Source organism: Paenibacillus sp. PSB04, from assembly GCF_025809195.1.
Lineage (GTDB): Bacteria > Bacillota > Bacilli > Paenibacillales > Paenibacillaceae > Paenibacillus_AQ > Paenibacillus_AQ favisporus.
Genome location: NZ_CP081301.1, coordinates 5,149,267 through 5,206,937, shown reverse-complemented (window position 1 = coordinate 5,206,937; position 57,671 = coordinate 5,149,267). Strand labels below are relative to the sequence as shown.

The window sequence follows — 57,671 nt, the reverse complement described above, 5'->3', positions numbered from 1 at the left end:
CTGCGATTGTACAACGGGAAAAGGGGACCGGCGGATTTTTGAATCGATGGCCAGCTTGGATCGGCAGCGCAGCGATCATCTGGTCGCTGATCTATGGGGGGCTTCAGCTTTACTGGCTGCTAGGCGGAGAAGGATATCCTTATAAGCAGGGAAACATGGGAATATTTTCGGCCTTAATTACCTATATTCCCCAACAAACGGCCGGTCTGATTTCCATGATGATCTGTTTTGTCAGCATACTTGTCGGCATTGCTATGCATAACGTCCGGATCGGCATTCTTCCTCGTTGGCTTATACAAAGCTATGCTTGGGGATTCGCAATCGCGTTAATTTTGTTTATTCCGGATATCAGTTTGATCATGAGTATGGCTTACGCCTTTTTATTTAAGTTCACTTTTACCGGGCAAATGTTTTATCAATTGGTCTGTATATTAGGCGCTTGCCTGTGGGCTTTTGCCGGATTAGGATACCGGCGTAAATCGTTAGATGCCTGCATGCATTGCGGGCGAAAGGAAAGTGGGAATCACCGGTTGCTGAATAGAGTTGGTCGCATCGCAGCGGTCATTGCCGCTGTAGCCCCCGTTCCGTATGCGATATCCCGGTTTGCTTGGGCACTTCATATTCCTATGGGGGTCGACCCAAGCTTCGTACGGGACTTCCCTAGGATGAATCCGATGGCTTATGTAACGGAATGGGTGTTTGGCTCGTTATGCATTGGAGGTGGTCTGTTGACTCTTGGGTTGATCCAGAAATGGGGAGAAGTGTTTCCGCGTTGGTTTCCATTTGTAGGGGGCAAAAGGGTGCCCATTTCACTGGCGGTCATTCCTGCATTGTTCGTAGCCGTCCCGGTCACTGCAGCTGGCGTTGTGTTCAGTTTTGCTTATTTGGGTATCCGCTTTAACTTCATCCCACTCGATGGTTTCCCGCTGAATGCTGTTCAAGGGGGCATCGGCCCGATGATATTATGGGTGCCTTGGGGTGTGGCGCTTGCCATTGCAGCCGTTACTTACTATTACCGTCGGCGAGGCGGTTGCGGTTTTTGTAACCGGGCTTAATAGGGGGAGGCCATGGACAAAGATCACACGAGCGTTACTTCAACCACGCAGGTGATGAATGCCTTTGAACGTTTTACTATGCGGTCGGTTTGGCCAGCATATGCAGGTTTCTGTTGGGCGCTGCTTTATGCCGTTTTTGTGCGCTTTTATGAAGCGGCTGCCGGCATCATTGGCGGTTATGGACAGCTTTCCAATCCGAAAGGGTTCAGCATGGCTAGTTATGGAGCGGGAGTTCTAATCATAATCTGCGGTTTTATTCTGCTTGGTCTTGTCAAGCCATGGGGGCTTACGGTTCCCGCATGGGTCCCCCATTTCAGGCGCAAAAGAATTCCCCGCCAGTTGATTTTGATCCCCACTCTGTTCAGCACCTCTATCCTCATAGCTCATGGGACAACTGGGATCGTTACCAAGACGCTGTTCCTGGTTGGGGCTATTCCTCTGGAGCTGAAAGGGTGGGCGGTCATTGACAAAGAACGGCTAGCTATATGGGATCTAATTTTTTATGAACCATGGTTTCTGATCATGGGCATAATGAGCGGGCTGGCTGCCGCGCACTATGCTCATGCTTCCGGGGTGATGCTCCCAAGATTCCGGCTGTGGATGATCCGATTTGTTGTGATCGTATCACTTCTGACTTTGTTATTAATTGCGTCGATTGTATTCGATTTTTCCGATATTTTGAGTTTTTGACATGATCCGTTTTAGGAAAGTGGAGGGTTCATATACCAAAAAGCCGCTAAATTAGCGGCTTTTTGCAGTGATCCGGTACCAATGTCCTTGTGATTTATATTATGAATAATTAATAACATTAATTAAAAACGGTGACCTTTGCTTCTGCTGAACAGCGCTTGGGTGTACTTTAATCTGTTCTCGACCTGAAGTTTCGTCGGCGCGGCATTGATATGATCGTCCTGTGCGGCATTTCGACATCCATTGGTGTGGATACGACGGCCCGTGAAGCCTATCAGCATGAATATCACCATGTGTTTGCAGAAGATGCGATGCCCCATCCACCAAGAAAGATCATGAGCATGTGTGCTGTACGATTTTTCACCGAATCGGGAAGTTACGCACCAGTGAACAAATCCTTAACATGATTAATTAAATTTGTTCATCATAAAGAGAGCAAGCCCCAATCTCATCGAGATCGGGCTTGCTGTTCTTGTGGGGCAGCTTGGCTTCATCTAAGAAATGAGGGACAACTCTTACTGGATGGAAGCTTGCTTCAAATCACTTTTAGGCGGCAGACCATACAATCGGGCATACTCGCGGCTGAATTGGGAAGGACTTTCATATCCAACCTGGAAAGCGGCATCGGCTGCCCCCATTTTTTCACTGATCATGAGATGTCTCGCTTCCTGTAGTCGAATCCGCTTCTGATATTGCAGCGGGCTCAGAGCCGTGACCTGTTTGAAATGTTTGTGAAAAGACGACGCGGCCATATTTACTTCTTTGGCCAGCTCCTCAACGCGAAGCGGTTTGGAATAATCACGATGGATGAGCTGAATGGCCTTCGCAATGGCGTGCGCTTGGCTGCCGATCACCGCAAACTGCTTGACCAAATGGCCTTGCTCGCCCTGCAGAACGCGGAAGAGAATCTCCCGTGTAATCAAAGGAGCCAGGATAGGGATTTCGGCAGGTTGGTCGAACAATTTTACCAGCCTCAGCAGGGCATCAAGCAGTTGCGAATTCGTCTTGCCGACAAATATGCCGCTTCCCGGCTCGGATTCTTCAGGCCAGGCCAGATCTGTATGCTGCAGTATATCCAGAATTTGATCCGGCGTAAACTCCAAGTGAAGCCCAATGAACGGAACCTCAGGTGATGCCTCGGTGATCTCACTTTTGATCGGGAGATGGACGGATGTTACGAGGTACGTGGTCGGATTGTAATGGTATATTTCTTGACCAAGCGCTGCGGATTTGGCACCCTGGACAATGAAGCATAAAGAAGGCGCGTACATGCTATGAATAGGTTCGGACGTCGCCGTGGCCCGCATCATGTGCAGCGACGGGATCTCTGTTATATGTAATCCATCCGTCTGCAACAGCTGATTTAGCCGCCCGGATAATTCAGACAAATAGGGTTCGAGTCCGTTGGGTTGCATTTCTCGATCCATTTTCAGAACGCCTCCTTGTTCAAACATACGGTAAGAATAACAAAGGAGCTGACATCAGGCAAGAATGGATGGATGTTCTGAACAGCCGTATATCATATCGGGGCTATGGGGTTATCGAATCTGCGCATAAAATTGGCGATGAAGATCGCGAACTTGCTCAGCAAGTTCAGGAACAGGGCCGTCGATGACCGTGTCACGAATTACATCCTGGATCGGGAGGCTTCGTACACGTGGTGGGGAAGCTCCGATTTCCTCCAGCCATTGCATCAGCTGCTTGGACGAACTGGCATAAACAATTCGGCCTAATCCAACCCAGCCGTGGGCCGCAGCGCACATCGGGCGATGCTCGCCTGAAGTATAGACCGTCGCCTTGCTTCGTTCTTCCGTCGTCATGTTCAGGGCCGCCCAACGTGCCAGCTCAAATTCCGGATGCCGGGTATGATCGCCGCCGGCTACGCGGTTATGGTCTTCCGCCAGTACCTCACCATCGGCAGAGACAAGTATGGAGCCAAAGGGCTCATCTCCTTCCTCTAGAGCGGCTTTGGTCAACGCTACACAGCGTCTGAGATGCTTCAGATCATTTTCCTGAATCATCATAAGAACCTCCTTTTACGGATGTAGAAGCCGATTCATTCCGTCAACTTCTTCTTTTTTTCTGTTATGCGGAAATGTTACCATGGAGATGGCCGAAGGAAAAATATAAAAAAGGTTCAGGACCAATGAGCTTTTTCATATACCAACGAGGAGTGAGCATTTATGCAGCAAAAAATAGGACATGTTACGCTGCTGGTTAACAATTTTGACGAAGCGATTGAATTTTACACAGAAAAGGCAGGGTTCGTTCTGTTAACGGACAACCATTTCGGGAACGGCATGAGATGGGTCACCGTAGCTCCGTCGAAGGATGCGCAAACCGCCATCGTATTTGTGGTGGCAGACACGGAGGCTAAGCAGGACAGGGTTGGAACCCAAGCAGCGAACCACGTATTCCTCGTCGTCCAAACCGATGACTTCTATCGAGATTACGAACAAATGAAGGCAAACGGAGTTCATTTTCTCAGTGAACCGAAAGAGGTCCCATGGGGCATTGAGGCGGTCTTCGAGGATATCTATGGAAATCGGCTGGACCTTGTCCAACATAACGGATTTTAAAGCCTACATCCATATCACATAAAAAATCTAGAAATCGTGAGGTTAGCATGAAGCCAATTAGAAACTCTGCGAAAGCGATCATCATTCAGCAAGGCAAATTGTTATTGACCAAAAACAAGGATAACGACGGTTTTTTCTACCTGTTCCCCGGCGGCGGCCAGGAGCACGGAGAAGTACTGAAAGAGACCCTCAAGAGGGAATGCATCGAAGAACTTGGAGTACAAGTTGAGGTGCAGGACCTTGTTTACGTGCGCGAGTACATCGGGAAAAATCATGAGTTCGCAGCATGGGATCATGACGTTCATCAAGTGGAGTTTTATTTTGTCTGCTCGCTTGCACAGGAGGCGCCGGCACGGTTGAATGGAACCCATCCCGACCAGGATCAGATCGGCGTAGAATGGGTGGATATTCGTCAACTCGATCACATCAGGCTGTATCCGAAAGCGCTTGGACATCATTTAGTGAATAATGAAATGAACGTCCGGTATCTCGGTGATGTGAATTAAGTGATTCAGGTGAATAACCGCAGGTCATTTATACGAATCTTTGAGGTTTCAGAAAGTTAGCGATGACCTTTGGGATGGTGAGGTTGTTCGTTTGCTGAAAATCGAATGATTTAACAAATGAGAGTGATAAGGGAGCCTGAGCGGCTTCTTTTTTTATGTGGATTTGAGAAAGCAGAAATCTGTTGAGGGTTATGTTATTTTCAGGGATGATTCAGAATATATGTTCTGGTATAATAGGCAGGAGAATTTTGGAAAAACAACAAGACCTTCATGAATTGAAGTCGATTAAATATCTTTCAATACCCATAGGGAGGACTAGCCATGCCAAAGTTAATTGGCTCCGCGGCTATAATTTTGGATGCTGAGGGAAGAGTGCTGCTGGTAAAACACAGCTATGGCAAACACAATTGGGACCTTCCCGGCGGTAAGGCGGAAGAGAACGAGTCGGCTCAGGAAACCGCAAAAAGGGAAGTATTTGAGGAAGTCGGCATGGAAGTGCTTATCGGGAACCTAACAGGCATATATTACGATCCGGATTATGACATTCATCACTTTGTGTTCCTTGCGACGAGTAAAGATACCCGTGCGCCTCAGCCAAGCTCGCCTGAAATTATGGAATGCGGATTTTATTCAAGAGACGAACTGCCTAGACCCATTAGTTATTTCACATGCAGACGGATCGAAGATGCACTTCGCAATACCCCAAACCATGAGCTGTTTCACAAGGTGGGGCCAAGACAATGGATCGAATAGGGATCAGTAGGGGATCCATAATGTTCGGGCTAATAAAGGAAGGGGTGTGAACATGGAACTAGCACTCGAGTTTATCCAAAGCATGAAGGTCAAGCTGATATCCGAACAAAGAGGGACGCTTAAAGCCATTGAACAAGTGTCGGAAGAAGATATTACCTGGCACCCGACTCCGGAAAGCAACAGTATTGCTAATTTGGTTGCGCATATTCGGGGCGCTGCCCACTCTCGGGTCGAGACGATCCTGTGTAACATTCCGGACAAGCGGGACAGGGAGAAGGAATTCGAACGTGGACTGATGATGACGAAAGAAGAGGCATATCAGCATACAAAAGAAGCGTTTGATATCATTCTTCAGTATCTTGAACAGCTTCAATCCGAGCCGGAGCGATTGATGTCCCAGCCTTTCCTCTATCTGCCGCCGCTTACATACAGCCAAGTGAACAACGAAACGACAGCCCTAAATCTGATGATGGCGATGTTCAGAGAAGTGCACTACCATACGGGACAGATCATTTATATTGCCAAAATGAGAAAAGGCGAGTTAACTTGGGACTGAAGAATCAGAAACTGTAGTTCTGTACATTTTTCGGAAAGGGGAAAGGGTATGGAAAAAATGAAATGGGTGCTGCTTGCGATCTCATCGTTGATCTCGGCAGTCTGCTCGTTACGGGCAGGATATCTGTGCCTGCATCCGATGATCCCCGAGACAGGTCCTGTGGGTGAGCCTCCTGAACCTGACCGTTTTCAAGCCGTTCTTTGGTATGTAGCTTCCGGGTTGTTATTCATCTCATTCATCATTGCTGTTGTTCGATCGATCAGAAGCTGGGTGCAAAGGGGATGGCGTATACCTCACGATTAGCTGCCATGAAAACTAGAAACAAAGCAATCGAAAAGAAACGCCGGTTCCCTTGATAGGCTACAATCATCATAGAATGATTATAGCCAGGAGGTATGACGCGAATGAAATTGCACAAGATTACCCCAAACCTGTGGTTCGATTCTCAAGCAGAAGAGGCGGCAAATTTTTATACGTCCATTTTCCATGATTCCAAAATCGGCAGAATTGCCCGCTACGGTCCGGAAAGCCGGGGTGTAGAGGGAACGGTGATGACCGTGGAATTTCAATTGGAAGGGCAGTCATTCGTCGCGCTGAATGGGGGTCCGCATTTTAAGTTCAATGAGGCCATATCTTTTATCGTTCATTGCGATGATCAGGAGGAGCTGGACTATTATTGGGATAAGCTCTCCGAAGGAGGAGACGAAAAGGCCCAGGTTTGCGGTTGGTTAAAAGATCAATTCGGCGTATCCTGGCAAATCATCCCCAGCCATTTAACGGAGATGATCTGTGACCCCGACCCGGCAAGAGCAGGGCGAGTCATGCAAGCCATACTTCAGACGAAAAAGAAAATCGACATAAAGGCGCTGCAGCAAGCTTACGACAATTAGAGTTCTTACCCGAGTAAAATACAAAGGTTCGAAATCAAGGCCATCCATCAGGGTGGCCTTTTGCGCTTTTGCGTCTCACCGTTGGAGGTCATCTCAATAACGCCGTAAAATTCCTGGCCTTCACAAATTTTTTGTTTCAACAAAGCCACTGTGATTTACTTCACAGGCAAAGCCTCCCATATCCGTTACGATATCAATGTAATTAATTTCACAAGGTTGCACGGGAGGCGTGTTTATGAGCAGACGATTGGTGATGATAGGCAACGGGATGGCAGGGGCGCGGTGTATCGAGGAAATTCTCCGCCGGGACCGCGACCGCTACGAGATAACGATGATCGGGGATGAGCCGTATCCCAACTATAACCGAATTATGCTGTCCCCTGTGCTGCAAGGGAAAACAACGTTTGAAGAAATCACGATTAACGATTGGGACTGGTATCAGTCCAATAACATACAATTGCTGTCCAAGGAACGGGCTGTAGAGATTAACCGGGCGTCGAAGGAAGTCCGAACCGACCGGGGAACCGTGGTCCCCTACGACGAGCTCATTATCGCGACCGGATCCAGCGCGTTTATTTTACCTGTACCAGGACATGACCTGGAAGGCGTCGTCGGTTTCCGCACCATTGAAGACACGAAAGTGATGCTGGAAACGGCTAAACAATACAAAAAGGCGGTCGTGATCGGCGGCGGACTGCTCGGCCTGGAAGCAGCTCGCGGATTGATGAACCAGGGGATGGAGGTCCATGTCGTTCATTTGCTGCCGCATCTGATGGAAATGCAGCTCGACTCGGCAGCGGCTAAGCTGCTTCAGCAGGACCTGGAAGCCCAGGGCATGAAGTTTCTAATGGAAAAGAAAACAACGGAAATTTACGGTGATGGGAGAGTACAAGGGCTTCGGTTTGAAGACGGAACGAACGTCGAATGCGATCTTGTCGTCATGGCCGTCGGCATTCGTCCCAATGCAGCGCTGGCGCGGGACGCGGGACTGGCGGTTGGCCGGGCGATTCAAGTCAACGACCTGATGCAGACGACGGACCCTTCAATTTATGCCGTAGGCGAGTGCGCTGAACACCGCGGCATAGCCTATGGTCTGGTGGCGCCATTGTATGAACAGGGCATTGTGCTTGCGGACCACCTTACGGGCCGGCCAACGGAAGGTTACGCGGGCAGCGTGTTGTCCACGCAGCTTAAGGTAGCGGGATGCGATCTGTTTTCCGGCGGAGAAATCCATGCGGATGCGGACACGAAAGCCATCGTTGTGCAGGACGAGGTCGCCGGATCCTACAAAAAGATTCTGGTTCGCGAGAACCGCATCGTCGGTGTCGTGCTGTACGGGGACGTATCCGACGGAACCCGGCTGTTCAGCCTGCTGAAGAAGGGCAGCGACATTCAGGAATATACGAGTGCCTCCGTTCTTCATAAAGCCGGGGGAGACAGCGGACTCGATGTCGCGTCGATCAGCGCGGACGAAACGATTTGCGGGTGCAACGGCGTAACCAAGGGACGCATCGTCGGCGCCATTCTCGAGAACGGACTGACCACGTTCGACGAAGTGAAAGCTGTGACCAAAGCCGGAGGCTCGTGCGGCAAATGCCGCGGCATGGTTGAGGCGATCCTCGCGCATACGCTGGGCGACAAATTCGACGCTTCGGCGCAGAAGGCGGCAGGCATGTGCGCCTGCACCAAGCTTACCCGTGATGAGGTGGTGGCCGCCATTCGCGAGAAAGGTCTGCAGTTGCCGCGGGAGACACGTATCGTGCTCGGGTTTGCATCCGAGGAAGGCTGCTCGAAGTGCCGTCCGGCACTGAATTATTATTTGCGGATGCTTCATCCCGAGACGTATGCCGACGATAAGGCATCCAGATATGTCAACGAACGAATGGAAGGCAACATGCAGAAGGACGGCACATTCTCCGTCATTCCGCGGATGTATGGCGGGACGACGACACCGGAGGATTTGATCCGCATCGGCGAAGTCGCGAAGAAATACAACGTGCCCCTGGTGAAAATTACGGGCGCAAGCCGCATCGGGCTGTACGGCGTACAGAAGGAAGACGTCCCGAATGTTTGGGAGGAGCTGGAGATGCGTTCGGGGTACGCCTACTCCAAGTCGCTGCGTAACGTTAAATCGTGTGTCGGTTCGAGATTTTGCCGGTTCGGCACCCAGGATTCGTTAGGGCTTGGCATCCGGTTGGAACAGGAGATCGAGATGGTCGATACGCCGCACAAAATGAAAATGGGCGTGACCGGCTGTCCGCGAAACTGTGCCGAAGTATTGACGAAGGATTTTGGCGTCGTCTGCGTGGAGAACGGATACCAGCTGTATTTTGGCGGAAATGGCGGCACCGAGGTCCGGGAATGCGACAGCCTGACGACGGTAGCGACAGAGGATGAGGTGATCCTGTTGGCTAAAGCCTACGTACAGCTATACCGGGAAACCGGCATTTACGGCGAACGCACAGCCCCATGGGTAAAGCGCATGGGCACGGATTGGGTGCGCCAAATGCTGGGCAATGAGCAGGAGATTGCCGGTTTAGCCAGCCGCTTCGAGCATGCAAAAACAACGTATCGCGAAGCATGGTCAGCCGCGCTGGAAGACGAGGAACGCCGCCGGATGTATACCGTGGAGAGACCATAAGGGGAGGGAAGGGCATGAGCGTGACGAGAGAAATGATGAAAGTGATGAAGCTGGAGGAGCTGAAGCCGCAGATTGGCAAGGAGGTACGCGTTGGCGATGAGTCGGTTGCGTTGTTCCGGCTGTCAAACGGGGAGGTGCGGGCGGTAAGCAACCGGTGTCCCCATAAGAACGGTCCGCTGGCTGAGGGGATTGTGTCGGGTGAATTTGTCTTTTGTCCGCTGCACGACTGGAAAATTTCGCTTACGACAGGGGAAGTGCAAAAGCCGGACGACGGCTGCATCCAGACCTACGAAACCGCGGTCATCGACGGTTACGTCTATATTGGAGGACTGAAAGAGCATGAAAAACACCATTCAGATCGTTGAAACCGCCGGGGTAAACAAGGTTAGCCTCATGAACCGGAGTATAGGCAAATACTTTGTATCCTCGATGCTTGCCGGTTTGTTCGTTGGTCTCGGCATCATACTGATCTTTACGATCGGCGGACTGCTCGCGCCGGTTCACGCACCCGCCATGAAGATCGTCATGGGAGCCAGCTTTGGTATCGCTTTGAGTCTGGTCCTGATGGCCGGATCGGACTTGTTTACAGGCAACAATATGGTCATGGTGGTCAGCACGCTGAACAAGAAGACGACTTGGCTCGATACGCTTAAAATATGGCTGTACAGCTACCTCGGCAATTTTGCCGGATCCTTGCTGGTCGCGGCGATCTTCGTATGGACGGGACTGGCGAAAGGGGGAACGGCCGAATTCATCAACAGCACGGCTGCTGTTAAAATGAATGCACCGTTTATGGAATTGTTCATGCGGGGAATTTTATGTAACACGCTCGTCTGTCTTGCCGTCTGGTGCTCCATGAAGCTGAAGGATGAGACCGCCAAGCTGGTCATGATTTTCTGGTGTCTGTTCGCCTTTATTACCTCCGGGTTCGAGCACAGTGTGGCGAACATGACGCTGCTCTCGGTCTCGCTCTTCATCCCGCATCCAGACACGGTAACCTGGGGAGGGCTGGCCGCAAACCTGATTCCGGTTACCCTCGGTAATATGGTTGGCGGCAGCGTATTCGTAGGCATGGCTTATTGGTATATGACGAAAGATAAAGAGAAGGTGGAGATCGAAACTCTGCCGCAAAGCAAAAGGTCTGCAAGTTAATGATGTGAAATAGTCAAACGCCGTGAGCCTTCCTTTATAGAGCCCCAGGGGTGCAGCCCGAATGAAAACCAAGAAAGCGCGGTACGCTCCATCAGGTCGCTTTTTTGGCTTTTGGCTTCCACGTTGGCGCTTCCGTCTCAGCAGGCTCCTCAATGATAGCCATGGCTTCATCGTAACGGCGGCTTTTGAATAGAATGATCAGTTCCTCGAGATCTTCTCTGTCCAACAGCTTCACCCCGTTCACGGCCGCCAGGATGCGGCAGGCATCGGTGTATCTGCCGGAGGTCAGCACGATGGCCCGTTCAGCTTCATAGTAACGCATCGAGGTATATACCTCCTGAACCGCTCCGATGCTGACCGGGTTGCTGTTGCCATAGCGCTTGGCCTGTAAGACGTTCCTTAGTCCGTTCTGATCCGTAAATACCAAGTCGGCTCCAAAATCACGGCTGGCTGTCGTTTGATACACTTCTCTATATCCGAGCTCGTGAAACAGCCGGAAGAGATACAGCTCAAATTCAGAGCCGTCTGCCATTAAATCGATATCCTTGATCGTAATCTTGCGCGGATTCGCCTCCCGGCGGATCCTTTTTCTGCGGTTTCTGACCAAACGTATGACGAATAGGACGAGGAGCAGGGCAACAAGCCCGGCGATCATGATGGTCGTTGTATCCAAGGTAGTAGGCAAATTAGGTTTCCTCCAAATATCCGAATGTTTGTTCCTATCCACTATATCAAAATCGCGTCAACGAAGGAAGTCATTTCAAATGACTTGCTGGCTGAACACGACCGTTAGAGAGTAAAGTAAATACATAAAAAACATGGAGTGTGATAGATAAATGACCGATACGTTGAATATCGAGGAATGGTTGGAGCGGGAACGGGATCGTGACACTGCTCTAGTCGTGCTCATGTGCGGGATCGCCGGTTCTGGGAAAACTACATTTTCCCAGAGATTGGAGGAACAAGGATACATCCGTCTTTCTATTGACGAGGAGGTGTGGAACACGCATGGCCGTTACGGAATCGATTATCCGGTTGAGAAATACAGAGCATACCTGGATGAAGCGCATGCAAGCTTGCGAAAAAAGCTAGTAACATTCGTTCAAGACAAAAAGCAGGTTGTGGTCGACTCCAGCTTTTGGAGCCGTTCCGCGAGAGATGACTATAAACGGCTTATTGAACATTCGGGAGGAAAGTGGAAGTTAATTTATTTAAAAGTACACCCTGATGAATTGCGAAAGCGCCTCAAGGTCCGGAGCCAACGTTTCGATGCGAACGCCGCCTTTCCTATTACCGAGGAGACGTTGAACCATTTTCTTAACTCGTTTGAAGAGCCTCAGGGGGAAGGAGAAATCGTCGTAGAACATGTGATAGAGCAACAATAGCCGGCAGATTCTGCTGGTCTGTTCAGCGGATTACTAAAAGGCTGCCGTACGCACGGCAGCCTTTCGCAGTTCTACAGGAGGAACATTAGCACTTCTCATCTCAGCACAATTTTTATTACAGTTCTACAGTAATTTTTCGCGATATCCCCATCGTTTTGATCAGAATATTTGGAACAATCAGCAGCAGCACGATCGCGCCGTAGACGCCGACGGTATAACTCAAAGCATATTCCAACCCAAAGCCCTGTTGAAGGACGGATGTGATCAGATGAATGAGCAGGTTCGTAAAACAAAACGCATAACTTCGAATCATCCAGTTGCGGTGCCGAATGACCCGTTTCTTCTTAATTTGAACGAGTGCCGTCACTGTAATGAACAGCCAGATTAAATTCAGCGCGTTAAACGCCATGCTCGTCACCTTTCCTCCGGTGGCGTAAGGGGCCATATACCCGGAAGTGATAACGACAAGAAGCACCGACACCATATATAGGTATCCGTTGATCCGGTGGAATTTGCGGCTTTTTTGAAAAATGCGGTTGGAAAAATTGACAAGCCCAGCCGCCATGGCGATGCACGCAAAAGCAACATGTATGCGCATGACACTTAACCACGCCGGGAGGTGAATTTCACGTTTAAGACCGGTTTTATGGCTTAAAAAGCCTTCCGCCCCGGGATCAATTATAAAATTATCCAATAAAGCGTAAAGGATAAACAAAATACTGACACAAACCAACACACCATATAAGATATTTCGTTTGTTCACTTCATTCACAACCCCCGATAGCACTTCATTTCATTGTTAAAAAGTTGATTTCAAGCGCTTACCGACGACCCTGGAGGCCGGAAGCACGCCGGCTTTGGCGGTGCCGTGCAGCTCGTCGCCATCGACGGTTACATCAAATTTCAGGTTTAAACGCATTGGCTTGGTCACTTGCTGGGACCAGGTCAGCTTGTTGCCTTGAATGACGGGACTCATAAATTTGACCGTTTCATCCCCTTGGGTGGCCGTTCCGTGGACTTCACCATGGCTTGTTGCGATCGAGAGCTTGACATCCATTTTGCCCACGGGCGTTGCAATGGTCACATCCCAGTCTCCGTCGAAAACGGACTCTGTTTGTTCGAATGTGTTTTGAAGGGGAGGGGACGGTGGATTCACCGCTTCAGTACTCAGCACAAGGTTCGATTCCTTGTCTGTTTTGGTCTTTTCCGAGTTCGGCACCATCCCCTGTGCCCGCCACGCGATACCTCTCCGCTCGTATTCGAACAGCTCCTCGATCGCATGGGCGATCCGAGGGCCAAGCTCGCGTTCCACCAGATGCAGGGCAACATCGAACCCGGACGTTACGCCTCCGCCACTAACCAAATTGCCGTCGTCCACGACACGTGCCTTAACCGGCAGAGCACCGGTTGCGCCAAGAACGTCCATGCCCAGATGATGCGTAACGGCCCGTCTGCCTTCCAGCAAACCTCCCATGGCCAAAACCAAGGATCCGCCGCATACGGTGGAGACAATGATGTCTTTCCTTCCGAGCGCTTCCCTGATCATGCCGGTCAATTCGGTATTTGCGGTTCGTGCCAATATGGCTGGGACGGAATCGGGACCGTCGCCTTCGACATCCCCGGCTGCGCCGGGAACGAGAATAATCCCCGCTCGGTTTGGATCTAGTTTGCCGGCTGCTTCAATAGGCAGGCCCTGGGTGCCGCTGGCCACAGCTCTTGCTCCTTCGGCGGTGACAAGCTTCACCTCCAACGCATCATTGGACATCATCGCCGCGGCACAGAAAACTTCATAAGGTGCCAAGGCATCCAGCAGGTCGAAGCCATCAAAAAGAACGATTTGAACGGTTAACATCGATACATCCTCCTTCATTGAAGACGAAGCCCGTACATTCAACATCAGCCTCTTGTGTTTTTACGCGGGACACGATCGCCGAACGGTACATTATGGGTCATCATCGTTATTTGGTCGGCAAGTCCTTAAGCCGGCTATATTCCTGTTCGTCCATTTCACCTTTGGCCATCCGGTTTTTGAGAATCCAGGCAATGCCATCCTCCCGGCGGGGGCTGTTACCGGACTTGTGACGAATGGAATAAATCCGAACCACCAAAAAACAAAAAAGCGTGATACAAAACAAAGCGCTAAACACGTATACACTGCTGTTATCCATGGTCAACCTCCTTCACGAACAACATCCTATCAAATGAATATCTCGAATGAAGAAATAAAAGTGTCACAAAACGATAAACATTGCATCACAAAATGGGTAGGGCAGTTAGCTCTTCCCTAAAAAGATGATAAACTAGATGCGAAGGTGGGATGTACATGAGCGGAGGCCATACGATTCTCGTTGTAGACGACGACCCCAGCATCGTCGAACTGTTGAAGGACTTTTTGGAGAATGACAATTTTCGTGTGATCACGGCCTGCGATACGGCAGAGGCGTGGGACATGTTCGAACGGAATACGGTTCACGCCATCATTCTGGATATTATGATGCCGGGACAAAACGGGTTTGATTTATGCCGCCGGATTCGCACGGATAGCGACGTTCCGATCCTTTTTCTGAGCGCGCGCAGCGATGACGTGGACAAGATCCGGGGGCTGACGCTCGGCGGCGACGATTATATCGTGAAGACGGCTTCTCCGGGAGAGATTGTCGCCAGGGTAAAAGCCGTCCTGCGGCGCACCGCTTCGCGGGAGCATACGAAGGAAAGGGTCCTTGACTACGGCCGGATCCAATTAAACTTGTCCACCAGGGAAGTTTTTGTGGATGGGGTCGGCATCGTGCTCACCCCGAAGGAGTACGATTTACTGCGATTGTTCGCCGAACATCCAAGGCATGTATTTTCCTACGAGCAGCTGCTCGCCAAGTTTTGGGAAGGGATCGGCGACCGTCATACGATTCGGGTCCATCTCAGCCGGCTCCGGGAGAAAATAGAGGTTGATGCAAATCATCCGCAATTCCTGGTCAACGTGTGGGGAGTAGGGTATCGCTTCGAGGGAGGATAAGATGAAAACACTTCGCATTCGCACATTTACGATACTCTGCCTATTTATGATCACGCTCGTGCCCTGGGTATTTTTCGTTGCAGCCAACTTTCTGGAAACCCATTCGCTAAAAATCGGCTCAAACCAGCCATACGATGAAAGTCTGCGGAAAGATATAAACGAGGCCATTCACATGATTGAGATGGGCTCGGGCCAATGGCGGGATCCGAACTGGCAAGGCCAACTGCAAAGCGAACTGCGTCAAACCAAGCTGGACGCGGTCATATTATCAGGTTCTGATGAGGAGATTTATCGGTCAACCGAGCGTGAAGGTGGTTTGCGGTCAACCGAGCGGTTCTCCGTTATCGAGAACGGTCATTTGCTTGGAAGGGTGGTTCTTTACCTGCCCAAGTCCAATACGCTTCCGATGATATCGGCGTTTGCCGGATTGCTGCTCGCTTTTTTCATCGTTGGCGTAGAGATGCGGAGGTTCCTGCTGAAGCCCCTGGAGAAGATGAGCCGGGCCGCCAGGCAAATTGCTTCAGGCGACTGGGAGGTGCGGTTACCGAAGTCCAGAATTACGGAAATCGCTGAAGTAGGGGACGGATTTGAAGTGATGGTAAAAGGGCTGCGAAGCTCATACCAGAAGCAGGTAAAGCTGGAGGAAGAACGGCGCTTTGTCATATCCGCGGTCGCGCATGATTTGCGTACTCCGTTGTTCGCCCTGAGGGGATATTTGGACGGCTTGGAGCAAGGCATTGCCCAAACGCCGGAGAAAATTTCAAAGTATGTGGCGGTTTGCAAGGAGAAATCGGCCCAGCTGGATCGGTTGGTGGAAGACCTGTTTACTTTTACAAAAATGGAGTATTGGGATCGTCCATTGAACAAGGCGCCAATCGATTTACCGGTCGTGCTCCAGCAATCCATCGACAGCTTGAGTCCCGGTGCCGGGCATAAAAGTATTGTGATCAACAGCCATCTGGCCGCCGATTGCATCGTTAGCGGAGATGCGCATCTGCTGGAACGCGCACTGAGCAACCTGCTGGATAATGCGGTGAGGCACACCCCGCAAGGCGGTACGATAGATGTCCGATGTAACAAGGAAGAAGGCAAAATCGCGTTTATGATCCGAGACAGCGGGCCGGGGTTCACGGCGGAAGAGCTGGAGCGCGTGTTCGAACCGCTGTACCGCGGGGAAGCGTCCAGAAACCGTTCGACCGGAGGCAGCGGCCTGGGGTTAACCATCTCGCAGCGAATTATCCGGCAGCATGGAGGCGAACTCACGGCAAGCAACGATCCGCAGGGAGGCGCAAGGCTGACGGGCTGGATTCCAGCTGCAGACTTACATCTTTCTTGATGGAGCTTACTGCGGATAACACTTTGAAATAGGCTGGTCACTGCCATTCGGCGGCCGGCTTTTTTTGCGTTTAAGCAGCTGCTTCTATTTCGTTCAGTTGCTCCTGATTTGGCAATATGTCAGGTTGACTCGACAATTTTTTGTTTTCCTTTATATAATATGTATAAATTTCCCCCGTTAAGAAGCAGCCCCGTGCCAATTGGAAAGTTGTCATTTTGTTGCGTAAGTACAAAGTGTTACCATCTCTTCCAGCAGTAACCTTAGAGAAACAAGCGAATATTTTTTTCTGAGGATTGGGAAGCGCTTGCATATAAATTGCCTGTCCAACGCCATATAAAACGAATTTAAAGCAGACTAATAAGGGTGGTATAATATGAATTTATCAACGCTGCGAAGATGGCTGTGGCCGCAAACGAGTTTCCAGGGAAAAATCTTTATGGCATTCGGCCTGATCACATTTCTGTCCATCGTCTCCGTCACTGCCATCGTCTATGTGAATATGCGCGAGACGATCAAGCATAACGCGGTCACTTCCGTCTCGGACAGCATCCGGCAGGCGGATGAATCACTTAATGTGATGCTCGAGGAGATCGACCGGCTGAACACGGTTGTCGTAACCAATAAAAATACGGTGATCAATACGATCATGAGCCCAAACGAAGAGCCCAGTTATGAATGGTTCCTGGAACAGAAACGGATTACGGAGTATTTATCCGGATTGATTCAATATAAGCCTTATATTTCCCGCATGGCGGTCGTCGGGCTGAACGGAAAAGTATTTTTTACCGGCGGTCCCTGGATGGACCGGAGCGTTCTGGGTACTCCGATGCTCAACTACATGCTGCACAATGGATCGCGTCATGCGTATTTTAAGCCGGAAGGAACTGCGGATGCCATTACCGTCGGCCGCGAGATTCGCTATAACCGCGAGACGGTCGGCATCGTCATGGTTGACTTGGACTATGACTTTATTAAAAAAACGTACGGGGTCAAACCGACCGCGGACAGCATGCTGTATGTTCTTGATGAGCAGAACGGCTATGTGTATCAATCCGAGTCTGGGCCGTCTTCTTATGCGCCTCCGCTGGACAGAATCGTCCAGATCAAAGGGAAGCTTGCCAGAGATAACGACGTCGTGGAGCAGAAGATCAACGGCAGGTCCTACATCGTGGTCAGCCGCCATTCCGAATATACGGGCTGGAGCACGCTGGCACTGATTCCGCTTGATTCGTTACTTAGCGAATCGACGCGAATCCGTAATTTGATGACCGAGGTATCGATCATCGTCTTTATCGTCATCCTGATCGGTTCCCATCAGGTTTCTTCGCGGACCACAATAAATATTCGTCGGCTCAGATCGATGATGATGCAGGTGAAGGACGGGAATCTGTCGTTTCCCCGAACGGAGATTCACTCCAAGGACGAAATCGGACAGCTGTACCGCGTGTTCATCAGCATGGTAGACGAATTGCAACGGTTGATGGAAGGCATCCGATTAAGCGAGAAGAAGAAGCGGGAGGCCGAGCTGACCGCCCTTCAGGCGCAAATTCGTCCGCATTTTTTGTACAATTCGCTGAATACGATCAAGTACTTGGCCAAGCTGAACGGGGTGCCCAATATCGAGGAAGTATCCGGCTCGCTCATTGAGCTCATGCGGGGTTTACTTGGGAACTCCAACGAATTTTTAACATTGCGCGAAGAGCTTGACTATGTGAACAGCTACATATCCATCGTGAAATACAAATATTTGGAACCCATCGAGGTGCACACACAGATCGAAGACGACGCTTTGCTGGATTGCCGTGTGCTGAAGCTGATGCTCCAGCCTCTCGTCGAGAATGCGATTATGCATGGCATCGGTCCATCCGGGGAAGGGGGCTTCGTCCTGATTCGGGTCTATGCGGAGCATCAAGAACTGAGAATCGAAGTCACGGACAACGGCCGGGGCATGACACAGGACCAGATCGACGCTCTTCTTGGAGCAGCGGGACGTGAGGATATGCCGTCACGCTTCAGCAGCATGGGTGTACGCAATGCAAACGAACGGATCGTGAGAATGTTCGGCGAATCGTACGGTTTGAGCTTATACAGCGAGCCGGGACTATATACAAAGGTAGAAATTCGTTTTCCGCAAATTCGTAACAGCGATCAATCTGATGAAGAGGTGGTCTGATGATGTTTAAAGTACTGTTGATCGACGACGAGCCGTTGATTGGCAATGTCATTCGAACGTTATTCAACTGGAAGAAGCACGGGTTCGAGTTCGTTGGCGAAGCATACAGCGGGACGGAAGCATTGGGGATGATGGAGGAGTCGCAGCCCCACATCGCCATTATCGATGTGAACATGCCGGAGATGAACGGGGTAGAGCTCCAAGGCATCCTCCGTGAGCGGTATCCGTCGGTTAAGACGATCATGCTCAGCAGTTATGACGATTACGATTATGTCCGCGAATGCTTGCGGAATGGGGCGGTCGACTATTTGCTCAAGCACCGGCTTGATGAGGCGCTGCTGCTGAACGTTTTGGGCAAAGCCGTTAAGGATTTGCAGGAAGAAGACCGGGTGGAGGAAGGAAGGCTGGCGAGCAAAAAAATGGCGGAGACGATGAAACCCGTATTGATCAGAAGCCGCATTGCCGAGCTGGTGAGAGAGAACGGGGAAGGGGCAGGTAGCCTTGAGGCTGCGGGCGGGCTGGAAGGTTTGTATCCAGGTGCTGTCCGTTATGCGGCAGCGGCACTGCAGATCATCCCGTTCCTGCTGCTGACGGAATCGTTCAGCGACAGCCAAACAAACCGTCTGGTGCAGCAGGCGGTCGATGTGATGCAGCAGAGCCTTGGAGATATCCATGAGCGGACGGCCGCTTATGTGGAGAACGGGCGGCTGATGGTCGTGTTTGCGTTCAAGGAGCGCAGCGAACATGCCGGCAGCAGCGAGGCGCACCGCTGGATGGGCAAAGTTCAGCATGCGCTGGAGCTGATGCTGAATTTGAAATCTGTCTATGCCCTTGGGCATCCATGTGCTAGCTTGATGCAGCTGGGGACGAGCTACAGATCGGCCGAAAAGGCGCTCGATACCTCTCCTGCCGTGGAGAATGGAATACCATCCGAACATGTAACCCATAAGGAGCCTGCTGCAAAAGAAAAACCAAACGTGCAGCATCTTCGCGTTGCCTTGACCATTGAGGAACAGAAACAGTTGCTTCTTGCCCTGGAAAGTCTGGACCAGGAAAGGATGCAGCAGTTGATCGCCTCCGTCTGCGGTTCTGTATGCCATCAGCCGCTTCATTCGCCTGCAGTGCAGATGATTGTCAGCGAGCTGCTTCAAACCGGCGACAAAGCTCTGAAAAAGTCCATTTCCACGCCTGCAGCAGAAGCCGCCATGTCCGAACTCCCACCGCGACGCGATCTGGGGAGGATCGGCAGCATGGATGAGCTTGAGGAATGGCTGAAATCCTACTTTACCGCCTTGCTGAATTTATTGAAGCGTCAGCGTGCTGGAGGCAGCTATTCCCGGCATGTCTCGCAGGCTATCCATTTTATATTGGAGCGGTATCAAGGTTATATCAACCTGGAAATGGTGGCAGCTTCCATCGGGCTCAATCCCTCTTATTTAAGCCGTTTATTTAAAGAGGAGACGCAGTGCAACTTCTCGGAATATGTGAACCGCATACGCATCGATGCGGCCCAAAAGCTGCTGGAGAGCGATCAATATTCGGTCAAACAAATCAGCAGCCAAGTGGGCTTTACGACATATAACTACTTTTTCAAAGTGTTTAAGGAGCTGACCGGGATGACACCGCATGCTTATGTGGAGAGCCTCCGTCCGGAACGACAGCGGTCGAAACCGTAAAATATGTGGAGTAAATAGTCAAATAAGTAGAATTTGCTGTCATGCCGGGTGAACTATAATACTCACATGCACCAGGGGAAACGCTTTCAACTGTTCCCAAATATACAAAAACGGAGGTCATAGAATCATGTACAAACTTTGGGGTAAATATGCGCTGAGCACAGCGCTCGTTTCCGCTTTACTGCTCTCGGGCTGCAGCTCCAACAGCGGTTCGGGATCCGAAGCTAAGACGGCGGAGCCGTCCGAAGCAACGGTGAATGAGACCGGGTTTCCGCTAACTAAAGAGCCCGTCACACTGAACATGTTCACCCGGATTGCCCCGCTGAATGGTCCTTTTAAGGACATGCCGGTGTTTCAGGATTATGAAAAAATGAGCAATGTGCATGTAAACTTCACCGAAGCGCCGACAGACGGCTTCCAGGAGAAGAAAAACCTGCTGTTCGCGTCCAATGAGCTGCCCGACGCTTTTTACCGCTCAGGCATTACGCCGCTTGAAGCGACGCAGTATGGTGCCGTTGGCCAATTGATTCCGCTGGAAGACCTGATCGACAAATATGCACCGAACCTGAAATCACTGATGGAACAGTACCCGGAAATCCGCTCGGCGATCACGACACCGGAAGGCCACATTTACGCGATCCCGGGAATCGTGACGCTTGCAGCCGCCCGTACGGATAAGAAGTGGATCAATGAGGCGTGGCTGAAGAAGCTGGGCCTGAAAGAGCCCGAAACGACGGACGAATTGTACGATGTGCTGGTGGCCTTCCGCGATAAGGATCCAAACGGCAACGGCAAGAAGGATGAAATTCCGATGACCGCCCGGGCGGGCCTGGCTGTCGTCAACTTGATGAGCGGATCGTTTGGTCTCGATCAGCAGCTTGGCTACAACATCAATTTGGAGAACGACAAGGTTAACATCTGGATGGGCAGCGAGCAGAACAAAGAGATGCTCATGTACCTGAACAAGCTGTACAAAGAGAAGCTTCTGGATCCGGAGTTGTTCTCGCAGAAGGAAGCACAGTATTTGGCCAAACAGGGCTCGGGCAATGCCGGATTTTTCTTTGATCAGACGAACAACAACTTTCTGCCAATTGCCGACCAATATGTAGGGATTGCGCCTCCGGCAGGTCCGCACGGCGACCGGCTGCAGGCCCAGACAGCGCCGGTGCCGCGTGACTTTGGTGCCTTCGCCATTTCGTCCGTCAATAAATATCCGGAAATCACCATGCGCTGGATCGACTATTTCTACAGCGACGAAGGATCGACCCTGCTGCGGTTCGGGCGAGAAGGCGAGCACTATGAGCTGAAGGACGGAATTCCATATTATAAAGAAGACTTCCTGAAGACCGACAACCAGCCAAAAATTACACCTTATGCAGGGGGAGGAGCGCCACACCTCATTAGTGATAAGGTAGCCTCTTATATCAATCCTCCTCAGGTGCAGGAAGCTCAGAAGAAGCTGGATCCATACATGCCGAAGGTCCGTTATGCGGCTCCGATGTTCGACGAGAAGACGGCACAGGAAGTCAACATCCTCCGGAACGATATCGACAAGTATTACGAAGAGCAAAGCACGAAATTCATTGCCGGTGCGCTCAGCTTCGATAAATGGGATGAATTCCAATCCACGCTGAAAAAGATGCAGATCGACAAGCTTCAGGAGATGTATCAAGCAGCCTATGACAAGATGGAAAAGTAATCGAATTTGATGATATTTCCTCATGAGGTAAGGAGTAGATGGTTATGAAGAGCGCGCAAGTCCAGGCGACGGCCGCTCCATCCCGGGTTTCCGCAAGACGGGGGAGACGCATATGGATTCAGATGGTCAAGCGGTACGACCTGTATCTCATGCTGCTGGTGCCGATCGCCTGGTATCTGATCTTTCATTACGGGCCGTTGTACGGTCTGCAAATTGCTTTTAAAAATTTTAATCCGGCCAAAGGAATTATAGGCAGCGGCTGGGTCGGCTTCGATCATTTCGAACGGTTTTTCGATTCGTATTATTTCGGGCGGCTGCTGTGGAACACGTTATCAATTAATCTGTTCTCGCTGCTGATCGCTTTTCCGATTTCCATCGTGCTGGCGCTGATCGTCAATGAAATTCGCAGCAAGTCGTTCAGCAAGCTGCTGCAAAATATTACGTTCATACCGCACTTTATTTCCGTCGTCGTCATCGTAGGCATCCTGAACGTATTCCTCTCGCCTACGACGGGGCCGATCAATTCGCTGATTGAGGCATTCGGCGGTTCGCCGATCCGATTTCTGGAGGAGGCCGGCTGGTTTAAAACGATTTTCATCGGCTCGAACATATGGCAGAACATGGGCTGGCAATCCATCATTTACATCGCGGCGCTCAGCGGGATCAATCCCCAGCTGTACGAAGCGGCAAAGATGGACGGTGCCTCCCGGTTGCGGCGCGTGTGGCATATCTCCTTGCCGGGAATCGTTCCCGTCATCGTGATCATGCTGATCCTGGACATCGGCCATTTCATGGACATCGGATTCGAGAAAATATTACTAATGCAGAACAATTTGAACCTTGAGGCGAGCGATGTCATTTCCACGTTTGTGTACACCACCGGTATTCTCAAAGGTGAGTACAGCTACACCGCGGCCATCGGGCTGTTCAACTCGGTCATTAACCTGGTGCTGCTGCTATTGGTGAACCGGTTTGCACGCAAAACGTCGGAAACGAGCCTTTGGTAAAGGAGGACCATGCGCCATGTCTAAACAAGCTGCTGCTATGATCAGCAGACCCAGGGATGAGCGGGTGTTCGATGCGATCGTGTATACGATCGCATCGCTCATCATTCTGATCGTGCTTTATCCGCTCATTTTCGTGGTCAGCGCTTCGTTCAGCGACCCGGCGAAAGTGCTGAACGGGGAAGTATGGCTGCTGCCGAAAAGCGTGTCTTTGGACGCGTACTCGAATATTTTTCATAACGGAAAAATATGGACGGGATACATGAATACGATCATTTATACGGTAGTCGGCACGATCGTCAATATGATCCTGACCATATTGGCGGCTTATCCGCTGTCAAGACCCGACCTGCCCGGCCGGAAAATGCTGATGGTCATCATTACGCTTACGATGTTTTTTGGCGGCGGGCTGATCCCTACTTATTTGCTTGTCAAAAATCTGGGCATGCTGGACACGATGTGGGCCTTGATCGTTCCTGGAGCGATCTCCACGTACAACCTGATCGTTATGAGAACGTATTTTCAAAGCAGCATCCCTTGGGAACTGCAGGAGGCCGCCCACATCGACGGATGCTCGAACTGGCGGCTGTTGATCAACATCATCCTGCCCCTGTCCAAGCCAATACTGGCCGTTATGGTGCTGTTTTATGCCGTCGGCCATTGGAACTCATTTTTTAATGCCCTGATCTATATCCGCGACGAGGGACGGTATCCGCTGCAGCTTGTCCTGAGGGAAATCCTGTTGATCAGCCAGACCGACGCCGTTGACGGCAACGTCGGACTGGAGAGTAAGGTGCTGCTTGCGGAAAGTATCAAGTACGCGGTCATCATTATTTCCAGCCTGCCGATTTTGATTATGTACCCTTTTGTGCAGCGGCATTTTGTCAAAGGCGTCATGATTGGCTCCATTAAAGGATAGACATGGGCAGACGCCTTTATTGGCGGCGTTTAATAACATCTTACTTATGGAGGTACATTGTGCAAACGAATGCGATGATAACAATCGACTGCAGCCGGCCTGCTGAACATACGGTTAACCCTTATCTCTTCGGGCATTTTGTGGAAGATATTCGCGACCATATGGAAGCGATGCTGGCCTTTCCCTTAAGAGATATGGATTTTGAAAGCGAGAAAGCCGGAGAGAGCGCCGTGTCGGGAAGCTGGTTCCCCTTTACGAACGGACGAAATACGCAATATGCGCTGGAAGCGCCGGCACTGAGACATTCAGGCCGCGCTCAGCGCATTCGGATCGTGAGCGACGATGAGGCATACGCTGGCATCGCACAGAACGCTGCGCTAAAGGGACCGATGACATACACGGTCCGGATTGTCGCCCGCGCATCCGTTGAGCTCCGTTATATCATACTGGACGCGGTGGACCGGCGGACAGAGGAGCTTCTTGGGCGTGTGAAGATGGAGCTCAAAAGCCACAATTGGCAGGAATACGAAGCCAGCCTGCCCGTCTCCAGAAACTGTGCCGACGCGGAGATCCGTGTCTATGTTCCGGCAGACCATCCCCGCTGGACCGACCATGTTTCCACCGGCATGCTGTGGCTCGATCACGTATCCCTGCTTCCTGAGGACAACATCGGCCTGGTGAAACGCGAGGTCATCGATATGGCCCGGCCGCTGAATGCGGGCATGATGCGCCTCTCGGGGAATTACATCAGCGCTTACCACTGGGAACATGGCGTGGGTCCAGTACTGGAGCGGCCAGTGATGTACAACGAAGCTTGGGGCGGTTGGACCAGCAAGTATTTCGGGACCGACGAATTTATCCGCTTTTGCCAAGAGCTGCAGGTGGAACCGCTGATCTCCGTCAATGACGGGTCCGGTACGGCTGAGGAAGCCGCACGGTGGGTGGAATACTGCAACGGAAGCATCGACACGCCGATGGGAGCGCTGCGGGCGGCGAACGGTCATCCCGAGCCGTACAACGTACGGTATTGGGAAATCGGCAACGAAGTATGGGGCGACTGGCAGGTGGGAACCTGCTCCGCCGATGAATTCGCCAAGCGCTGCAAGGCGTTCGCGCTAGCGATGAAGGCGGTTGACTCGTCCATCGTCATCTTGGGCTGCGGGCATACCGACCCGGAATGGAACAAGCCGGTACTCGATATTGCGGGCGAACAGATCGACTACTTGACGATGCATTTATACCACGGCTTCGGACGCTTTGGGATGAACCGCGATACGCCGGCGGAGGAACGATATAAAGCCATCGCAACGTTCCCGGAATGGACACGTGAAGATATCCGGCAGGCGGAGGAACTCATACGCGCGAACCCGAAGCACAGCCATGTGAAGCTCGCCGTCACCGAGTACAACACCATGTATTTTCCGAACACGGTCCGCAAAGGGCTGCCGGATGAGCACACGCTGGGGGCCGCCGTGGCCAACGCCGCCAACCTAAACGAAATGCTCCGCAGGAGCGATATGGTGCACATCGGCAGCTTCTCCGATCTGGTGAACGGTTGGCTTGGCGGCTGCATCCGTGTGGGCGATTACTACGCCGATCAATACCGCGGCAAGAAGCCCGGCTGGAGCGGCCTGCCGCTTACAGTGTACGGAACGCCGACCTATGAAGTATTAAAGCTGTACGCCAACCGGGACATCCGGCGGATTCTGCCGGTGGATGCGGAGTGCGGCACCTTTGCCGTGCAGTCGCCGAAGCAGACGCGCATCGGGCTTGATGCGGTGCCTGACTTGGACGTGACCGCAGGTATTAACGAGGACGGCAGCGTCATCACTTTGTTGATCGTGAACCGCAGCCTGCATGAAGTAAAGGCGAAGCTTGACCTGCTTTCATTCGAACCTTTTGGTGACACTATTTTACATGAGATCACAGGCGACTCATTCGAAGACATTAACTCCGTTTTCGAACCGGAGCGCATCAAATGCTTGCCCCGTGTCGTTCCGGTTTCCGCCTGGCAGGACGGTTATCCTTTACGGAAAACATCGGTGTATGCGGTAGAAATCAAGAAAGAACAAAGGTCAGGAGTGGCAAAATGACAACCAGAGGCTATATCAAGGATTATCCCAGGCCGCAGTTCGTCAGAGGCGATTGGATGAGCCTGAACGGAGTGTGGGATTTCCGATTCGACGACCATAACGCGGGAGAACAGGAACGCTGGCAGGAGACGTTTGTTGAAACGCATAAGATCAATGTTCCTTTTACGTACGAAACCCGGCTGAGCGGAATCGGGATCGAAGAGTTCCACCCTTACGTGTGGTACAACAAAAAGGTACATATCCCGAAAGAAGCCGGGGGAAAACGGGTCATCCTGCATTTTCAAGCCGTCGATCACGTTGCCAAAGTGTGGATCAACGGCCGGATGGCCGGCAGCCACCAGGGCGGGTATGCCGCCTTTTCCTTTGATATCACGCCATACTTGGTCTTTGGCGCCGATAACCAAATTACGGTGAAAGCAGAAGACAGCGACAGCTGCACCCAACCGCGCGGCAAACAGCGCTGGACGAAGGACAACTTCGAATGCTTTTATGTCCAGACGACGGGCATTTGGCAGACGGTATGGCTGGAATATGTAGAAGAGCAGCGGCTGGAAACCGTCAAAATCACACCGGATGTCGACCGGTCGATCGTCCGTCTCGATTACCAAGTGGAGGGGGTGGAAACTTCAGGCGATTTGAGGCTGGAGGCGATCGTTACATTGAAGGGCAAGCCTGTGAAGCGGGTGAGCTTAGTGATTGACCGCCCCTGCCTGACGGTGGAAGTGGATCTGATTCATGAGGCGAACGGGCCGTGGAAAAAATGCCTTTGGTCGCCGCAGCACCCGAATCTGTACGATGTTGAGTTTGTCCTGACTTTGGACGGCCAAGTGGTGGACCGCGTCTTTTCCTATTTTGGAATGAGAAAAATTTCGATCGAAAATGGCCGGGTGCTGCTGAATAACGTGCCGATCTACCAAAGGCTGATCCTGGATCAGGGGTACTGGACGGACAGCCATTTGACACCGCCGAGCGAGGAAGCCCTGATCGAAGATATCGACAGCATGTTAGCGATGGGCTATAACGGTGTTCGCAAGCATATGAAAATCGAAGACGCCCGCTTCCTCTATTGGTGCGACGTAAAAGGTCTGCTGGTATGGTCTGAAATGGCTGCGACCTTTGAATTCCACGATCTGGCGGTCGAGGCGTTTACGAAGGAATGGCTGGAGATCGTCCGGCAGCAGTACAATCATCCGAGCATTATCACGTGGGTTCCTTTCAATGAATCTTGGGGGATTGCTTCGATCCTTCGCGACACAAGACAGCAGAAGTTCACCGAGGGCATTTATCATTTGACCAAAGCGATTGATCCGTACCGGCCGGTGATTACAAATGATGGCTGGGAGCATACCGTATCCGATATTTTGACACTGCATGATTATGTCGAAAATGGAGGCGGGTTCATGAAACGGTACTCGAACCTGGAGGCTGTCTTAACATGCGAAACGACCTGTAACCAATGGAAATTCGCTTTTGCCGAAGGGTATGAATACCGGGGCCAGCCTATAATGATCACCGAGTACGGCGGCATTGCGTTCCGGTCGGACAAAGGCTGGGGTTACGGACGTCAAGTCTTAACTGAAGAGGAGTTTCTGAGCCGGTTCGAGGGATTGACGATGGCGATCAAGAGTGTCGATTCCATCGTTGGCTACTGCTATACGCAGCTGACTGATGTACAGCAGGAGATTAACGGGATTCTGAAGGAAGACCGTACGCCAAAATTTCCGCTCGAGAAAATTAAACAGATCAATATGGCATAACCGAACGCCGATACTCCAAGAGCCAAAAGAATCATATTTCTTTTGGCTCTTCCCGTTATCAGATCCATTTACGAAAAACATAATCTATCGTACAAATTAGGGAGGTAATATCATAGTGAAATCCTTGCGATGGCTAATGATGGTAGCGGTTACATTTTCCCTGATCACCACGGTTCCCACCGAAACCTCTGCTTATCAAAACCCGAGAACACTGCCTGACGAATGGGGGCAGTATGGTCTCGGAGACCCTTACGTTTTGAAATTTAACGGATATTACTATTTGTATGTGAGTACAAGAGATACGGATGACGGCGTTAAGGTTTGGAGCTCCAAGGACTTGGTGAACTGGTCCTACCGGGGGTTGGCCGCAACGGACCCGATTACGCATGGCGCTTATGCGCCTGAGGTCGTCTATTGGAACGGCATGTTCTACATGTATACATCGCCGGCAGGCCAAGGACATTACGTCCTCAGCAGCACGAGTCCTACCGGTCCGTTCAACGTCGTTACCGGCAATCTCGGCAAAACGATCGACGGCCACGTCTTTATCGACGACGACGGATCGTTCAGCTTCTATCATGCCGGTCAGGGACGCATCGATGCAGCACCGATGAGCAGCCCGACCTCGATCGGGGCAAGCTCGTCTACAGGTGTCGGTATGGGAGGCTGGACCGAAGGGGCGACCGTCTTCAAGCGGAACGGCAAATACTATATGACTTATACCGGCAATCACGTGTTCAGCAAAGGATACCGGGTAGATTATGCGGTGAGTACGACAGGTCCGCGGTCCGGTTACGCGGCCGACAGCCTGAATCCGGCGTTAATCAGCACGGAAGGCCCGACCGTGGGACTTGGTCACAACACGGTGGTGGTCGGCCCTAATCTCGATACCCATTACATCGTGTATCACAACTTGGAGGGGCCGGGCGTAGTCGGTCCGCTTCGTCATCTGAATATGGACCGCATCGTTTGGAACAACGACAAGATGATCGTTCAGGGACCGACAACAACGCCGCAGCAGGATCCGGCGATGCCCACATTCTACGATTACTTCGACCGGACATCGATCGGCAGCGGGTGGACCAATGTCAACGGCGGCCATTGGGGCATCTACAATCAGGAGCTGATGTGGCAGGACTCGATCGGGGATACGACCTGGTACAAACAGATTTCGTCGGCATCCAGCGCATCCAATTATACCGCTGAATTCAATACGAAAGAAATGAAGCGGGGCACTTCCGCCAGCCCAAGATACGGGGCCACCTTCTCGTATACGGACGAGAACAATTATGGCGTAGCGCTGCTAAGCTCGAAAAATAACCGCCTTGCGACGTCCTTCCGGATCAACGGTGTGGATCAAGCGTGGCAAACGTTCGACCTGCCTGCAGGTTTTGATTACACGAAATGGCACAGCATTCGTATCGAGAAGTCCGGCACGACGTTTAAGTATTACGTGGACGGCATGCTGAAAGGGACGCGGACGGCCAATTTGGGCGGAGGTAAAATCGGTGTCCTGACGGAAGATACGCATGCGGATTTCGGCTATGTCGCTGTAAGTAACGATGTCAACGGAAGCAGCGCATGGGATGCTTACAAACCGGTTCCAGGCACGATCGAAGCGGTGCATTACATGAAAGGAGGCGAGGGTGTCGCCTATCATGACACGACCGCGGATAATATCGGCGGCGCGTACCGCACGGACGCAGGCGATATTCGTCTCAATAGCGAAGGGCTGTTTAACCTGGGCTGGAATCAAACGGGAGAATGGTATAAATACAAAGTCAACGTGGAATCAAGCGGTTATTACGATATCGACTTCCGAATGGCCACGACGATGAACGGTGTGCAAATCCGCCTGTGGGACGGATCGACGGACGTAACGGGAATCATCGACGTGCCAAACACAGGGGACTGGGATAACTGGCAGACCGTAACGAAGAAGGGAGTCTATCTGAACGCCGGGCAGCGGGAGCTTCGAGTCGAATTCGTCAAAGGCGAGGCCGATTTCTCGCGGATGACGTTCCATAAGAACGCACAAGTCCCGGCGCTTAGCGATGACTTTAACGATGGTAATGACAACGGGTGGACGCACTTTGAAGGGACATGGGCCGTAGAGAACGGCGAGTACAGCGCGGGAAGCTCTGGACCTGCCAAGTCCACGATCGGTGACGCGAACTGGGCGGATTACACGGTCGAAGCTGACGTCAAAATGATCGACGCTGGAGGCGACGGTGGATTGCTCTTCAGGGTGTCCAATCCTTCCCATGGCACGGAGCGGGGGCAAAACAACTATGACGCCTTCCAGGGGTACTACGCCTATTTGACGACAAGCGGGGTTAGCCTAGGCAAGATGAGTTACAGCTGGACATTCATCCAAAGTGCGCCGCAGACTTATGCGACAAATACCTGGTACCATATGAAAGTGGTGGCAAAAGGGACAAATATGAAAGTTTACGTGGATGATATGAACCAACCGAAGATCGATTATACGGACAACAGTCTGAACCCGTTCACGCATGGCAAAGCAGGCGTCAGAACGGCCAATAAGCATACGCATTTTGATAACTTTAAAGTTTCGCCGTAAGTCGTAACAGGAAGGTAGCCCGATCTCTGCGTACTCTCCGTAACAGCAGCAGCCTGCCGATTTCTGGATCGGCAGGCTGTTCTCATGATCGCATCATCTCGATTTATAAAAATCCTCCGCTTTTTGGATCATATGTTTTTCTTCGTCCGGCACATCCGTATCGTAAAAAACGGCTCCGACCGGACAAGCTACCTCACAGGCACCGCACTCAATACAAATATCCGCCTCGATAAAAAATTGGTCCGGGCCTTCCTCGATGCAGTCTACCGGACAAACGTCCACGCATTCTGCCGCTTTTTCATCAATACATCCCGAAGTAATCACATAAGGCATTGGGTCTCACCCTTTCGATGAAATGCTTGCTACCGGCGTATGACGCGTACCGGTAAAGAAATCAGCGTCTGTCCGGCGGCGGATGGGGTCAGGTGATCTTCCAGCTTGAACCCTGGAACGGGCTCGATCCGCTCAAATTGGTCCATGAACAGCCCCAGACCGATATTGGCTTCCAGTCGGGCCAGCGGTGCTCCCAGGCAGAAATGCGGGCCGTTGCCGAAGGTCAGATGCCGTTTATTGTTGGAACGATGGATGTTCAGCGTGAACGGGTCCTCAAAAACCTCTTTGTCCATATTCGCAGCACTCATCCAAGCTACGACGACGTCTCCTTTTTTAAGCTCCACGCCGAGCACGTTATTATCCTGCTTCACCGTACGGTCCATTTTCGCCATGTGGAACCGGTAGCGAAGCATTTCTTCCACCGTATTCGGAAGAAGCTCGCGGTTAGCCTGGACCTCGCCATAGATCTGGTCGTTATCATACAGGAAGGAATAGAACGTGCTGGACAGCAGATGGCTTGTCGTCTCAATGCCGGCCCCGAGAATGAACATGGTCATCCGGACGATTTCGTCATCGGTCAAACGTTCGCCATCGACCTCGGCCTGGATCAGGTCGGAAATAATATCATCGGTGAGTTGGCTTCTTTTAGCAATGACATGCGGATAGAGATAGTTGTAGTAATTCGTGGCCGCCTGCCGCTTCAGCTCCTGAACATCTTCGACATTGTCGGCCGGAAGAGGGAGGAACAGATGATCGACCCATTCCTTAAACAAGAAGCGGTCTTCGGAAGGAACGCCAAGCAGGTCGGCGATCACGATGGTGGGCAGCGCGCTTGAGAAGCTCTTGACGATATCGATGACCGGTTCGTCACTCATGTCCTTGATCAACTGGCTGACCACCTCATGGATGCGCGGTTCCCACAGCTTCAAGCTTCTTGGCGTGAACGCCGCCGACAGCAGGCTGCGGCTTTTGCGGTGTTCCGGAGGATCCGAACTGAGATCGACCCGTCCGGAGTTATGCTGGCCGGCTTCATTATCGGCGCCGACGCTGATCGTCGTCCGAGCTCTCACGCTGGAGAAGTACTCGTAATCGCTCAATACTCTTTTTACATCTTCATACCGGAAGACATTCCAGGAATTCGTTTCCTCATTATAGCTGATCGGATCATGTTCCAAGTGGTGCCTGTACCATTCAAAGGGGCTGAATTCTTCCACGGCGGATCGAAATTGGGTGATTTTAGCTAAGGAGATAATTTCCTTCTGCATAATACTCCCTCCCGGTTTGAATTATTTGGAATATAATTAAATTAACATATGTTAATCTAACATATAATCTACAGAGGAACCACGACCGAATGACCTATGCCTAAAGGTCCGCTTACCAGTTGTAACGGTTGGATCAAGACTATGGGCGAACCCTTAGGCCTCACTCACGACGCTTTTTTTGATCGCAGCTTCGGATGAAATCTCAATACTCCGGGACGTGCGCTTGATAAAGAACGAGAGCAGCAGGCCAACAATACCGATGCCGATAATGACAACGTAGGCGTCGTTAATTCCTTGGATGGTCGCTTCAAGCACCAGTTGCTTCGGATTCGCCGCTGCGCCGCCGGACGCCATCATGTCCGTCAGATGCGTTTTCGTCCGGTCGGACATGACCGTTACCAACAGGGAAGTGCCGACCGCACCGGCCACTTGACGCACGGTGTTGGATATGGCTGTTCCATGCGCGTTTAATCGGGCAGGCAGTTGGTTGAGACCTGCGGTCTGAATCGGCATCATCAGCAGTGCCATACCGATCCGGCGTCCCGTCGACATGAGCAGCAGATACGCATAGGTGGTATGATCCGTCAAGTTGATGAATCCGGCTGTGGTTGCGATCGTAATGACCAATCCGGCAACGGCAAGCCATTTGGCGCCGAAGCGGTCAAACAGGCGACCGGTGACGGGCATCAGCAGTCCCATCACAAGCGCGCCCGGGAGCATCAGCAATCCGGACTCCAGCGCGGAATAGCCGCGTGCATTTTGCAGGTATAACGGAAGCAGCATCATATCCGCATACATGACCATCGTAACCATGATGTTGATCACCGTGGTCAGGGAGAACATGTTGTACTTGAAAGCCCTGAGATCCAGCAGGGGTTTCTTGGAAACAAGCTGTCTCCATACAAACAGCCCGAGGGAAATCACGCCGACGGCAATGGACACCAGCACCTCAGAGCTGGACCATCCTTGGCTCCCTGCCTGGCTAAAACCGTACAGCAGTGTGCCGAATGCGACTGTGGACAGAACGACGCTGATGATGTCCATCTTGGAGCGGACGGTCTCCGACACGTTTTTCAAATAAATAAAGCCGCAGATAATGACGATAACGGCAAGCGGGATCATGCCATAGAACATCGTTTGCCATTTGAAATTTTCCAGGATGTATCCTGCAAGCGTCGGGCCGATCGCTGGAGCGAAAATAATCGCGAGTCCCATCATCCCCATGGCCGCGCCCCTCTTTTCCGGAGGGAACAATACCAAAATCACGTTGGTTAACAGCGGCATGATGATGCCGGCGCCTGCAGCCTGAATCATGCGCCCCGTGAGCAGAACCGGGAAGTTGACCGCTAGGGCGGACACAATGGTTCCGACGAGGAAGATCATCATCGAAGCTTGGAACAGCTGGCGGGTGGTGAACCTCTGCATAAAATAAGCCGTAATCGGAATCAGGATTCCATTGACCAGCATGTAGCCCGTGGTCAGCCATTGAGCCGTGGTGGCCGAAATGTTGAAATCAATCATCAATTCCGGGGTGGCCACGCTCATGACCGTCTGATTCAGTGTTGCAAGGAAGGCGCCCAAAATCATAATGATTAGAATCGGGCCCTTCTTGACCGAACTGCTGGTTGTGTCCATAGGATGACTCAATCTACTCCTTCCTTTCTTTTCTCTCTAGACTTAATTTACAACGTGTTGGATAATTAACATTGTATAAATGAGATTATAGACAGAACCGTTGGAGCTTACAAACAACGTTTTCACTAGAAAATGTAAATTAGTTATCGTTTCACCGTTTTAATGTTGATTAGTGATGAGAATTACTGCACATTGCTATTAAATTGTCTATTACGTATGCAGATGAAAGGAAGGAAGAGAATGCCCGACGTTTCCAAACAGCCGACCGACCCCAGAGTGCTTCGTACAAGGCAGCTCATCAAGGATGCTTTTATCGATCTGCTGCAGGAAATGGATATCGAGAAGATGTCCATCAGCCGGATCGCCGAACGTGCCACCATTAACCGTGTCACTTTCTATTTGCATTACCGCGATATTCCCGACATGCTGGAAAAAATGGCTGATGATATGATCGAAGATTTTAAGCAGGCCGTGGGCATTGAGCCGGAAAAACCGGCAACCGAGGAAGAGGATTGGTTCATGATGCTGCGGCTGCTGGAGCATATTGCGGAGCATCACAAATTTTACAAGGTCATCTTGGGATCGCGGAAGGCGCCCATATTCAGTGAAAGGCTGTTAAATATGCTGACCGAGTTAATTTCGGCAAGAATCGAAGAGATGGGGACCGAGTCTTTTTGTTACAAAGCAGGCATACCTAAGGACATCGCCATCTGGCATGGATCGGCAGCCCTCATTGGTACGATTGTGGCCTGGCTGCGCAATGACATGCCGTACACACCGGCCTTTCTCGCCAAGCAGTTTTATTTGCTGACGCGAAGCCAGATAGAAACGAAGGGAGAGTGAATGGCTGGATGCAGGAATTATCTTTAAAAGAGCGGCTTTTGATTTTATCGGAAACGATCCGGATGACCGAAAAGGCATTTGCGCACTGGGAGAGTGCAACCATCACACCTGATGAATTAGGGGAAGCCGCAAAAGAGTTTTTCGACAAAGCGGCAGCGGCCGGGAACCGGGCTGATTTTCAAAAGGTGATGTGGGGGTATTTTGGACAGCTTCGTAACGCACATTCGAATTATATCGACAGGGCGGCGCCGTTCCCGCATGGCGGGGCATTTCCATTATCACTGCTGGAGTCGGATGGCTCTTGGCTTGTAAAGGAAGACGACACCGGGCTTACCCACCCCGGGGATATGGTGGTATCCATTGCCGGCAAATCGATGAACGAGTGGCTGAACGAGATGAACCAATGGGCCAGGATTGCGGATTGGCGTATGATGGCTGGCCGTCTTTCTGTGTATTTTTCGCATTTTTACATGAAGGAGCAGGCAGATATCGAATTGTTGAATGAGCAGGGCCATACTCGAACGGTTACGTTATCCCGTCAGCCTATAGATTATAACAGTCACAACAATGGCGATACATCAGGAAAATGGCTGCAGCAAGACAAAATTGCATATATACATATTCCAAGCTTTAACCATTCGAGGTTTGAAGAGAAGGCTCTCGATCTGATCGGGGAATATCAACACGCCTCATCGATCATCATCGATGTGAGAGGAAACGGCGGCGGGAACACGCCGGGAAGGTTAACGCACAAACTTATGAACCGGCCGTATCGGTGGTGGAAAGAGATGGCGCGGCATCCCGAGTTTTTATGCCGTCGGCATCCGAATGCCGAAATATCCTTTACAACGGATTATCGGTTTTCCGTATTTGATCCGGACTATACGCAACCTTCGGTCGAAACCTCCTACCAAGGAAATGTCATCATCTTGGTGGATCGATTCACCGGTTCTGCAGCCGAAGACTTTACCATGCCGTTTATTGACAACGGAAGAGCAATCATCATCGGAGAGAGGACTTACGGTTCAACCGGTCAGCCGCTCGTTCAGCATTTCGATGACGGCAATATCGTTGTGCTGGTCGGAGCCATCCGCTCCTATTTTCCAAACGGGGACCCATTTGAGAATATCGGCATCGTACCTGATATCGAAGTTCCGGTGAGGAGAGAAGATCTGTATCAACGAAGGGACAGAGCGCTGGAGAAGGCGCTTGAGGTTATCAAAAATGCATGATTGTAATTCGACAATAAAACGAAGGTCGGGCATAGAGTGCCCGGCCTTTATTATTTTGTGAGGACATAAAACCCAACTTATTTTTCAACTAGGGATTGTCATGCGGAAGAATATGCCTTAATATATTCGATAATGATAATCATTATCATTAAATACACAGACATCGGTACGCATCGATAGGAGGTGAATTCTTGAATACGAAGGAAGGAACAACGACTAGGTTGGGAAGCGGCTATTATGCAGTGATTTTGATCTTGATGATTCTAATCGCGTTATCCGCTGTCTTTTCCGTATCGATTGGACAGGTACATATTCCTTTCAGGCAGGCGTGGGAGATCATCGTGCATGCCTTGACCAACGGCAAATGGGGATCGATGAGCCATGTCGAGAGCGACTCCTACGTCAACATCATTTTGCAAGTCCGGATGCCCCGCGTCATTTTTGCCCTTTTGATCGGCATGGGGCTCTCCTTATGCGGAACGATCATGCAGGCTGTCGTGCAAAATCCGCTCGCTGACCCGTATATTCTCGGCATTTCGTCTGGCGCATCCTTGGGAGCAACCTTTGCAATCCTGGTCGGATTCGGCAGCGGTGCGCTGCTGTCCCAGTTCGGCGTCGCCTTCGGGGCTTTTGCCGGGGCCATGGTGACGTCGATTGCCGTGCTGGTGTTATCCAGCATCGGAGGCAAAGCGACATCGGTAAAGCTTGTCTTATCCGGCGTCGTCATCGGTGCCTTGTGCAGTTCCTTTTCCAGCCTGGTCATTTATTTTGCCAACAACGCGGAGGGCATCAAGACCGTCACATTTTGGTCCATGGGCAGTCTGGCTTCCTCCAGCTGGGATAAAACGCCAATCATGGCGGCGGTTGTACTGCTCGGCTGCGCATTGTTCCTATTGCAGCACCGTGTGCTCAATACGATGCTGCTCGGGGACGAGTCAGCCATTACGCTCGGTATTAACTTGAGTGCCTACCGCAAGTTTTATATGATCGCCGCGGCGCTTATTACCGGTACGATGGTCGCTTATGCAGGCATGATCGGTTTTGTCGGTTTAATCATTCCCCATATCGGCAGGGGGATCTTTGGCGCGGATCATAAGCGGCTGACGGCAGGAACGCTGCTGCTGGGCGGATTGTTCCTGATCTGGTCGGATATTTTATCCAGAACGCTGATTCATAATGTGGAACTGCCCATCGGGATCATTACGTCGGTGATAGGCTCGCCGCTGTTTATCTACATGATCGTGAAAAAAGGCTACAATTTCGGAGGGTGAGACATGGAGTTGACCGCAAAGGAAATGCAAGTCCGGATCGGCAAAAAAGATATCGTGAAGAACGTTTCGATCCAGGTCAAAAACCGGCAGTTCGTTGGCCTGATCGGTCCCAACGGATGCGGGAAATCCACACTGTTGAAAAGCATATACAAGAGCCTGGTTCCGCAGAAAGGGAACGTTTATTTAAACGACCTGGATGTGCTGAAAACGAACGAAAAGAAAGTTTCGCAGCGGCTTGGCGTCGTGGGCCAGTTCAATGAGATGAATTTTGATTTAACGGTCCAGCAGATGGTCATGCTGGGCAGGACGCCGCACAAGAAGCTGCTGGAATCCGACAAAGCGGAAGATATGGCGATTGTGGAAGAAGCTTTGGCGAGAACCAATTTGCTGGATTATAAAGAGCGCAGCTATTTGTCGCTGTCCGGCGGGGAAAAGCAGAGGGTCATTTTGGCGCGGACGATCGCGCAGCAGCCTAAATTCATGATTTTGGATGAACCGACGAATCATCTCGACATTCGGTACCAGCTCGAAATTTTGACTTGTGTAAAAGGGTTGGATATCGGGGTGCTGGCCGCGCTTCACGATTTGGAAATGGCCGCTCATTACTGCGATTATCTCTATGCGATGAAACATGGCGAGGTATATGCGCATGGCACGCCTGTAGAGGTGCTGACGCCGGAGAACATTGAAGCGCTGTACCAGATCAAGTGTAAGACATATATCAATCCTGTTACGAACGGGTTGGGATTTGCTTATGGTCTATAAAAGGGGAGGAAGACAAGTGAAAAAACATCTGCTGCTGACTGCCGGGATTGCGGCAATGCTGGTGCTCAGCGCCTGCGGAAATGCGGCGAAAACCAGTGAACCGGAGGCCCAGGCTGCCAGCCACTATCCGGTAACGATCGAAAATTTCACGAAGGCGGAAGGCGGAACGACCTGGGAGAAAAAAGAGCAGGTATTCGATAAGGCGCCAGAACGCATCATGGCCAATACCCGCCCGGCAACGGAACTGCTGCTTCACCTTGGACTTGGCGACAAAATCGCCGGGGTCGGCGCAAATTTCGGGGCACCGGATCCAGCGGTCGAATCGGAATATAACAAACTGAATATCCTTAGCGACGAGTACGTCGGCAAAGAGGTTACGCTGGGTACGAATCCTGACCTGGTTTATGGAAGGGGCGGCTTATTCGATAACGCCGATTGGGGAGTCGGCACGGTGGACACGTTGAACGGCATGGGGATCAAAACCTATGTTCTGGAATCATCCGTGACTGGGGGAACCTATGACTCGATTTACAAAGATATTGAACATCTAGGTGAAATTTTTAACGTACAAGATAAGGCCGAATCGTTCATCCAGGAGCTGAAAGGGAAGCAGGAAGGCATCGCTTCCAAACTCGCAGGTATCCAAGCGGAAAAAACATTCGCCTATCTCCATATGAGCGATCCGAAGGAAGTGAGCGTATACGCAGCCCAGCAAGAAACATTTTTTAATGATGCATTCAAAATGGTCAAACTGGACAACGTCTTTAAAAATGAAACAGGCGAGGTCAGCGTCGAAATGCTGATTCAGGCAGACCCGGATGTACTCATCATCCCGGACTGGAGCACGACGGGCGGCACGACCCAGGATAAGCTCAAAGAGGCGCTTTATGCGAATCCCAAATTGTCCAGCATGAAGGCGATCAAAAGCAAGCAAATCTATGCGGTGGACTACAACTATATGTTTGGCTATGGCTACAATACGATCGACGGGATGGAAAAGCTGGCGAAAGAAATGTACCCTGACTTGTTTAAATAGTTTTATATCCTATAGAATCGCCGCTTCTCCATCAGATTTCCTTCCTTCTGATTTGTGTAAATAAGAAGTAACAGCCTGGGCCATACTATGCCAATAGGAAATGAATGGGAGGTGGGAGCGATGAGCGAGACCAGCATTACGATTCATTTTGTCGGCGGAGAAGCACTCAATATTATATCCGATGACGTCAGCGGTGTAATTTCCAGGCTGAAGAGCGAGGAATGGGTAGAATTGAATGAGCATCAGGTGCAAACTTCGAACATTTCCTTTTTTACCGTGTATGAGTCCGGCTTTGGCAAAAACAGCGAAAAACAGCTTCCGTCTAAAAGCTGAATGGGTCATTAGCATACCGAACGACAGCCTGGAACGATCCGGGCTGTTTTTTTGTCGTGAAGACTTTCATATCTATACCCAGCAGGCTGATGGGCTTCTCGTCCATTCCGTTATCCTCGACTAAGGTCTAGTGATTACTCTGGCCTTTTGATAGGTGTGCTCCATGCGATTTTCCTTATAATGAATATTATACATAACCAAACAGGAAGAAACTGGGGGTACAAATGAAAAACATAATCACAGGGACGACCGCCGTACTTGCCGTCATGCTGCTCGCAGGCTGCGGAACCGTGGACGATGCTGCAGAAAAGCTCAAGCAGGGGGCGCACGAAACGGCAATGACTGCCGGAACAACGGTCATGGATACAGTGAGCGGTATCGAAGAAAGCATCAAAAGCAAGGGTGACAGCATTCAGCTTACAGCCGTACAGGAAGTTGGGGCGGATTCATCGCTACAAATTCACCATAAAGCAGGGAATATCACTCTTGTACGGGGTACAGGAAATAAGATCACCGTGGAGACCACCATCTGGTTTTTGAATGATCAAACACACCGCAATATTGCCGAGCAAGCGGAAACCTCCATTGTGGATAACAACGGCACGATGGAAATCGTGACACATGCAAAGGGGGATCCCAAGCGAGATTTATGGGATTGGGCAGAGTCCCGTTTCGGGAAATCCGAGCTGTTCATCGAGTATGTCGTCAACGTGCCGGATCAGATCACCGGTTATGAAATTGTTAACGATGTCGGCGGCATTACGATGAAAAACCTGAACGGATCGTATCAGGTTGAAAATAGTGTTGGTCGTATAACCGTTGAAGGAGCGCATGTTGCAGGGAATTCCAGAATCCAGTCGGATGCCGGAAGCGTCCGTGTGGACATCCAGGAAATGGAGAAGGACAGCACTCTTCAGGTAGGCACCGATGTAGGCGGAGTCCAAGCGGCACTGGCAACTTCCTTGTCTTGCACCTTGAAGGTTCAGAGCGAACTCGGAACCATTTCCGGTGTATCGAGCGGTTCCACCGACTTCAACGGCGGGGGTCCGGTCATTACGCTTTCCACTTCGGTCGGAGCGATTTCGGTTGAAGAAGCCATTTGAAATTAGTGATTTGAAACCAATGGATGATTAGATGATCTGTGATTATCTTTAGCACCATGAAGAGGCTGTCCCTGGGTCCGTAGACCTGGGGACGGTCTCTTTGTTTGTTCGACATTAACTTTGAAAATATTGCCTTATCCCCAAAATATTTATATTCCTTACGCCAAATTTACTATAAGATATAGGAAGTACAGTCGTAATTTGGGGGTTCGACCACATGGAAAACAATTACCTCGCCGAGGTTCGACGACGTTGCATCGCTTATGGAATGCAGCCAACAGATGTTCCCTCACCCGTAACAACCGTGTCCGAAGAGCATCTACAGAGACAGAAGAGAGTATATGCCGACATACTGGAGGTTACCAAGGGATTTGGAGAGAACACGATTCAATTACTAAACGGGCAAATGGTTTCATTCCTCGTCACGGATGACAAAGGTTTGGTAATTGATTCTTTCGGTGATCGGATTATTAGAGAACATCTTTCACAGCTGAATATTAAAGAAGGGAGCTTGCTGGTTGAGAGAGAGGTGGGGATATGTGCGACGCTGATCACACTGGAGAACAAAATTCCGTTTCAAACGGTAGGGACGGATCATTATCATCTTGTTCTGCACGAATCGGCCTGCCACAGCGTCCCTTTTTCGTTTCCAGGAAATCATGGGGTGCGCGAAGGAACGATCTCCTTGATGACAAGCATCGTCGATTTCAGCAATTACCAGCTCGCCATGCTTGTGAATATGGTGGAATCTATGGGAAGGGAGCTGAAGCTCAGGAAAACAAACCAGCGGCAGCTGGATCTGCACCATCTCATGGTCGACAATTTGGATACCGGAATTCTTTTGGCTGACCGCTCCGGAACTGTAGTCGATTTCAACCACGTCGCCCTGAACATCATCCCCGATTATATTTCCGTCGGACAGTCCTCCTATCAAATTACGGAGCTCGGACCGCATTTTTTGCAAACGATCGCTAACGGCCAGCGGCAGCGGGGAATCGAGGTTCATTTTCACGCCGGCGGGACACACACGGTTTGCCTTGCCGACATCATTCCGATATTTGAAAACGGGATCATCCAAGGCGCCTATGCGCAGCTGCGGGATATTACCGAACGTTATTTGCTGGAGCAGCAGATCATCGTCAGCGAAAAGCTGTCGGCCATCGGCAAGCTGGCTGCCGGTTTGGCCCATGAAATCCGCAACCCGCTAACCTCCATCATGGGCTTTGTGCAAATTATCCGCGAGCGGCCGCTGGACCCGGACACAGCCCGTTATTTGGGTTTCGTACACGAGGAGCTGGTGCGCGTCAAAAATCTCGTATCGGATTTTGTCACGATGTCCAAGCCTTCTTTTCCAATCGTCAAGCCGATCGAAATCAATCTGTTCCTTGACAGCGTGCTTGATTTTATGGAAGGACAGGCCGCGCTGCACGATATCCGGTTTATCCGGGATTACCATACCGGCGACCAGGATGTCCTGTATGCCGATGCTTCGCAAATTAAGCAGGTACTGATCAATATTTTACAAAATGCCGTTGAAGCGTCTCAGCCTAAAGAAGCCGTAACCTTAAAATCTACCATACAAAACAAATATCTAACCATCACTATTTCTGACAATGGCAGCGGTATTAGTCCTGAAAACCTCACAAAAATACAGAATCCTTTTTTTACGACCAAAGAGAACGGAACGGGTCTGGGTCTATCCGTATCCTACCGCATTATTAACAATCATAACGGAGAGATCACCGTCGATTCCAGATTGGGTGCAGGAACGGAATTCAATATCCGATTACCTTTGTCAGGCATTTTAAAGGAGTGTCCTGTGTGAAAAATGTCGTAGAGCTCTTAGTTGAAACGCTGGTCAGTCTGGATATTCAGCATGTTTTCGGAATTCCGGGCAAATCGGTTGCCCCTGTGATTCTGGAATTTGGCAACCAGGGAATCGAATTTATTCTCGGAAGGCATGAAAGCGGGGCGGGTTTTGCAGCCGGAGGTTATGCTTTTGCGGGGAAAAAGCTGGGAGTGGTCGTCGGAACTTCAGGACCGGGAGGGACCAATCTGGTCACTGCCGCAGCGCATGCGAAAATGAACTGCCTTCCCGTTCTCTTCATTACGGGACATCAGTCGGCGGCAGAAACAGGGATCCCGCAATGCCAGGATTCCTCGTTATTCGGCATCGATTTGGCGGAAATTATGAAGCCCGTTACGCTGTTCAGCACGATGGTTTCCCGCGCCGATACCTTCCCGGCGATTCTTAATCATGCGCTTCGCGAAGCCATGACCGGACGCAAAGGTCCGGTACATCTGTGCATCCCGTTTGATGTGATGATTTCGCCGGTAGCCGAGACGAATATCCATATTCCGTCAAGCCGTCTAAACTATGCCGCAACCAATCTGACGGATGTGGTGAATCAGGTGCGAGCCGCCCGAAACCCGGTCATTCTGGCAGGAAAGGGGGTCGTCCTCTCCAGAGCTCAGGAGCCCCTCGCCAGGTTCGCCGAGCAGTTTCAGATTCCCGTCGTCACAACTCCCGGTGGCAAGGGGAGCATCCATTCGATGCATCCACAATATTACGGACCTTTTGGTCTGGGCGGACACCAAAAAGCCAAACACCTGCTGGAGTCGGGCGTCGACCTGATGCTGGTGATGGGATCGCGATTGAGCGATACCGCACTGGCGGGCTTGGACCGTTCTTATTTCCCGCAAAGGATCATTCAGTTCGATATCTCTTATGAATTTATGGGCGGGATTATCCAGGCTGAGCATACGCATGTGTTCGGCGATATCGCAACGAATCTGGAGGAGCTGCTGCGCCTGTATCCGAATGAAAATGTGAGTGATGATTTGCGGGTTGGTGAGCGGTATCATGATCCGCTGCCCGAGCTTCAGTCCCTTTCGGTCGCGGAAGTCTGCCAGGCGGTAGGGGATATCATTCCTGAGCAAACCACGGTTTTTGCTGATGATGGCGCACATGGGTACCATGCGGTCCGTTGGCTGGATGTAAAGCCGGGCGTCACCTTTTTCTTCGATTCCTATTTTGCTTCGATGGCCAATGCGATCGGGATGGCGATTGGTACAAAATTTGCCGACAGGGACCAGAACGTCATCTGCTTGACGGGAGACGGCTGTTTATTTATGCTGGGCTCCGAAATCTCAACCTGCGTCGCCGAGCAGCTTCCGGTTATTTTTATCGTCATCAATAACGGACAGCTGGATATGGCATTAAAAGGGATGCGCGAGTTTACCGGAAGAACCGACGGCACGGTCTTTAAGCAGCCTTTGGATGCCGCAGCGTATGCGGCTTCCATGGGAGCGGACAGTGCACGGTGCACGACGCTCAGCGAATTTACGCATGTGTTTAAACAGGCACTGCAGATCAATAAGCCTTTTGTGATTGACGTGATCGTGGACAAAGAGGAGATCTCTTCCACCTTGGCCCGGCAAATGAAGCTCGATTAAGGTATTTTTGCATACCGAATTGACCGGATTACGCGAGAGAAGCGCCTATATGGCGCTTTTTTATTTTTGCTGGGAAAATCATGTGAGTATTTAGCCCTAATTCTTTGAAAAACGGTTTTCATAGCCAGTTATTTCTATTAGCATAATGCTAACAACTCTAAATGGAGGTATCAACAAGATGTATTCATTTCAGTCATTGATCTCAAGGAACAAGCCTTTTAAATTATTCTGCTTCGTTGCTCTTTCCATCCTGCTCTTTGGGATGTCGAGTCTGACCGCCTTTGCCGCATCGCCGGGAAAAACCGTCAACGCTTCGGCGAAACTGGCATACAACCTCAAAGGACTTCATCATAAACTGGCGGTTCAGAAAGCTTATATTGCTTCGAAGTACGTATATGTTACCCAGCGGTCCAAAGGGACGGTCTATCTATCAAGACTGGTTATCAACGGCAATACCGCTACTTACAAGGATGAAATGAAGATCACCAATGCCGGTCACGGGCAAACGCTTGATATGTATACCTACAAAGGGATCAATTATTTTTACTTCAGCTCAAAAGCCGATCCTTCAACAAGCAATTATTGGTCGCTCCAGGTCGCAAGACTTCAATATTCGGCCGGCAAGACCTTGGATTATACGGACCTTCACCGGTTCACGTATATGAATTACGCCAACAAAAAGGGCACAAGACTAGGCGACACGTACCGTGTTGACGGCGGCGGAAACAGCACATATACCTTTTTCCGGGTTCAAACGAAACAAGGAAAGGTCACCTGGTCCGTTTATGATACGGTTAAACTGAACAAGCTGCTGGACAGCAACGAGCAGGTCCGTCTGGATAGTGCGGCGGCGAAGGCAGCGTGTGTATCCAGCTTTACCCAGTCGGGCAGTGCCATCGTGAGACCGAACGGTTCCTTCCAAGGCGCCGACCTGCTTGGCAAAACGGAAATTTATACGTCTGGTGGCGCTGAAGGAAACACCCCGCAGATTGCTATGATATCTAACACAGGAGCTTATAAGAGTCTGGTGAAAATCACCAACGTGGGAAAACATGAAATCGAGGGTGTACAAAACAAAAACGGGAACGTTTATTTTAATATCGTAACCAATCCCGACAGTAAGCAGAATACCCAGAAAATTTATTACGTTCCAGACAGCATTTTTTAATCGCGTGTTAGCTGGTTCGCTGAAAAGACAGAAAACAACCTGAGCATGGTTCAGGTTGTTTTTCTATTGGCAGCGATGATGAGATTTTTCCAGGCGTCCATTAGCATGATAAAATAGTACGGAGCTATTCAACGGCTAGTTATTTAACGAATCGTCATTGCAAAGGAAAGGTGAAGTAAATTGTCAGCCAAGACGAATGCCTGCCGAATACTCGACACGCTTCAAATCAAGTATTCGCTTCACGAATATGAATGGGACGAAAATCAGCTGGATGCGGCAACGGTTGCCGCGAAAGTAGGGCTGGAGCCCGGCCAGCTGTTCAAGACGCTCATTTTAAAAGGGGATAAGACAGGGATCATCGCAGCTTGTATTCCAGGCGACCGGGAACTGAATCTGAAAAGTCTGGCCGCTGCAAGCGGCAATAAAAAAGTGGAGATGGTGCCTGTGAAAGACATTCAATCCTTAACAGGGTATATCCGGGGCGGCGTGTCTCCACTGGGCATGAAAAAGAAGTATCCGCTGTATATGAATGCATCCGTGAGCTCCATGGAAGTCGTCAGCATTAGCGGAGGAAGACGGGGGCTGCAAATTTTTCTAAGTGGACAGGACTTAGCGGCAGCTGCAGAGGGAGTGCTGGCCGATCTTGTGTACAGTAGCCCGCAATGATGGAACGGGTTCAAACACATGAACCTGCAGGTCCAATCAGATTTTGCCTATTGAACTCAAAAGCTGCATAAATGCGATAAAAAAGCCGCCAATTACCACTAAAACAATGACCATGATCAGTACAAATCTTTTTCCATCCATCGTTAAACACCTCAGGATGATTATACCAAAAGATAGACCTGATCCATAACAAATATGGAAAGCAAGGCGTTAAAAACAATCTTATTTATCCATAAATAGTATAGAAGAAAGGAAGGATTTATTATGAACGTACTGATTATCGGAGCCAATGGCCAAATTGGCCGGCATCTTGTAAGAAAGCTGCAGGAATCCGACAAGCACAATGCCATCGCAATGGTACGAAGCGACGAGCAGAAAGCGGCATTTGAAGAGCAGGGCGTGCAAGCGGTGCTTGCTGACCTGGAAGGAAGTATCGATGAGATTGCCCGAGCTGCCGAGGGGGCGGATGCAGTCGTATTTACTGCAGGCTCGGGCGGCCATACAGGAGCCGATAAGACGATGATGATTGATTTGGATGGTGCAATCAAGTCGGTGGAGGCTGCCAAACAATCTGGGGTGCGCCGCTTCATCATGGTGAGCGCGATCGGGGTCCATCACCGCGAGCTTTGGATGGAGAGTGCGCCTTACTACAGCGCCGCGAAGCATTATGCGGATATTTGGCTTCAGCAGAGCGGCCTGGATTATACGATTGTTCGCCCAGGAGGGCTGATCAATGAACCCGGAACGGGGAAGGTCACCGCGACGGTTGACCTGGATCGGGGAAAAATTCCCCGTGAAGATGTGGCAGAGGCTATACTAGCATCATTGGAAAATCCTCATACGATCGGTAAAGCTTTTGATATGATTAGTGGTGAAACACCAATCCTGGAAGCGTTAAACGCGTTATAAACACCGTAGAGACCCAAGGGGTATTTCTAGATAAACCAGATTACGGTAAGTACATTGTGATAAGATTGAAGCCGCTGAATAAGCGGCTTTTTGCCGCGATGTCCTACCTGCGCTCCGTTTCATCAGCGATCATTGGTTGCAAAGGTTGAATGGATCAAGGAGGATAACCGATCGCTATCACGAAGTAAAAAAGATTCACAATTGTTTTAGCCAATTTAAACCTGGTTGCAATATGCCGAGTATTTCGAAAAGGAGCGGAGAATCGCATGCATCGTCATCCATCGTTTAATTTGCTGCTTCACGACGACGAAGAACTGGCAGAATATCTTGGCAGCCCGGTCTCACAACGGATCACCATCCATGAATGGCCATTATCATGTGTTCAGAGCCTGGTTACGGAGCAGGGAGGCCGTTACATTTATAAAGTGCAAGCCCCGCCGACGCTGGAAGCCCAATTTTATGCTCGTGCCCAATCTCCGCTCCTGGTGCCGGTTCGCATGATCGAAGCGAAGGACAATATGACGGCTATACTAATGGAAGAAATCCAGGCGCCGCGGCTGAAGGACGTTCCTTTAAAAGATTCGGAGGCAGCCAGCATCGCCAATGATCTTATGGGCATGATCTCACAGATCCATGGAGAATTGCCTGTCATGTTCGACATTAGTACGGAAGAAGGATGGGCCGCATATATCGAGGGTGCTCTTCATGATATTTCCGAATGTATTCATGAAGGAAGCTTCAAGGAAGTGGACATCGGCAAGGTCAACAAACTGCGCGAGTGGAGTCAAGCCCCGGCATTGCTTACCGAACTCCATTCACCTTCAGGATATGTTCATGCAGACCTCAAAGCGGAAAATGTGCTGGTGACAAACGACGGGTACCGGGTCCTCGATTGGCAGCGTCCGATTCGGGGGCCGGTATCGCTGGATGCTGCAGCTTTATTACATTCGCTGGGTATTGATCCTGTTCGTTACGTCCCGATCGGCATTATGCAAATCTATCATTTCCTGCATCTCGCATGGTATGCCCAAGCGGCCAGGAAATGGGTTCCTCAGGGGAAGCCGTGGTTCGACCGCCTTATTGCCGAAATTGCTCGCGAGCTCGAGTTGAAGCAGATCTAACTTAGTAGCGACTAACCGCAATAACAAAAACTACCGACCATCGGTGCGAACATACCTCTATCCTGCTGATGAAGTTCATCTCGACCGAAATGACCCTGATACGTTAACTAAAAGACACCTCTTACATGCCATGGCATTTTAGAGGTGTCTTATTATGTTCATAACTCATTTTCAGCTCAGACGCCGATCTTTGACCTTTTGAAAAGAACAGCGTTCGCTTATTTTACAGCCGTATTCTTGAAAAAGTCGATGGGCGCCGTGCCTTCGGCTTTCCATACCGTGCCGCGCTGCTCATACTGGAATAAGTTTTCTACAGCGTTAGCGATCTGCGGCCCCAACTCGCGTTCGACCAAATATAGAGCTACGTCCAATCCTGAAGTCACGCCTCCGCCGCTGACCAGGCGTGGTCCATCCTCAACAACTCTGGCCTCTACCGGGATTGCGCCCGCGGCACCTAACGCAGCCATGCCAATCGGATTGGTCACGGCATGTCGGTCTTTCAGCAGTCCATCCATCGCAAGCAATAAGGAACCTCCGCATACCGTTGCTACCGTCACTTCTTTATCGTTCATTGCCTGTTTGATCATGCTGGTTAAGGACGTTTGCTTCGCCTTCCAAAGAAGGTTCGGAATGGTATCAGGAGTATTTCCCGCCGGCTTGCCGGCAGCACCAGGCACCACAATAATTCCCGGTTGATGGGGGTCCAGCTTGGATTTCGCTTCCAGAGAGGGTCCACCAAGCCCGCTCGGAACAGAACGCTTGCCTTCTGCGGACACCAGTTCGACCGTCACTTTGTCACCGGAATACATACCCGCAGCGGCAAATACTTCATAGGGCGCCAAGGCGTCGAGCAAATCGAATCCATCGAACAGCACGACTTGAACATGAAGGTAATCCTTCCTGTTTTGATTGTCTGGTGCAGCATTTGCACTTGCGGCGGGGACAGCCAGACTAAGTACCAATGCCAATGATAAAAATAACGCAAACATCTTTCTCATTTCTGAATCTTCCTTTCTCTTCGCACCAAGCCCAGGCAGTATAGCTCATGCGTTTTTTATTAGCAGTAGAATCATATCAAGCGAATATCACAAACGGCGTTCTATAAAAGTCACAAAAGGATCAACAACTCCTCACAATACATCGAACCATGAAAATATGAAAATCTTGACTCCAAAACGAGAACAATCCTTAACCCATCGCACTAAAGCAAACTCTATAATAAAACTTGTCATGAACAATCTTAAGCCTTGGACGGTTAAAGCACAGGAGATTTATTTTACAGAATGTTTTTTGCGCGGATGAAGGAGGCGTTAAACATGAGAATAAGACGCAGGCATTTCAGAGCAGCAGTCCTTGTGTCCATTGTGGCAGCCGTTCTTACGGGGTGTGCTAAAGGGACGGAACCAGCAGCGGTCGCGCTGTCTTCGGCTGATATCCCCATTCAGCCGCAGCAGGGGAAGGAGCTCATTTGGAACGGGAATATCCCGTATGATCTCCCGGTCATCGATTTCGTCGATTCCATAAACGGATTTGCGGTCAAAGAGCGCACTGACGCTCAACTAAGGCTGCTGTCCACCCAGGACGGCGGGACACAGTGGCAGGAACAGAATTTGCCTGGGAAGTATATACGCAGCCTGGATTTTATCAATGCCAAAACCGGGTATGCTTTGGTCGAAGACAACTGTTCCAGCAGCGCAGGACAGCTGCAGTGCAAACAGATCCGTCTGCTGAAAACCGGAGACGGCGGCCGCAGCTGGATTACAAAATGGAAATCCGAATCCCAAGAGGACCACAGCCAAGGCAATCCCGTTCTGCGGAAATTGTCGTTCGTAAATGAGGAAAGCGGGGCGATGCTTGTAAACGGCCGCCTGCTGCTCACACAGGATGGGGGAAATCATTTTCAAACGGCTGTGTTTGGAATTCAGGACTTCAGACCGATCAGCACCAGCTTTCCGAAAGCCGGCACCGGCTATGTGGTCGGTACGGTCGGCAAGGATGATACCAAGCTGGCTGTTGTAAAGACTAATAATGGTGGGCGGACATGGTCCAAACAGCTAGATCTCTCTGCGAAGGATTCGCCCTTGTCCGCCTTTCAAATCCAGTTTGCGAGTGAAAATACCGGATGGCTGCTGACAAATGAGAAGGGGATGCTGAGCGGGGACGTCTACCGTACTGTTGACGGTGGTAAGCATTGGACTAAAATGAGCACTCAGCGGACGGGTCGTCCTTATGTAAACGGTATTCAGCTGATCGACGGGAATACCGGCGTAATTTCGCTGCACCCGGGCGCGGGACCGAGCGAAGGAGGCATTTGGCTGACGAAGGACGGCGGCCGCAGCTTCACCAGTGTGAGCAAGGCGGTGGCGGTAAATCAGGTACAGATGGTGTCCACTAAAGCAATATGGGCCGCCGTCGACGGGATGAACGGCTCCGATTTTCTCATTCACTCGACTGACGGGGGAATAAGCTGGCAGGAGTCTTATCCGCTATCCGAGCCGTATGGCAGTCCGACAGAGGACATGGCTTTTATCAATCGTCAACTCGGATTTGGCATCGGGACTCAGCTGGACAGCGGTAAGGTCCTGAAAACGATCGACGGAGGGGCGAGCTGGAGGATCATCGCTTCCCTGGATTCTTATATCCGGCTGGAGAAAATCAGCTTTGTCAGTGAGAAAGAAGGCTTCATGATTGCCTTCCGGGATAAGGACCCCCAGCATGTTTTATTGAAAACCCAGGACGGCGGGCTCACCTGGCATGAAGTTTACAGCGAATCGCTGAACAAGCTGGGGATATCCGACGTTTCAGCCTTCCGTTTTTTTGACACAAATCATGGCATCTTGTTCGCCACAGGAGAAGGGAAGGCTATTTATCGCACTTCAGATGGCGGAAAGACCTGGGGCAAAACGCTGGTGAGCAAAGAAATTAGTGAGATGCAAGTCTCCTTGACCTCCTATACCAGTGGATGGCTGCTGAAGGAGACGGACACCAAGGGAAGTCTTGAGCTCATTCGGTTCGGTGCGGACCATTCGGAGGAGACGGTATTGACGCTGGACAAGGACTGGTATCCGGATGCGGTGTATTTTAGCGATGAAACGCACGGATATATGCTTTTTGAAGATTTCGAAGCCAAAGACGGTGTGATTACCCGCTTACTGACGACGAATGACGGGGGCCGCACCTGGACGGATCATCCTTTTCCCGCAGATGCCGAGATGGTAGACGTCCGATCGATTGGCTTCTCCGATCCGCAGCATGGCTGGATTCAGTTCCTGCAGGGGACTGCCGTGACGGCTGATGGCGGGCTGAGCTGGTCCGTACAGCAGTGATCATCGACAGGGCTAGCCGGACATCGGAGAAGCTGAAAACATGTGCCCATTTGCTGCCGCCAAACGGCGGCTTTTTTTTATCCTTCGCTTATGTGATCGGTGCCATCTGCATCGCATTCTATCAGCCATTTGACCACGGCGAACTTGCTTATTGGATCGGGAAGCCCTATAGCAATCATGGTTATTGTACCGAAGCCGCAAAGGGAATCGTTCGGTACGCCTTTGAAGAAATGAGGTTAAACCGCGTATTTGCGCGTCATTTTGGCAAGAATCCCGCCTCCGGTAAAGTGATGGCTAAGGTGGGGATGAAATATGAAGGCACGTTACGACAGCATGCTAAAAAGCAGGGGAAATACGAGGATCTTGTGTATTATGGACTGTTGAAAGAGGAACATCTTTCGATGAAATGACCGGCAGCGGGTCACATGCTGCATGATCGGCTGCCGGAAAGTACTAATTAAAGAACAGATGGTACGCGCAAAGTTGAATTTGCAAACGGCTACCTGCTGATTGCACGCCAAGCATCCAGCTGTCTCTGCACTTCTTTACGCACGTCTTCAATACCTGCCTGCTTCAGTTCATGATTAAACTTGGGGAGGATCGCGCCAACATCGACAGAGCCCGTCATCAGGCTGGGGTAGTATTTCTGCCAGACCATCTCAATGTTATCGGTTTGAGCCGTCATTTTGCTAAGATCCGGCGTAAATCCGAGCACGGCCGACTTGACGACTCCAGCGTTATATTGACGGAACTGCTCCCATTTATCGAGGGGATCCGGGTAGTCGCCGCCCATCGTATTCAGGATAAACCAATTTCCTTGAGTATACTGTACTCCAGCATAACGGGACGAGCCATCGGCTCCATCCTTATCTTTTGAGGAGATGGGGACAACCTGCCCTTTGGCATCAAGCGTGTAGTGCACGCCTTCAATACCGTAATTAAATAAGTTCCGTATTTCCGGATCCGTGTTCAGCAGATTCAAAAACTTGATGCTCTCGGCGGGATGCTTGGTGTTGGCATTGACCGCCATAATACCTCCCCGGACCGATTCCGTGGTGACAACGCTCGGCGTGACGGGATTCGCCACAACCTTGTAGCCGCGGTCCTTGCTCCAGGTCGTCTCCGAAAGGGGACCGCCGCCGGAGGATTTCCAGAATACTTTGGCGCCCCGCTTCAAGCCTCCGGGTTCCCGCAGCGCGGCGTCCTTGTTAATGAAGCCTTCCTTGTAATAACGTCGCAGCGTATCCAGAATCCGCCGCGCTTCCTTGGTTTCGAATATATTGACAACCTCGGCACTCGGATCCAGCGATTTGATCATTAAGGGAATCTTGTTGTTCATGATGTACTCATAGCCATCGAGTGCAAAGAAATTGTGCGAATCCCGATCAAGCTCCATCGGCACGTAATCCGGTTCTTTCTGTTGAATCATCCGGAGAACAGGCTCAAGCGATTGCAGCGTATCGTACTTGGAAATATCGATATGGTATTTATCCACGATAGAAGCAGGGTACATCCACTGATCGCGCACAGCCAGCTCCTTATTAGTCGGAATGCCGTATATGCCACCGTCATTCATGCGAACTCCCTGCCAAAAGATCGGATCAACCTCGTCGTACATCTCCTTGCCCAGTCCCTGAAGGTAGTCATCCAGCCTCAGCCAGGCACCGCGCATCGCCGTGGGGGCGTAATCGGGAACAAAGGCGATGTCGAATGGACTGCCAGCGGATATGAGCGTGTGCAGCCGATCTTCATATTCCTGCCAACCGACCTTGATGTACGTGACGGTGACGCCGATTTTGGGTGCCATGATTTCGTTAATCTTATCGTTGACGAGCTGCAAATCCTTATCAGGTTCTCCAATCGTATAATAAATCAGATTGACCGGTGCGCCGTCATCGGAGTCGCTATTTTGGCCGGACTGACGAAAGCAGCCTGTCGACGATAAGAGCAGCAGAATCAGAGAGAGGGTCATTAAGAGCGGCTTGCGTCTATCATTCATGACCACCAGCAGCCTCCTTTCCGAAAAGTACGCAGCTTAAGCTTTTCCGCGGAGATCGGAAGGAGACTTTCCGAAAAAGCTATGAAAGTGCGTATAGAAATAATTGAGATTGTTGTAGCCGACAGAAAACGCGATATAAGATATTTTCTCTTCGGTTGAACGGATTCGGTCCTCTGCGAGCAGCATCCGGTATGCCATGAGGTACTCCGAAAACTTCATACCGGTTTCTTTAAGAAACAGCTGTCCCAGGTAAGTACTGTTCATTTGGAAGCGCTCCGCTACGGATTTTAACGTTATGTTCTGGGCGTATTCCAACTTGATCATCAGCAAAATGCGGTTGACGAGCTTGGAAAGGTGCTCATATTGAACCCCTAATACGGGATCCCTGTTCAGGTTCTCGCTGTTCTTATCGCCGATCGTACCGTTAAGATCCTCGACAATGATTTTCTCAATGACTTGCTGCAGCTTGGTGCGCTCCACCGGTTTGAGCAGATAGTCTTTGACACCGCAGCGGATGGCTTCCTGAGCATATTTGAATTCACTATAGCCGCTCATTATAATGTATTTCGTCGGGATCTTAAATTCGTTAAGCCTGCTGATGGTCTCATACCCGAGCGTCTTGCCAATGCAGACATCAAAGATGGCCACGTCCGGCTGCAGGTCAACCACTTTGGTCATGGCTTCCTCGGTCGTTTCACACGTTTCAATGCGGCCAAACCCGTATTGGTTCCAGTCCAGTATCCGTTTCATGCCCTCCAAAATTTGAGGCTCGTCATCCACAATCATCAACTTGTACATGTTCAATCACCTCTTTTGATATACGTACCGCAATCTTGACCCCGGCTTCCTCGTTATTCGCGATTTCAATCGTACAGCCGTCCCCATAGAAGAAATGCAGCCGCGTATATACGTTGCGAAGCCCGATACTTCCGGAGGAAGCGTCATCCTGGTTAAACAGCGTGCGCCGAACGGTATTTAAACGCTCCGCCGGGATTCCCTGCCCGTTATCCACAAATTCAAGCACATACCCGTCATCGGCTTCCCAGCCATTAACGACATACAAATTAAACTCATGACCGGCATCAAAGCCGTGGATGAAGAAATTTTCCGCGAGCGGCTGCATCCAAAATTTCACGGTCGGGATCGAGAGGAGGGCCGGTTCGACATTGACCTGATAATAAAAACGTCCTGGATACTTAAACTCCATAATCTCCAAGTATTTCTGCAGCAGCTCCAGCTCGCTGGCAATCGAAATGATATTTTCCTTCTTCACGATTTCGCGGTAGAGCGTCCCTAAAGTCGCAATGGCATCGGCGGTATCTGTGTCCCGGTTGACCAGCGCAGTAGAGCGGATCACCTCCAGCGTATTGTACAGGAAGTGCGGATTAATCTGGTTCTGAAGCGCTTTCATTTCGGTTTCCTGCTGCTTTATTTTCAGCAAATATTCATTGCGGATGTACTTATCCAGCTGCTGTATCATATCATCCAACTCACGGGCGATCATTCCGTATTCGTTTCTCCGGTACCGGGCCGGGCGGCTCGTCGTAAAATTGGCCGTTTTGACACGTCCGATCGACTGGATAATGCGGTGAAGGAAGAGGGCATCATCCCGTAAATTGTAGACAATGAGCAGCAGTACGCTGACCATCGCGGCCAGCACGATCAGGAAGAGGGTGATCAGCATCCCGGCATGCTGACGAATCAGCGTGGACAAATCGATGATGCTGACGAATTTGAAATTAAACTTGGTGGAGGCGAAGGTGACATAAAATATCGGCTTCAGCATTCCCCTTGAAATAATACCGTGTGTGCGTCCATTTGCCGCAGCCAGGCGGGACATCTGCTCCAAATCTTCGCCGTGTCCGCCGATCAGGTAGATGTCGCCGGCAGCACTGACGGCCGCAGCTTCGCCAACCCGGAAATTTTGGACCGATCTGAAAACCTGCTCACTGCTGACCAAAAAGCGCAGCTCTCCGAATTCCTGAGAGCCCAGCGTAGGATTCGACAGTTTCTTGCGGTATACGAAGCCTTTCGTAATCGTGTCATGAAAAGCCTCGTCCTTATTCGGAAGTCCGAACGTATAACTGGCGATACCGTTATCGTTAAAGCGTACTACATTGCCGTATTCGCCGGTGTGCAGGCTGATCTGCGTAATCTCGCCCTGCGCCCAGCTGTATAAGTAGGTCTTGAGATCTTCGGGAAAGGAAACCAGCGGCTGCGAGTAGATGCTGTGATCCAGCCTGCTGGTCAAGTAACCTTCAGCGCTGCTGCTCGCAAAGCTTCTGGCATCGTCAAGCAATCCCGGATTGGAGTAAATCCGCTGCATGTAAGCCTCGATACGGTCGGCGTCATACTGAAGTTCATTCTCCACGCGCGAGAATGCGTTCGCCGCCTCGATCCGGGCATTACCGACCCATTGGTTGAGCAGCATGGCACAGGTGAGCGTGCCCAGCGTGAGTCCGATGCTCACGACGAAGATGACATAGGCGATAAACTTGTGGCGGTAAATTTTGATTTGCAAAAAAGAGCCCATAAGACACCTCGATTGACAGCAACTCGTCGAAAGCATGAATGCTAATCCCAATGTACCACGATTAGTGCAAAGGTACCACGATTAGTACGAAACTTCATCGATGGGAAGGAAAAAGCATCCCTTAAGAGAGTCTCATTAAGGGATGCGCTTCCATTTCTTTTACTTGAAGTAGTTATCGATTTGTTCTTGAGCCGCTTTCATAATCGTATCCATGCCGGCCGACTTCAGTTCAGCGGTAATCTTCGGCACCATTTTCTCCGGATCGGATGCGCCGGTAATAAGTTCATACTTGTATTTGTCCCATACGGCTTGGCAGTTCGCTACTTCGGTCTGCAGATTGCTGATGTCCAGTGCGAAGCCAAGGATCGTGGAGGAGGAGGCCGCTTCGTTCAACTTTTTAACTTGTTCCCATTGATCTTCCGGAGCGCCTTTCGTCACCGCCAGATTAAAGAACGTGCCTTGGGTGTAAGCAGCCAGCGGCCAAGTATCGGTTGTACGCTCGATGACCTTTTCGCCGTCGACGTTTTTGTAGTCTACGCCCAGCTCGCCAAAGGCCAGCATGTTGCGCAGCTTCGGATCGGTGTTGACCAGTTCAAGGTACTTCAATGCTTCCTTCTGATATTTCGAATTCGCCGAAATCGCGTTCAAAGAACCTTGAATTGTACTCGTGGTGTAGATCGGTCCGTAATGCTGAACCATGTCGTATTTCTGGACGTTATCATTGATCTGCCAGCTGATTTCGGCGCCAGGGAAGGCTTGTGCCGCAAAGAAAGGTCTGCCTTTATCAGCTTCGGTTTTGGTCGGAGCATCCGGATTGATGATGCCGTCTTGATACCATTGATGCAAAAGCTTCAGATTAGCCATAACGTCAGGCTGTTCCAGAACAGAAACGACCTTGCGCGATGCATCGTCCGCTTTCACGCCGATCGGAGGGAAGCCCAGCGTTAAATCGTCATAATCGTTAAAGAATCCGTTCAGGCCTTCACCTTGGGTCATCGGCAGCGGGTAGAAGCTTTTACCTTCCCCGGCCTTCATATCATGAAGCGGCTTATCCAGATCCTGCAGCGTCTTGATGTTGTTAATGTCGATATTGTACTTCTGCACATACTTGTCATCGAATACCCAATACTGCGTCAACGCGGAATCTTTATAAGTCGGTACGGAATAATATTTTCCGCCGATTTTGGTGCCGTCCCATACGTTTTGCGGAATCAGCTTATACAGGTCAGGCGTTTCGCTTTGAACCAGATCGGTAATGTCGGCAAAAGCGCCCATCGCAACCTGCTTGCTGTACTTTCCGCTGTTCGTGAACATGATGTCGAAAGGCTCGCCGGTATTGACGATGGTGTTCATCTTCGTATCCCATTCGCCCCAGCTGGCGACCTTGATGTCCACTTTCACGCCGATCTTTTCGGCCGTGTAGGCATTCATGGCGTCAACCGCCTTGCTGAAGTTGCTCGGCACCTGGCCGCCGATCGTCCACCAGACCAGCGTCGGAACATCCTTGGTCGTTGTCGAAGTTTCCTTCGACGGCTCCGTGGTTGTCTCCGATCCATCGGCTGTAGAAGCGGGCTTCGAACCGCCGCAGGCCGCCAGAGCTGTGGCCAACAGGGTCAGCAAACAGAGCGTCGAGATGAACCTGAAAGATCTTTTCATTCCAAATCCCCCTTATAGATGTTGAATCACCGTGATTAGCAGTGATTTATCATAAACCAAGATGTCTTGGCTTATTTCGTCATTATCCTTTAACAGCACCGACCGTAAGCCCGGAAATAAAATACTTCTGGAAGAACGGGTAGGCGCAGGCTACAGGCAAAACGATGAGGATCGCCACAGCCATCCGCGCGGATTCCTTCGGCATCGTCGCAACAAGTACGGCGTAGCTGACGCCCATGCTTGCGGCATTCTTTGCCAGGGCATCGACATTGCTCATCAGGCTGTTGAGCAGGGCCTGCAGCGAGTACAGGTTCTGGTTATCGATATACAGCATCGATTGAAACCAGTCGTTCCAGTAGGCGAAGCAGAGAAACAATCCAATCGTCGCGATCACAGGCAGCGAGATCGGGAGGACGATAGAGAAGAAGATCCGCAACTGGCTCGCGCCATCGATTTCCGCCGATTCGATGAGTCCATCGGGAATCGTGCTTTTGAAAAACGTTTTGCAGATGATCACGTTAAACGATGAGACGGCCAGCGGCAGAATCAGGGCCCAGATGCTG

At 50.8% G+C, this 57,671-nt stretch carries 51 protein-coding genes and 1 pseudogene (2 of these 52 only partly in view); 37 read left to right on the top strand and 15 right to left on the bottom strand.

The genetic code is table 11. The annotated features are described in order from the left end of the window. The 3 genes and pseudogenes from K2F33_RS24100 to K2F33_RS24090 form a co-directional block, all read left to right on the top strand. Window positions 1-1,055 carry the 3' portion of a hypothetical protein gene (locus K2F33_RS24100; protein WP_263879002.1) on the top strand. Its footprint begins 4 nt before the window's first position, so 1,055 of the gene's 1,059 nt are visible here — the last part of the coding sequence; its start codon lies off the left edge, out of view; the stop codon is at window positions 1,053-1,055. Window positions 1,056-1,067: 12 nt separating this feature from the next. Next, a complete protein-coding gene (locus K2F33_RS24095) occupies window positions 1,068-1,745 on the top strand; it encodes a DUF3995 domain-containing protein (RefSeq protein ID WP_263879000.1) in 678 nt (225 codons plus the stop codon). 179 nt (window positions 1,746-1,924) lie between these two features. Beyond that, window positions 1,925-2,160 (top strand): annotated as a pseudogene (locus K2F33_RS24090) (isochorismatase family protein); the annotation flags it as partial. 100 nt (window positions 2,161-2,260) lie between these two features. Here K2F33_RS24090 and K2F33_RS24085 read toward each other — a convergent pair. Next, on the bottom strand, window positions 2,261-3,172 hold the full coding sequence (locus K2F33_RS24085) for an AraC family transcriptional regulator (RefSeq protein ID WP_089547259.1): 912 nt from the start codon (window positions 3,170-3,172) through the stop codon (window positions 2,261-2,263). 111 nt (window positions 3,173-3,283) lie between these two features. Continuing rightward, window positions 3,284-3,766: a nucleoside deaminase gene (locus K2F33_RS24080; RefSeq protein ID WP_263882438.1), complete on the bottom strand. Its 483-nt coding sequence runs from the start codon at window positions 3,764-3,766 to the stop codon at window positions 3,284-3,286. 162 nt (window positions 3,767-3,928) lie between these two features. Here K2F33_RS24080 and K2F33_RS24075 point away from each other — a divergent pair, with 162 nt between their 5' ends. The 8 genes from K2F33_RS24075 (at window position 3,929) to K2F33_RS24040 (ending at window position 10,822) form a co-directional block, all read left to right on the top strand. Further along, a complete protein-coding gene (locus tag K2F33_RS24075) occupies window positions 3,929-4,324 on the top strand; it encodes a VOC family protein (RefSeq protein WP_263878996.1) in 396 nt (131 codons plus the stop codon). 47 nt (window positions 4,325-4,371) lie between these two features. Then, window positions 4,372-4,830, top strand: a complete 459-nt coding sequence (locus K2F33_RS24070; RefSeq protein ID WP_263878994.1) for an NUDIX domain-containing protein — start codon at window positions 4,372-4,374, stop codon at window positions 4,828-4,830. A gap of 321 nt (window positions 4,831-5,151) precedes the next feature. Further along, entirely contained in the window at window positions 5,152-5,583 is a 432-nt protein-coding gene (locus tag K2F33_RS24065) for an NUDIX hydrolase (protein WP_263878993.1), read from the top strand. 52 nt (window positions 5,584-5,635) lie between these two features. Continuing rightward, a complete protein-coding gene (locus tag K2F33_RS24060; RefSeq protein WP_089547263.1) occupies window positions 5,636-6,139 on the top strand; it encodes a DUF1572 family protein in 504 nt (167 codons plus the stop codon). A 404-nt stretch (window positions 6,140-6,543) separates the two neighbouring features. After that, on the top strand, window positions 6,544-7,029 hold the full coding sequence (locus K2F33_RS24055; RefSeq protein WP_412973941.1) for a VOC family protein: 486 nt from the start codon (window positions 6,544-6,546) through the stop codon (window positions 7,027-7,029). 235 nt (window positions 7,030-7,264) lie between these two features. Continuing rightward, on the top strand, window positions 7,265-9,670 hold the full coding sequence (nirB, locus tag K2F33_RS24050; RefSeq protein WP_263878987.1) for a nitrite reductase large subunit NirB: 2,406 nt from the start codon (window positions 7,265-7,267) through the stop codon (window positions 9,668-9,670). 14 nt (window positions 9,671-9,684) lie between these two features. Further along, window positions 9,685-10,035, top strand: coding sequence for a nitrite reductase small subunit NirD (gene nirD / locus K2F33_RS24045; RefSeq protein ID WP_076165646.1), 351 nt, complete (start codon window positions 9,685-9,687; stop codon window positions 10,033-10,035). Next, on the top strand, window positions 10,010-10,822 hold the full coding sequence (locus K2F33_RS24040; protein ID WP_263878986.1) for a formate/nitrite transporter family protein: 813 nt from the start codon (window positions 10,010-10,012) through the stop codon (window positions 10,820-10,822). Before nirD ends, K2F33_RS24040 begins: the two co-directional genes overlap by 26 nt. 91 nt (window positions 10,823-10,913) lie before the next feature. Here the strand turns inward: K2F33_RS24040 and K2F33_RS24035 are convergent, their stop codons facing one another. Continuing rightward, complete coding sequence (locus tag K2F33_RS24035; RefSeq protein WP_089550214.1) at window positions 10,914-11,477, bottom strand: restriction endonuclease; 564 nt, start codon at window positions 11,475-11,477, stop codon at window positions 10,914-10,916. Between the two features lie 181 nt (window positions 11,478-11,658). Here K2F33_RS24035 and K2F33_RS24030 point away from each other — a divergent pair, with 181 nt between their 5' ends. After that, a complete protein-coding gene (locus K2F33_RS24030) occupies window positions 11,659-12,207 on the top strand; it encodes a P-loop nucleotide/nucleoside kinase family protein (protein WP_263878985.1) in 549 nt (182 codons plus the stop codon). Window positions 12,208-12,322: 115 nt separating this feature from the next. Here K2F33_RS24030 and K2F33_RS24025 read toward each other — a convergent pair whose 3' ends face one another. The 3 genes from K2F33_RS24025 to K2F33_RS24015 form a co-directional block, all read right to left on the bottom strand. Next, the gene (locus K2F33_RS24025; RefSeq protein WP_263878984.1) at window positions 12,323-12,970 is read right to left on the bottom strand and encodes a DUF2306 domain-containing protein; all 648 of its coding nucleotides are present in this window, start codon (window positions 12,968-12,970) and stop codon (window positions 12,323-12,325) included. A gap of 36 nt (window positions 12,971-13,006) precedes the next feature. Continuing rightward, window positions 13,007-14,059 (bottom strand): DJ-1/PfpI family protein, encoded by a 1,053-nt coding sequence (locus tag K2F33_RS24020; protein ID WP_263878982.1) that lies wholly within the window; start codon window positions 14,057-14,059, stop codon window positions 13,007-13,009. Between the two features lie 106 nt (window positions 14,060-14,165). After that, window positions 14,166-14,375, bottom strand: coding sequence for an SHOCT domain-containing protein (locus K2F33_RS24015; protein ID WP_263878980.1), 210 nt, complete (start codon window positions 14,373-14,375; stop codon window positions 14,166-14,168). Window positions 14,376-14,530: 155 nt separating this feature from the next. On the opposite strand from K2F33_RS24015, the gene K2F33_RS24010 reads away from it, so the two are divergent. The 10 genes from K2F33_RS24010 (at window position 14,531) to K2F33_RS23965 (ending at window position 30,458) form a co-directional block, all read left to right on the top strand. After that, window positions 14,531-15,217 carry a response regulator transcription factor gene (locus K2F33_RS24010; RefSeq protein WP_263878979.1) on the top strand — a complete coding sequence of 229 codons (687 nt, stop codon included), beginning with the start codon at window positions 14,531-14,533 and terminating at the stop codon, window positions 15,215-15,217. A gap of 1 nt (window position 15,218) precedes the next feature. Continuing rightward, window positions 15,219-16,553 carry a sensor histidine kinase gene (locus K2F33_RS24005; RefSeq protein WP_263878978.1) on the top strand — a complete coding sequence of 445 codons (1,335 nt, stop codon included), beginning with the start codon at window positions 15,219-15,221 and terminating at the stop codon, window positions 16,551-16,553. Window positions 16,554-16,926: 373 nt separating this feature from the next. After that, window positions 16,927-18,726 (top strand): cache domain-containing sensor histidine kinase, encoded by a 1,800-nt coding sequence (locus K2F33_RS24000; protein ID WP_263878977.1) that lies wholly within the window; start codon window positions 16,927-16,929, stop codon window positions 18,724-18,726. Continuing rightward, the gene (locus tag K2F33_RS23995) at window positions 18,726-20,402 is read left to right on the top strand and encodes a response regulator transcription factor (RefSeq protein ID WP_263878976.1); all 1,677 of its coding nucleotides are present in this window, start codon (window positions 18,726-18,728) and stop codon (window positions 20,400-20,402) included. The genes K2F33_RS24000 and K2F33_RS23995 overlap by 1 nt, the downstream gene beginning before the upstream one ends. Window positions 20,403-20,529: 127 nt before the next feature. Continuing rightward, a complete protein-coding gene (locus K2F33_RS23990) occupies window positions 20,530-22,101 on the top strand; it encodes an extracellular solute-binding protein (protein ID WP_263878974.1) in 1,572 nt (523 codons plus the stop codon). A 44-nt stretch (window positions 22,102-22,145) separates the two neighbouring features. Continuing rightward, complete coding sequence (locus tag K2F33_RS23985; RefSeq protein WP_089547274.1) at window positions 22,146-23,108, top strand: ABC transporter permease; 963 nt, start codon at window positions 22,146-22,148, stop codon at window positions 23,106-23,108. A gap of 16 nt (window positions 23,109-23,124) precedes the next feature. Further along, window positions 23,125-24,024 carry a carbohydrate ABC transporter permease gene (locus K2F33_RS23980; protein WP_076165610.1) on the top strand — a complete coding sequence of 300 codons (900 nt, stop codon included), beginning with the start codon at window positions 23,125-23,127 and terminating at the stop codon, window positions 24,022-24,024. Between the two features lie 59 nt (window positions 24,025-24,083). Next, a complete protein-coding gene (locus tag K2F33_RS23975; RefSeq protein ID WP_263878973.1) occupies window positions 24,084-26,117 on the top strand; it encodes an alpha-L-arabinofuranosidase C-terminal domain-containing protein in 2,034 nt (677 codons plus the stop codon). After that, complete coding sequence (locus K2F33_RS23970; RefSeq protein WP_263878971.1) at window positions 26,114-27,874, top strand: glycoside hydrolase family 2 protein; 1,761 nt, start codon at window positions 26,114-26,116, stop codon at window positions 27,872-27,874. Before K2F33_RS23975 ends, K2F33_RS23970 begins: the two co-directional genes overlap by 4 nt. A gap of 115 nt (window positions 27,875-27,989) precedes the next feature. Further along, window positions 27,990-30,458 carry a family 43 glycosylhydrolase gene (locus K2F33_RS23965; RefSeq protein WP_263878968.1) on the top strand — a complete coding sequence of 823 codons (2,469 nt, stop codon included), beginning with the start codon at window positions 27,990-27,992 and terminating at the stop codon, window positions 30,456-30,458. Between the two features lie 93 nt (window positions 30,459-30,551). On the opposite strand, the gene K2F33_RS23960 is transcribed toward K2F33_RS23965, so the two are convergent. The 3 genes from K2F33_RS23960 to K2F33_RS23950 all read right to left on the bottom strand — a co-directional run bounded on the left by K2F33_RS23960 (window position 30,552) and on the right by K2F33_RS23950 (window position 33,691). Continuing rightward, complete coding sequence (locus K2F33_RS23960; RefSeq protein ID WP_145133618.1) at window positions 30,552-30,791, bottom strand: DUF362 domain-containing protein; 240 nt, start codon at window positions 30,789-30,791, stop codon at window positions 30,552-30,554. Between the two features lie 29 nt (window positions 30,792-30,820). Next, window positions 30,821-32,056 (bottom strand): cytochrome P450, encoded by a 1,236-nt coding sequence (locus K2F33_RS23955; RefSeq protein ID WP_263878964.1) that lies wholly within the window; start codon window positions 32,054-32,056, stop codon window positions 30,821-30,823. Between the two features lie 153 nt (window positions 32,057-32,209). After that, on the bottom strand, window positions 32,210-33,691 hold the full coding sequence (locus K2F33_RS23950) for a DHA2 family efflux MFS transporter permease subunit (RefSeq protein ID WP_263882437.1): 1,482 nt from the start codon (window positions 33,689-33,691) through the stop codon (window positions 32,210-32,212). Window positions 33,692-33,931: 240 nt separating this feature from the next. Here K2F33_RS23950 and K2F33_RS23945 point away from each other — a divergent pair, with 240 nt between their 5' ends. From K2F33_RS23945 to K2F33_RS23885, 13 genes are all read left to right on the top strand, one after another. Next, window positions 33,932-34,534 carry a TetR/AcrR family transcriptional regulator gene (locus tag K2F33_RS23945; protein ID WP_263878961.1) on the top strand — a complete coding sequence of 201 codons (603 nt, stop codon included), beginning with the start codon at window positions 33,932-33,934 and terminating at the stop codon, window positions 34,532-34,534. Between the two features lie 8 nt (window positions 34,535-34,542). Continuing rightward, complete coding sequence (locus K2F33_RS23940) at window positions 34,543-35,766, top strand: S41 family peptidase (RefSeq protein WP_263878959.1); 1,224 nt, start codon at window positions 34,543-34,545, stop codon at window positions 35,764-35,766. Window positions 35,767-35,957: 191 nt separating this feature from the next. Continuing rightward, window positions 35,958-37,037 carry a FecCD family ABC transporter permease gene (locus K2F33_RS23935; RefSeq protein ID WP_076165592.1) on the top strand — a complete coding sequence of 360 codons (1,080 nt, stop codon included), beginning with the start codon at window positions 35,958-35,960 and terminating at the stop codon, window positions 37,035-37,037. A 3-nt stretch (window positions 37,038-37,040) separates the two neighbouring features. Further along, window positions 37,041-37,802: an ABC transporter ATP-binding protein gene (locus tag K2F33_RS23930; protein WP_263878957.1), complete on the top strand. Its 762-nt coding sequence runs from the start codon at window positions 37,041-37,043 to the stop codon at window positions 37,800-37,802. A 16-nt stretch (window positions 37,803-37,818) separates the two neighbouring features. Beyond that, the gene (locus tag K2F33_RS23925; protein ID WP_263878955.1) at window positions 37,819-38,838 is read left to right on the top strand and encodes an ABC transporter substrate-binding protein; all 1,020 of its coding nucleotides are present in this window, start codon (window positions 37,819-37,821) and stop codon (window positions 38,836-38,838) included. A 120-nt stretch (window positions 38,839-38,958) separates the two neighbouring features. Next, a complete protein-coding gene (locus tag K2F33_RS23920) occupies window positions 38,959-39,171 on the top strand; it encodes a hypothetical protein (RefSeq protein WP_076165586.1) in 213 nt (70 codons plus the stop codon). Window positions 39,172-39,395: 224 nt separating this feature from the next. Beyond that, window positions 39,396-40,274, top strand: coding sequence for a hypothetical protein (locus K2F33_RS23915; protein WP_263878952.1), 879 nt, complete (start codon window positions 39,396-39,398; stop codon window positions 40,272-40,274). 511 nt (window positions 40,275-40,785) lie between these two features. Beyond that, the gene (locus K2F33_RS23910; protein WP_263878950.1) at window positions 40,786-42,099 is read left to right on the top strand and encodes a two-component system sensor histidine kinase NtrB; all 1,314 of its coding nucleotides are present in this window, start codon (window positions 40,786-40,788) and stop codon (window positions 42,097-42,099) included. Further along, the gene (locus K2F33_RS23905; protein ID WP_263878948.1) at window positions 42,096-43,730 is read left to right on the top strand and encodes a thiamine pyrophosphate-binding protein; all 1,635 of its coding nucleotides are present in this window, start codon (window positions 42,096-42,098) and stop codon (window positions 43,728-43,730) included. The genes K2F33_RS23910 and K2F33_RS23905 overlap by 4 nt, the downstream gene beginning before the upstream one ends. 178 nt (window positions 43,731-43,908) lie before the next feature. After that, a complete protein-coding gene (locus tag K2F33_RS23900; protein WP_263878946.1) occupies window positions 43,909-44,898 on the top strand; it encodes a phage baseplate protein in 990 nt (329 codons plus the stop codon). 180 nt (window positions 44,899-45,078) lie between these two features. After that, on the top strand, window positions 45,079-45,564 hold the full coding sequence (ybaK, locus tag K2F33_RS23895; protein WP_263878943.1) for a Cys-tRNA(Pro) deacylase: 486 nt from the start codon (window positions 45,079-45,081) through the stop codon (window positions 45,562-45,564). 264 nt (window positions 45,565-45,828) lie between these two features. Next, the gene (locus K2F33_RS23890) at window positions 45,829-46,473 is read left to right on the top strand and encodes an SDR family oxidoreductase (RefSeq protein ID WP_263878941.1); all 645 of its coding nucleotides are present in this window, start codon (window positions 45,829-45,831) and stop codon (window positions 46,471-46,473) included. Between the two features lie 266 nt (window positions 46,474-46,739). Further along, window positions 46,740-47,594 carry an aminoglycoside phosphotransferase family protein gene (locus K2F33_RS23885; protein ID WP_263878939.1) on the top strand — a complete coding sequence of 285 codons (855 nt, stop codon included), beginning with the start codon at window positions 46,740-46,742 and terminating at the stop codon, window positions 47,592-47,594. A gap of 218 nt (window positions 47,595-47,812) precedes the next feature. Here the strand turns inward: K2F33_RS23885 and K2F33_RS23880 are convergent, their stop codons facing one another. Then, complete coding sequence (locus K2F33_RS23880) at window positions 47,813-48,592, bottom strand: DJ-1/PfpI family protein (protein WP_263878938.1); 780 nt, start codon at window positions 48,590-48,592, stop codon at window positions 47,813-47,815. A gap of 318 nt (window positions 48,593-48,910) precedes the next feature. On the opposite strand from K2F33_RS23880, the gene K2F33_RS23875 reads away from it, so the two are divergent. Both K2F33_RS23875 and K2F33_RS23870 read left to right on the top strand, forming a co-directional pair. After that, a complete protein-coding gene (locus tag K2F33_RS23875; RefSeq protein ID WP_263878936.1) occupies window positions 48,911-50,920 on the top strand; it encodes a WD40/YVTN/BNR-like repeat-containing protein in 2,010 nt (669 codons plus the stop codon). After that, the gene (locus K2F33_RS23870) at window positions 50,917-51,330 is read left to right on the top strand and encodes a GNAT family N-acetyltransferase (protein ID WP_263878934.1); all 414 of its coding nucleotides are present in this window, start codon (window positions 50,917-50,919) and stop codon (window positions 51,328-51,330) included. The genes K2F33_RS23875 and K2F33_RS23870 overlap by 4 nt, the downstream gene beginning before the upstream one ends. An 89-nt stretch (window positions 51,331-51,419) precedes the next feature. Here the strand turns inward: K2F33_RS23870 and K2F33_RS23865 are convergent, their stop codons facing one another. The 5 genes from K2F33_RS23865 to K2F33_RS23845 all read right to left on the bottom strand — a co-directional run. Then, window positions 51,420-52,919 carry an ABC transporter substrate-binding protein gene (locus K2F33_RS23865; protein WP_263878932.1) on the bottom strand — a complete coding sequence of 500 codons (1,500 nt, stop codon included), beginning with the start codon at window positions 52,917-52,919 and terminating at the stop codon, window positions 51,420-51,422. Between the two features lie 36 nt (window positions 52,920-52,955). Then, the gene (locus tag K2F33_RS23860) at window positions 52,956-53,717 is read right to left on the bottom strand and encodes a response regulator transcription factor (RefSeq protein WP_089547290.1); all 762 of its coding nucleotides are present in this window, start codon (window positions 53,715-53,717) and stop codon (window positions 52,956-52,958) included. Beyond that, entirely contained in the window at window positions 53,692-55,452 is a 1,761-nt protein-coding gene (locus K2F33_RS23855; RefSeq protein WP_145019583.1) for a sensor histidine kinase, read from the bottom strand. The genes K2F33_RS23860 and K2F33_RS23855 overlap by 26 nt, the downstream gene beginning before the upstream one ends. A gap of 159 nt (window positions 55,453-55,611) precedes the next feature. Further along, a complete protein-coding gene (locus K2F33_RS23850; RefSeq protein WP_089547292.1) occupies window positions 55,612-57,108 on the bottom strand; it encodes an ABC transporter substrate-binding protein in 1,497 nt (498 codons plus the stop codon). Between the two features lie 82 nt (window positions 57,109-57,190). Further along, window positions 57,191-57,671, bottom strand: the 3' portion of a protein-coding gene (locus K2F33_RS23845) for a carbohydrate ABC transporter permease (RefSeq protein ID WP_076165561.1). The gene runs 449 nt beyond the window's last position; 481 of the gene's 930 nt are visible here — the last part of the coding sequence; its start codon lies off the right edge, out of view; the stop codon is at window positions 57,191-57,193.

What these genes read in the sequence shown, in the direction of transcription:
- K2F33_RS24095 (WP_263879000.1), top strand. Translation starts at nt 1,068, where the DNA reads ATGGACAAAGATCACACGAGCGTTACTTCAACCACGCAGGTGATGAAT.
- K2F33_RS24085 (WP_089547259.1), bottom strand. Translation starts at nt 3,172, where the DNA reads ATGGATCGAGAAATGCAACCCAACGGACTCGAACCCTATTTGTCTGAA.
- K2F33_RS24080 (WP_263882438.1), bottom strand. Translation starts at nt 3,766, where the DNA reads ATGATTCAGGAAAATGATCTGAAGCATCTCAGACGCTGTGTAGCGTTG.
- K2F33_RS24075 (WP_263878996.1), top strand. Translation starts at nt 3,929, where the DNA reads ATGCAGCAAAAAATAGGACATGTTACGCTGCTGGTTAACAATTTTGAC.
- K2F33_RS24070 (WP_263878994.1), top strand. Translation starts at nt 4,372, where the DNA reads ATGAAGCCAATTAGAAACTCTGCGAAAGCGATCATCATTCAGCAAGGC.
- K2F33_RS24065 (WP_263878993.1), top strand. Translation starts at nt 5,152, where the DNA reads ATGCCAAAGTTAATTGGCTCCGCGGCTATAATTTTGGATGCTGAGGGA.
- K2F33_RS24060 (WP_089547263.1), top strand. Translation starts at nt 5,636, where the DNA reads ATGGAACTAGCACTCGAGTTTATCCAAAGCATGAAGGTCAAGCTGATA.
- K2F33_RS24055 (WP_412973941.1), top strand. Translation starts at nt 6,544, where the DNA reads ATGAAATTGCACAAGATTACCCCAAACCTGTGGTTCGATTCTCAAGCA.
- nirB (WP_263878987.1), top strand. Translation starts at nt 7,265, where the DNA reads ATGAGCAGACGATTGGTGATGATAGGCAACGGGATGGCAGGGGCGCGG.
- nirD (WP_076165646.1), top strand. Translation starts at nt 9,685, where the DNA reads ATGAGCGTGACGAGAGAAATGATGAAAGTGATGAAGCTGGAGGAGCTG.
- K2F33_RS24040 (WP_263878986.1), top strand. Translation starts at nt 10,010, where the DNA reads ATGAAAAACACCATTCAGATCGTTGAAACCGCCGGGGTAAACAAGGTT.
- K2F33_RS24035 (WP_089550214.1), bottom strand. Translation starts at nt 11,477, where the DNA reads ATGATCGCCGGGCTTGTTGCCCTGCTCCTCGTCCTATTCGTCATACGT.
- K2F33_RS24030 (WP_263878985.1), top strand. Translation starts at nt 11,659, where the DNA reads ATGACCGATACGTTGAATATCGAGGAATGGTTGGAGCGGGAACGGGAT.
- K2F33_RS24020 (WP_263878982.1), bottom strand. Translation starts at nt 14,059, where the DNA reads ATGTTAACCGTTCAAATCGTTCTTTTTGATGGCTTCGACCTGCTGGAT.
- K2F33_RS24015 (WP_263878980.1), bottom strand. Translation starts at nt 14,375, where the DNA reads ATGGATAACAGCAGTGTATACGTGTTTAGCGCTTTGTTTTGTATCACG.
- K2F33_RS24010 (WP_263878979.1), top strand. Translation starts at nt 14,531, where the DNA reads ATGAGCGGAGGCCATACGATTCTCGTTGTAGACGACGACCCCAGCATC.
- K2F33_RS24005 (WP_263878978.1), top strand. Translation starts at nt 15,219, where the DNA reads ATGAAAACACTTCGCATTCGCACATTTACGATACTCTGCCTATTTATG.
- K2F33_RS24000 (WP_263878977.1), top strand. Translation starts at nt 16,927, where the DNA reads ATGAATTTATCAACGCTGCGAAGATGGCTGTGGCCGCAAACGAGTTTC.
- K2F33_RS23995 (WP_263878976.1), top strand. Translation starts at nt 18,726, where the DNA reads ATGATGTTTAAAGTACTGTTGATCGACGACGAGCCGTTGATTGGCAAT.
- K2F33_RS23990 (WP_263878974.1), top strand. Translation starts at nt 20,530, where the DNA reads ATGTACAAACTTTGGGGTAAATATGCGCTGAGCACAGCGCTCGTTTCC.
- K2F33_RS23985 (WP_089547274.1), top strand. Translation starts at nt 22,146, where the DNA reads ATGAAGAGCGCGCAAGTCCAGGCGACGGCCGCTCCATCCCGGGTTTCC.
- K2F33_RS23980 (WP_076165610.1), top strand. Translation starts at nt 23,125, where the DNA reads ATGTCTAAACAAGCTGCTGCTATGATCAGCAGACCCAGGGATGAGCGG.
- K2F33_RS23970 (WP_263878971.1), top strand. Translation starts at nt 26,114, where the DNA reads ATGACAACCAGAGGCTATATCAAGGATTATCCCAGGCCGCAGTTCGTC.
- K2F33_RS23960 (WP_145133618.1), bottom strand. Translation starts at nt 30,791, where the DNA reads ATGCCTTATGTGATTACTTCGGGATGTATTGATGAAAAAGCGGCAGAA.
- K2F33_RS23955 (WP_263878964.1), bottom strand. Translation starts at nt 32,056, where the DNA reads ATGCAGAAGGAAATTATCTCCTTAGCTAAAATCACCCAATTTCGATCC.
- K2F33_RS23950 (WP_263882437.1), bottom strand. Translation starts at nt 33,691, where the DNA reads ATGGACACAACCAGCAGTTCGGTCAAGAAGGGCCCGATTCTAATCATT.
- K2F33_RS23945 (WP_263878961.1), top strand. Translation starts at nt 33,932, where the DNA reads ATGCCCGACGTTTCCAAACAGCCGACCGACCCCAGAGTGCTTCGTACA.
- K2F33_RS23940 (WP_263878959.1), top strand. Translation starts at nt 34,543, where the DNA reads ATGCAGGAATTATCTTTAAAAGAGCGGCTTTTGATTTTATCGGAAACG.
- K2F33_RS23930 (WP_263878957.1), top strand. Translation starts at nt 37,041, where the DNA reads ATGGAGTTGACCGCAAAGGAAATGCAAGTCCGGATCGGCAAAAAAGAT.
- K2F33_RS23920 (WP_076165586.1), top strand. Translation starts at nt 38,959, where the DNA reads ATGAGCGAGACCAGCATTACGATTCATTTTGTCGGCGGAGAAGCACTC.
- K2F33_RS23915 (WP_263878952.1), top strand. Translation starts at nt 39,396, where the DNA reads ATGAAAAACATAATCACAGGGACGACCGCCGTACTTGCCGTCATGCTG.
- K2F33_RS23900 (WP_263878946.1), top strand. Translation starts at nt 43,909, where the DNA reads ATGTATTCATTTCAGTCATTGATCTCAAGGAACAAGCCTTTTAAATTA.
- K2F33_RS23890 (WP_263878941.1), top strand. Translation starts at nt 45,829, where the DNA reads ATGAACGTACTGATTATCGGAGCCAATGGCCAAATTGGCCGGCATCTT.
- K2F33_RS23885 (WP_263878939.1), top strand. Translation starts at nt 46,740, where the DNA reads ATGCATCGTCATCCATCGTTTAATTTGCTGCTTCACGACGACGAAGAA.
- K2F33_RS23880 (WP_263878938.1), bottom strand. Translation starts at nt 48,592, where the DNA reads ATGAGAAAGATGTTTGCGTTATTTTTATCATTGGCATTGGTACTTAGT.
- K2F33_RS23875 (WP_263878936.1), top strand. Translation starts at nt 48,911, where the DNA reads ATGAGAATAAGACGCAGGCATTTCAGAGCAGCAGTCCTTGTGTCCATT.
- K2F33_RS23865 (WP_263878932.1), bottom strand. Translation starts at nt 52,919, where the DNA reads ATGAATGATAGACGCAAGCCGCTCTTAATGACCCTCTCTCTGATTCTG.
- K2F33_RS23860 (WP_089547290.1), bottom strand. Translation starts at nt 53,717, where the DNA reads ATGTACAAGTTGATGATTGTGGATGACGAGCCTCAAATTTTGGAGGGC.
- K2F33_RS23855 (WP_145019583.1), bottom strand. Translation starts at nt 55,452, where the DNA reads ATGGGCTCTTTTTTGCAAATCAAAATTTACCGCCACAAGTTTATCGCC.
- K2F33_RS23850 (WP_089547292.1), bottom strand. Translation starts at nt 57,108, where the DNA reads ATGAAAAGATCTTTCAGGTTCATCTCGACGCTCTGTTTGCTGACCCTG.